The organism is Microvirga pakistanensis, assembly GCF_004458765.1.
Lineage (GTDB): Bacteria > Pseudomonadota > Alphaproteobacteria > Rhizobiales > Beijerinckiaceae > Microvirga > Microvirga pakistanensis.
Genome location: NZ_SPJX01000184.1, coordinates 1 through 57,671 on the forward strand (window position 1 = coordinate 1; position 57,671 = coordinate 57,671).

At 58.9% G+C, this 57,671-nt stretch carries 56 protein-coding genes (1 of these 56 running past the window's edge); 42 read left to right on the forward strand and 14 right to left on the reverse strand.

Annotated elements, in window-relative coordinates; translation table 11 throughout:
- From E4K09_RS07630 to E4K09_RS07665, 8 genes are all read left to right on the forward strand, one after another.
- Nucleotides 1-808 (forward strand): electron transfer flavoprotein-ubiquinone oxidoreductase (locus tag E4K09_RS07630; RefSeq protein ID WP_134496155.1); only part of this gene is annotated, 808 nt, incomplete at its 5' end.
- A 34-nt stretch (nt 809-842) separates the two neighbouring features.
- Complete coding sequence (locus tag E4K09_RS07635) at nt 843-1,817, forward strand: quinone oxidoreductase family protein (RefSeq protein ID WP_134496156.1); 975 nt, start codon at nt 843-845, stop codon at nt 1,815-1,817.
- A gap of 571 nt (nt 1,818-2,388) precedes the next feature.
- Complete coding sequence (locus tag E4K09_RS07640; RefSeq protein ID WP_134496157.1) at nt 2,389-3,216, forward strand: metallophosphoesterase family protein; 828 nt, start codon at nt 2,389-2,391, stop codon at nt 3,214-3,216.
- Nucleotides 3,213-4,367 (forward strand): ABC transporter ATP-binding protein, encoded by a 1,155-nt coding sequence (locus E4K09_RS07645; RefSeq protein ID WP_134496158.1) that lies wholly within the window; start codon nt 3,213-3,215, stop codon nt 4,365-4,367. Before E4K09_RS07640 ends, E4K09_RS07645 begins: the two co-directional genes overlap by 4 nt.
- Nucleotides 4,360-5,295: a carbohydrate ABC transporter permease gene (locus tag E4K09_RS07650; protein WP_134496159.1), complete on the forward strand. Its 936-nt coding sequence runs from the start codon at nt 4,360-4,362 to the stop codon at nt 5,293-5,295. The genes E4K09_RS07645 and E4K09_RS07650 overlap by 8 nt, the downstream gene beginning before the upstream one ends.
- Nucleotides 5,292-6,128, forward strand: coding sequence for a carbohydrate ABC transporter permease (locus E4K09_RS07655; protein WP_134496160.1), 837 nt, complete (start codon nt 5,292-5,294; stop codon nt 6,126-6,128). The genes E4K09_RS07650 and E4K09_RS07655 overlap by 4 nt, the downstream gene beginning before the upstream one ends.
- A 53-nt stretch (nt 6,129-6,181) precedes the next feature.
- Entirely contained in the window at nt 6,182-7,447 is a 1,266-nt protein-coding gene (locus tag E4K09_RS07660; protein WP_134496161.1) for an ABC transporter substrate-binding protein, read from the forward strand.
- A 905-nt stretch (nt 7,448-8,352) separates the two neighbouring features.
- Complete coding sequence (locus E4K09_RS07665; RefSeq protein WP_134496162.1) at nt 8,353-8,604, forward strand: hypothetical protein; 252 nt, start codon at nt 8,353-8,355, stop codon at nt 8,602-8,604.
- Nucleotides 8,605-8,709: 105 nt separating this feature from the next.
- Here E4K09_RS07665 and E4K09_RS07670 read toward each other — a convergent pair whose 3' ends face one another.
- Nucleotides 8,710-9,033, reverse strand: a complete 324-nt coding sequence (locus E4K09_RS07670) for a hypothetical protein (RefSeq protein WP_134496163.1) — start codon at nt 9,031-9,033, stop codon at nt 8,710-8,712.
- Nucleotides 9,034-9,842: 809 nt separating this feature from the next.
- On the opposite strand from E4K09_RS07670, the gene E4K09_RS31005 reads away from it, so the two are divergent.
- The 3 genes from E4K09_RS31005 (at nt 9,843) to E4K09_RS07685 (ending at nt 11,728) form a co-directional block, all read left to right on the forward strand.
- The gene (locus E4K09_RS31005; RefSeq protein ID WP_425293823.1) at nt 9,843-10,082 is read left to right on the forward strand and encodes an integrin alpha; all 240 of its coding nucleotides are present in this window, start codon (nt 9,843-9,845) and stop codon (nt 10,080-10,082) included.
- A complete protein-coding gene (locus E4K09_RS07680; protein ID WP_166802250.1) occupies nt 10,033-10,518 on the forward strand; it encodes a hypothetical protein in 486 nt (161 codons plus the stop codon). Before E4K09_RS31005 ends, E4K09_RS07680 begins: the two co-directional genes overlap by 50 nt.
- A 259-nt stretch (nt 10,519-10,777) precedes the next feature.
- A complete protein-coding gene (locus tag E4K09_RS07685) occupies nt 10,778-11,728 on the forward strand; it encodes a ribokinase (protein ID WP_134496165.1) in 951 nt (316 codons plus the stop codon).
- Here the strand turns inward: E4K09_RS07685 and E4K09_RS07690 are convergent.
- From E4K09_RS07690 to E4K09_RS07705, 4 genes are all read right to left on the reverse strand, one after another.
- Nucleotides 11,706-12,956 (reverse strand): AGE family epimerase/isomerase, encoded by a 1,251-nt coding sequence (locus tag E4K09_RS07690; protein ID WP_134496166.1) that lies wholly within the window; start codon nt 12,954-12,956, stop codon nt 11,706-11,708. The two genes, E4K09_RS07685 and E4K09_RS07690, sit on opposite strands and share 23 nt — an antisense overlap.
- Before the next feature lie 18 nt (nt 12,957-12,974).
- Complete coding sequence (locus E4K09_RS07695; protein WP_134496167.1) at nt 12,975-13,925, reverse strand: carbohydrate kinase family protein; 951 nt, start codon at nt 13,923-13,925, stop codon at nt 12,975-12,977.
- A gap of 257 nt (nt 13,926-14,182) precedes the next feature.
- Nucleotides 14,183-15,685 (reverse strand): xylulokinase, encoded by a 1,503-nt coding sequence (gene xylB / locus E4K09_RS07700; RefSeq protein WP_134496168.1) that lies wholly within the window; start codon nt 15,683-15,685, stop codon nt 14,183-14,185.
- A gap of 183 nt (nt 15,686-15,868) precedes the next feature.
- Nucleotides 15,869-19,303 (reverse strand): PAS domain S-box protein, encoded by a 3,435-nt coding sequence (locus E4K09_RS07705; protein WP_134496169.1) that lies wholly within the window; start codon nt 19,301-19,303, stop codon nt 15,869-15,871.
- Between the two features lie 870 nt (nt 19,304-20,173).
- Between E4K09_RS07705 and E4K09_RS07710 the strand changes: the two genes are divergently transcribed.
- The 5 genes from E4K09_RS07710 (at nt 20,174) to E4K09_RS07730 (ending at nt 26,041) form a co-directional block, all read left to right on the forward strand.
- Nucleotides 20,174-20,860: a response regulator transcription factor gene (locus tag E4K09_RS07710; RefSeq protein WP_134496170.1), complete on the forward strand. Its 687-nt coding sequence runs from the start codon at nt 20,174-20,176 to the stop codon at nt 20,858-20,860.
- Between the two features lie 744 nt (nt 20,861-21,604).
- Complete coding sequence (locus E4K09_RS07715) at nt 21,605-24,397, forward strand: hybrid sensor histidine kinase/response regulator (protein ID WP_134496171.1); 2,793 nt, start codon at nt 21,605-21,607, stop codon at nt 24,395-24,397.
- A 2-nt stretch (nt 24,398-24,399) separates the two neighbouring features.
- Nucleotides 24,400-24,888 (forward strand): chemotaxis protein CheW, encoded by a 489-nt coding sequence (locus E4K09_RS07720; RefSeq protein WP_134496172.1) that lies wholly within the window; start codon nt 24,400-24,402, stop codon nt 24,886-24,888.
- Between the two features lie 52 nt (nt 24,889-24,940).
- Nucleotides 24,941-25,324, forward strand: a complete 384-nt coding sequence (locus E4K09_RS07725) for a response regulator (RefSeq protein ID WP_134496173.1) — start codon at nt 24,941-24,943, stop codon at nt 25,322-25,324.
- 18 nt (nt 25,325-25,342) lie between these two features.
- Complete coding sequence (locus E4K09_RS07730; protein WP_134496174.1) at nt 25,343-26,041, forward strand: protein phosphatase CheZ; 699 nt, start codon at nt 25,343-25,345, stop codon at nt 26,039-26,041.
- Nucleotides 26,042-26,055: 14 nt separating this feature from the next.
- Here the strand turns inward: E4K09_RS07730 and E4K09_RS07735 are convergent, their stop codons facing one another.
- A complete protein-coding gene (locus tag E4K09_RS07735) occupies nt 26,056-28,899 on the reverse strand; it encodes a heparinase II/III domain-containing protein (protein WP_134496175.1) in 2,844 nt (947 codons plus the stop codon).
- A 101-nt stretch (nt 28,900-29,000) separates the two neighbouring features.
- The gene (gene fixJ, locus E4K09_RS07740; protein WP_134496176.1) at nt 29,001-29,621 is read right to left on the reverse strand and encodes a response regulator FixJ; all 621 of its coding nucleotides are present in this window, start codon (nt 29,619-29,621) and stop codon (nt 29,001-29,003) included.
- Nucleotides 29,622-30,121: 500 nt separating this feature from the next.
- Here fixJ and flgB point away from each other — a divergent pair, with 500 nt between their 5' ends.
- From flgB to E4K09_RS07820, 16 genes are all read left to right on the forward strand, one after another.
- Complete coding sequence (flgB, locus tag E4K09_RS07745) at nt 30,122-30,520, forward strand: flagellar basal body rod protein FlgB (protein ID WP_244610409.1); 399 nt, start codon at nt 30,122-30,124, stop codon at nt 30,518-30,520.
- Nucleotides 30,520-30,936, forward strand: a complete 417-nt coding sequence (gene flgC, locus E4K09_RS07750) for a flagellar basal body rod protein FlgC (RefSeq protein ID WP_134496178.1) — start codon at nt 30,520-30,522, stop codon at nt 30,934-30,936. Before flgB ends, flgC begins: the two co-directional genes overlap by 1 nt.
- A gap of 1 nt (nt 30,937) precedes the next feature.
- On the forward strand, nt 30,938-31,270 hold the full coding sequence (fliE, locus tag E4K09_RS07755) for a flagellar hook-basal body complex protein FliE (protein WP_134496179.1): 333 nt from the start codon (nt 30,938-30,940) through the stop codon (nt 31,268-31,270).
- Nucleotides 31,271-31,280: 10 nt separating this feature from the next.
- Nucleotides 31,281-32,069 (forward strand): flagellar basal-body rod protein FlgG, encoded by a 789-nt coding sequence (gene flgG, locus E4K09_RS07760; RefSeq protein ID WP_134496180.1) that lies wholly within the window; start codon nt 31,281-31,283, stop codon nt 32,067-32,069.
- A 23-nt stretch (nt 32,070-32,092) separates the two neighbouring features.
- The gene (gene flgA / locus E4K09_RS07765; RefSeq protein ID WP_193557263.1) at nt 32,093-32,554 is read left to right on the forward strand and encodes a flagellar basal body P-ring formation chaperone FlgA; all 462 of its coding nucleotides are present in this window, start codon (nt 32,093-32,095) and stop codon (nt 32,552-32,554) included.
- Complete coding sequence (flgI, locus tag E4K09_RS07770; protein WP_134496182.1) at nt 32,551-33,651, forward strand: flagellar basal body P-ring protein FlgI; 1,101 nt, start codon at nt 32,551-32,553, stop codon at nt 33,649-33,651. Before flgA ends, flgI begins: the two co-directional genes overlap by 4 nt.
- 62 nt (nt 33,652-33,713) lie before the next feature.
- On the forward strand, nt 33,714-34,157 hold the full coding sequence (locus E4K09_RS07775; protein WP_425293830.1) for a MotE family protein: 444 nt from the start codon (nt 33,714-33,716) through the stop codon (nt 34,155-34,157).
- The gene (gene flgH, locus E4K09_RS07780; protein ID WP_134496183.1) at nt 34,154-34,852 is read left to right on the forward strand and encodes a flagellar basal body L-ring protein FlgH; all 699 of its coding nucleotides are present in this window, start codon (nt 34,154-34,156) and stop codon (nt 34,850-34,852) included. Before E4K09_RS07775 ends, flgH begins: the two co-directional genes overlap by 4 nt.
- A gap of 104 nt (nt 34,853-34,956) precedes the next feature.
- Nucleotides 34,957-35,382, forward strand: a complete 426-nt coding sequence (locus E4K09_RS07785; protein WP_244610410.1) for a flagellar basal body-associated FliL family protein — start codon at nt 34,957-34,959, stop codon at nt 35,380-35,382.
- A gap of 117 nt (nt 35,383-35,499) precedes the next feature.
- Entirely contained in the window at nt 35,500-36,201 is a 702-nt protein-coding gene (fliP, locus tag E4K09_RS07790) for a flagellar type III secretion system pore protein FliP (protein ID WP_425293831.1), read from the forward strand.
- Between the two features lie 86 nt (nt 36,202-36,287).
- Nucleotides 36,288-37,931, forward strand: coding sequence for a flagellar basal-body MS-ring/collar protein FliF (gene fliF / locus E4K09_RS07795; protein ID WP_134496186.1), 1,644 nt, complete (start codon nt 36,288-36,290; stop codon nt 37,929-37,931).
- A 149-nt stretch (nt 37,932-38,080) separates the two neighbouring features.
- The gene (locus E4K09_RS07800; protein ID WP_134496187.1) at nt 38,081-38,587 is read left to right on the forward strand and encodes a hypothetical protein; all 507 of its coding nucleotides are present in this window, start codon (nt 38,081-38,083) and stop codon (nt 38,585-38,587) included.
- The gene (locus tag E4K09_RS07805; RefSeq protein ID WP_134496188.1) at nt 38,581-39,804 is read left to right on the forward strand and encodes a MotB family protein; all 1,224 of its coding nucleotides are present in this window, start codon (nt 38,581-38,583) and stop codon (nt 39,802-39,804) included. Before E4K09_RS07800 ends, E4K09_RS07805 begins: the two co-directional genes overlap by 7 nt.
- Before the next feature lie 2 nt (nt 39,805-39,806).
- Complete coding sequence (locus E4K09_RS07810) at nt 39,807-41,087, forward strand: chemotaxis protein MotC (RefSeq protein WP_134496189.1); 1,281 nt, start codon at nt 39,807-39,809, stop codon at nt 41,085-41,087.
- A complete protein-coding gene (gene fliK, locus E4K09_RS07815) occupies nt 41,084-42,442 on the forward strand; it encodes a flagellar hook-length control protein FliK (protein WP_134496190.1) in 1,359 nt (452 codons plus the stop codon). Before E4K09_RS07810 ends, fliK begins: the two co-directional genes overlap by 4 nt.
- Nucleotides 42,393-43,010: a transglycosylase SLT domain-containing protein gene (locus E4K09_RS07820; protein WP_134496191.1), complete on the forward strand. Its 618-nt coding sequence runs from the start codon at nt 42,393-42,395 to the stop codon at nt 43,008-43,010. Before fliK ends, E4K09_RS07820 begins: the two co-directional genes overlap by 50 nt.
- Nucleotides 43,011-43,744: 734 nt before the next feature.
- On the opposite strand, the gene E4K09_RS07830 is transcribed toward E4K09_RS07820, so the two are convergent.
- From E4K09_RS07830 to motA, 7 genes are all read right to left on the reverse strand, one after another.
- Nucleotides 43,745-44,245, reverse strand: coding sequence for a hypothetical protein (locus E4K09_RS07830; protein ID WP_134496193.1), 501 nt, complete (start codon nt 44,243-44,245; stop codon nt 43,745-43,747).
- A complete protein-coding gene (flhB, locus tag E4K09_RS07835) occupies nt 44,242-45,306 on the reverse strand; it encodes a flagellar biosynthesis protein FlhB (protein WP_134496194.1) in 1,065 nt (354 codons plus the stop codon). Before flhB ends, E4K09_RS07830 begins: the two co-directional genes overlap by 4 nt.
- Before the next feature lie 16 nt (nt 45,307-45,322).
- Entirely contained in the window at nt 45,323-46,351 is a 1,029-nt protein-coding gene (locus tag E4K09_RS07840; RefSeq protein WP_134496195.1) for a flagellar motor switch protein FliG, read from the reverse strand.
- 13 nt (nt 46,352-46,364) lie between these two features.
- Entirely contained in the window at nt 46,365-46,640 is a 276-nt protein-coding gene (gene fliN / locus E4K09_RS07845; RefSeq protein ID WP_134496591.1) for a flagellar motor switch protein FliN, read from the reverse strand.
- A gap of 113 nt (nt 46,641-46,753) precedes the next feature.
- Nucleotides 46,754-47,068 (reverse strand): hypothetical protein, encoded by a 315-nt coding sequence (locus E4K09_RS07850; protein ID WP_134496196.1) that lies wholly within the window; start codon nt 47,066-47,068, stop codon nt 46,754-46,756.
- A complete protein-coding gene (locus tag E4K09_RS07855; RefSeq protein WP_134496197.1) occupies nt 47,049-47,981 on the reverse strand; it encodes a flagellar motor switch protein FliM in 933 nt (310 codons plus the stop codon). Before E4K09_RS07855 ends, E4K09_RS07850 begins: the two co-directional genes overlap by 20 nt.
- Entirely contained in the window at nt 47,978-48,859 is an 882-nt protein-coding gene (motA, locus tag E4K09_RS07860) for a flagellar motor stator protein MotA (protein ID WP_134496198.1), read from the reverse strand. Before motA ends, E4K09_RS07855 begins: the two co-directional genes overlap by 4 nt.
- 202 nt (nt 48,860-49,061) lie before the next feature.
- Between motA and flgF the strand changes: the two genes are divergently transcribed.
- From flgF to flhA, 10 genes are all read left to right on the forward strand, one after another.
- On the forward strand, nt 49,062-49,787 hold the full coding sequence (flgF, locus tag E4K09_RS07865) for a flagellar basal-body rod protein FlgF (RefSeq protein WP_134496199.1): 726 nt from the start codon (nt 49,062-49,064) through the stop codon (nt 49,785-49,787).
- Between the two features lie 8 nt (nt 49,788-49,795).
- Nucleotides 49,796-51,118 (forward strand): flagellar protein export ATPase FliI, encoded by a 1,323-nt coding sequence (fliI, locus tag E4K09_RS07870; RefSeq protein WP_134496200.1) that lies wholly within the window; start codon nt 49,796-49,798, stop codon nt 51,116-51,118.
- 93 nt (nt 51,119-51,211) lie between these two features.
- On the forward strand, nt 51,212-52,399 hold the full coding sequence (locus E4K09_RS07875) for a flagellar hook protein FlgE (RefSeq protein WP_134496201.1): 1,188 nt from the start codon (nt 51,212-51,214) through the stop codon (nt 52,397-52,399).
- Between the two features lie 30 nt (nt 52,400-52,429).
- The gene (gene flgK / locus E4K09_RS07880) at nt 52,430-53,872 is read left to right on the forward strand and encodes a flagellar hook-associated protein FlgK (protein ID WP_134496202.1); all 1,443 of its coding nucleotides are present in this window, start codon (nt 52,430-52,432) and stop codon (nt 53,870-53,872) included.
- A 3-nt stretch (nt 53,873-53,875) separates the two neighbouring features.
- The gene (locus tag E4K09_RS07885) at nt 53,876-54,910 is read left to right on the forward strand and encodes a flagellar hook-associated family protein (RefSeq protein WP_134496203.1); all 1,035 of its coding nucleotides are present in this window, start codon (nt 53,876-53,878) and stop codon (nt 54,908-54,910) included.
- A 16-nt stretch (nt 54,911-54,926) separates the two neighbouring features.
- Complete coding sequence (gene flaF, locus E4K09_RS07890) at nt 54,927-55,274, forward strand: flagellar biosynthesis regulator FlaF (RefSeq protein ID WP_134496204.1); 348 nt, start codon at nt 54,927-54,929, stop codon at nt 55,272-55,274.
- An 8-nt stretch (nt 55,275-55,282) separates the two neighbouring features.
- A complete protein-coding gene (gene flbT / locus E4K09_RS07895; RefSeq protein ID WP_244610412.1) occupies nt 55,283-55,693 on the forward strand; it encodes a flagellar biosynthesis repressor FlbT in 411 nt (136 codons plus the stop codon).
- Nucleotides 55,694-55,707: 14 nt separating this feature from the next.
- Nucleotides 55,708-56,103 carry a flagellar hook assembly protein FlgD gene (flgD, locus tag E4K09_RS07900; protein WP_134496206.1) on the forward strand — a complete coding sequence of 132 codons (396 nt, stop codon included), beginning with the start codon at nt 55,708-55,710 and terminating at the stop codon, nt 56,101-56,103.
- Between the two features lie 2 nt (nt 56,104-56,105).
- A complete protein-coding gene (locus E4K09_RS07905; RefSeq protein WP_134496207.1) occupies nt 56,106-56,372 on the forward strand; it encodes a flagellar biosynthetic protein FliQ in 267 nt (88 codons plus the stop codon).
- A 127-nt stretch (nt 56,373-56,499) separates the two neighbouring features.
- Nucleotides 56,500-57,671, forward strand: the 5' portion of a protein-coding gene (flhA, locus tag E4K09_RS07910) for a flagellar biosynthesis protein FlhA (RefSeq protein ID WP_134496208.1). 904 nt of this gene lie beyond the right edge of the window; the window shows 1,172 of its 2,076 coding nt (coding positions 1-1,172); the start codon lies at nt 56,500-56,502; its stop codon lies beyond the right edge, outside the window.

Consider the following 57,671-nt stretch of genomic DNA (forward strand, 5'->3'; position numbering starts at 1 on the left):
GACGCACCCGATGGTGCGCGACGTGTTCGAGGGGGCAAAGCGCATCGGCTACGGGGCCCGCGCCATCATGGAGGGCGGCTGGCAGTCGGTGCCGCGGCTGTCGTTCCCGGGCGGCTGCCTGGTGGGCGACTCGGCCGGCTTCGTGAACGTGCCGCGCATCAAGGGCAGCCACAACGCGATCCTATCTGGCATGCTGTGCGCCGACCACGTGTTCGCGGCCCTGCAGGCGGGCCGGGCCCATGACGAGGTGGCGTCCTACGAGGAGGCCTGGCGCGCCTCGCCGATCGGCTACGATCTCAAGCGGGTGCGCAACGTCAAGCCGCTCTGGTCGAAATACGGCACGGCCGCCGGCGTGGCGCTGGGCGGCCTCGACATGTGGCTGACCGAGCTGTTCGGCTGGTCGCCGTTTGGCACCATGAGCCACGGCAAGCCGGACCATGAATGCCTGCTGCCGCTCTCCCAGGTGAAGCCGATCCGGTACGAGAAGCCGGACGGGGTTCTGACCTTCGACAAGCTCTCGTCGGTGTTTTTGTCCAACACCAACCACGAGGAGGACCAGCCGGTTCACCTGCAGGTGAGGGACATGGGGCTGCAGAAGGCGTCGGAGCACGACGTGTATGGCGGCCCCTCGCAGCGCTACTGCCCGGCCGGCGTGTACGAGTGGGTGGCCGGCGAGGGCGGCGTGCGCTTCCAGATCAACGCCCAGAACTGCGTGCACTGCAAGACCTGCGACATCAAGGATCCCAACCAGAACATCACCTGGACCACCCCCGAGGGCGGCGGCGGGCCGAACTACGTCAATATGTGAGTCGTTTGCGATCTGGCAGTTAGGAGACGGCATCATGCCTCACTCAATCCGCTTCTATGAGACCGGAGGGCCTGAGGTTCTCATCTGGGAAGAGATGGATGTCGGCTCGCCAGGACCGGGTGAAGTCCGTGTCCGGCACACGGCCATCGGTCTCAACTATGTCGATACCTATGTGCGGTCCGGCCTCTATCCTACATCCCTGCCGAGTGGTCTTGGCACCGAGGCTGCGGGCGTGGTGGAGGAGGTCGGCCCGGGCGTGACGGACGTGAAGGTCGGCGACCGCGTTGCCTACTCGGTCAGTTCCCAGGGCGCCTATTCCGAAGAGCGAGTCATGCCAGCCGATCGACTGGTCGTGCTGCCGGACGGGATCTCCGACCAGCAGGCTGCCGCGATGATGCTCAAGGGCATGACGGCGCAGTACCTCATCCGGCAGACCTACAAGGTTAAGGCAGGCGACACCATCCTGTTTCATGCTGCGGCTGGCGGAGTTGGTCTCATCGCGTGTCAGTGGGCCAAGGCGCTGGGAGCCACCGTCATCGGCACTATCGGCAGCGACGAGAAGGCGGAACTCGCCAAGGCCCATGGCTGCGACCATCCGGTCGTCTACACACGCGAGAACTTCGTCGAACGGGTGAGGGAGATCACTAACGGCACCATGGTGCCGGTCGTGTACGACTCGGTCGGCAAGGATACCTTCTCCGCCTCGTTGGATTGTATTGCCCCGCGGGGGCTCATGGTGCTCTTTGGGCAATCCTCCGGTGCGGTCGAACCCGTCAATCTCGGTATCCTGGCCCAGAAGGGGTCGCTGTACGTGACGCGTCCCACCTTGAGAACCTATGCGGACAAGCGGGCCGATCTTCTGGCTATGGCTCAAGACCTGTTCGATGTGGTTCTCTCGGGCGCGGTCAAGATCGAGGTCAACCAAACCTATCCGTTGCGAGACGTGGCCAAGGCCCATCGGGATCTGCAAGCTCGCAAGACCACTGGATCAACAATCCTGACCGTGTAGACGCTCTGCCCGTACCGAAGACGGACCGGATGAGAACACTGCGAACCATTCGAATCGTGCTGAAGGTGTGTCGCTCGCTATTGGCGACTTGAAATGCCCTGCCCAAAAAGCACAGCAGGCGCATTGGTCAGGAAAGCTGATGTTCTCTCTTACAGGCCCTAGCGTCAGCTCCTGGCACATTCCGGAAGTAAGCCGAATTTCTGTGAAGGTGCGACAAGCGGACCTTCATTTGGTTCGACCAACTTTACATTTTGACCCGCAGCGGACGCTCCGGCTTCTTTTTGCCGACCGAGTTCGGATCCGGCTGCATCAACGTTGCCGTACCGACCTGTTCGCCCGGCGCAGCAACATTCAGCATTCAAAAGACAAAGCTGACATGATTGCCCAACCAGTTGAAACATTGGATGGTCGATCCTGTGTTGTCCGCCTCGCTACATAACGAATTGACCGCGTTAGACGCAGGACACTCCTACCGACGCACAACCTTCATAGAATTGTAGGGTGACTGTCACAACGGACGCCTAAGCCACCGCCATCGAGGCCCAACCATGGTTTCCGGAGGCAGCCGAACGTGAAGATCATCCAGATCACCGACACACATCTCAGTCATTTGAAGCCCCATTTCCAGGATAACTGGAAGCCACTGGTGGAGTGGGTTGACGCGATGGAACCGGATCTGGTCATCCACACGGGTGACCTAACGGTCGACGGGGCCGACTTTGAGGAGGACCTTGTCCACGGCCGTGCGATGTTGCGCGATCTCCGCTGCCCGACGCTCTGTGTGCCGGGCAACCACGACATCGGAGACATGCCGGGCACACGGCAGCCCGTGAACGATGAGCGCTTGGCACGCTGGCGGCGGGTCATCGGCCCGGACCGCTGGGCGCACGATCTCGGCGAATGGCGCCTGATCGGGCTGAATAGCCTGATTTGTGGATCGGGTTCTTCCGAGGAAAACGAGCAACTCGCCTGGCTCCAGGACACTCTCCGCACGCGCGGGGAGCGACGGGTGCTCGTATTTAAGCACAAGCCGCTTTTCGTCGAGAATCCGGAAGAGGGCGAAACCGGCTATTGGGGGCTGCGTCCCGAAGCACGGCGCCAGCTGCAGGCGCTGTTTGCGGAGCATGGAGTGGAGTTGGTCGCCAGCGGCCATCTGCACCGTGCGCGGATCGTCGATGGCGCTCCCTTCCGCTGCGTGTGGGGGCCGTCTTCTGGCTTTACGGTTGGCCCGATGGTGACCATGCCAGTCGGTGAGGCGCTCCTGGGTGCTGCCGTACACGTCCTTGGTCCGACCGTCGAGAGCAGCATCGTTCCCTTGAAGGCCTTGAGGCCGTTTGTCATCGACGACGTGCTCCACGAGGTCTACCCGCCAGCACCTAGGGAGGCTTCGGCATCATGAGCGGGCTGGCTCTTCGCGGAATCTCCAAGGCGTACGGCGAAAACCACATCCTGCGCGACGTGACCATCGAAGCCCGGCCGGGCGAGTTCGTCGCTCTCGTCGGCCCCTCGGGGTGCGGGAAGACGACTCTCCTGCGCATCGCGGCCGGACTGGATCACCCCGACCGGGGAAACGTCTCGCTCGGCGAGCGGGAAATAACGGCTATGCGCCCGTCCGAGCGGGACATCGCCATGGTGTTCCAGTCCTATGCCCTATACCCGCACCTGACGGCGGCGCAGAACATCGCCGTTCCTCTCGCGATGCGGAAACTTACGGTTTGGCAACGCCTACCGGGGATCGGGGGGCTCCTGCCGGGCCAGCGGGAGATCCGTGCCGATATCCAGCGGCAGGTGCTCGAGACGGCCTGCACTCTTAGGATCGACCACCTGCTCGACCGCAAGCCCGGTCAGATGTCGGGGGGACAAAGGCAGCGCGTCGCCCTGGGACGGGCTCTCGTCCGGAGCCCTGCTGCGTTCCTGATGGACGAGCCGCTCTCGAACCTCGATGCCAACCTGCGGGTCCACACGCGTGCGGAGATCGTCGAGCTGCACCGGCGAGCGGGGGTCACCACGCTCTACGTCACCCACGACCAGGCGGAGGCCCTGAGCATGGCCGATCGCGTGGCGGTTATGATAGGCGGCCGCCTTCTCCAGTTCGACACACCCGAGGCGATCTACAGTAACCCGGCGCATATCGAGGTCGCCCGCTTCATCGGCAGCCCGCAGATCAACCTCCTCGATGGCGAGGTCGACGCCGCCCACGGGGTGCGCATCGGCGGCAGGCTTCTCGCGGATGGGGTCAACGCGACTCCTGGAACGTCCGTGACCGTCGGCTTCCGTCCAGAGGCAATCAGGCTGAGCGCTCCGGAGCAGGCAGGCCTCGCTGCGTCCGTGCGGCGCATCGAGTTCCTCGGCTCTGAGACTCTTGTCTTTCTTGAGCTCGCAGGGGGAGGGGCCTCGCTGGTCGCGAAGCTCGCCCCCAGCGAGGCGACCGCGTTCGCTCCGGGGCAGGCGGTTACCGTCATGGCGGCTTCCAGGGACGTGCTCGTCTTCGGAGGCGACGGCGCGCGCCTGTCGGTCTCCCCTCCTATGAGGATGGCCGCCAATGGATAGCATTGTGCTTCCCGCAGATGTCCGCGCCCGGACGTCCGATCCGGCGGCCGCTGCCCGCCGCTCGGAGGCCTTCGCCGGCTGGCGGCTGGCCGGCCCCGCTGTGGCCCTTTTGGCCCTGCTCATCCTGCTGCCCACCATCGCCGTGGTCGCATTGAGCCTCACCGACTTCGAGCTGGGATACGACGAAATCCGGTTCGTCGGCCTAGACAACTACCTTGAGCTGTTGGGGGACCGCACGTTCCTGATCTCGCTCGGCAACACTCTGACCTACACCCTGGTCGTGACGCCGCTATCCGTAGCCCTCGGCCTCGGCGCGGCGCTCCTCATCGAGGCGGAGGTGCGCGGGCGGGCGCTGTTCCGCACGATCTACTTTCTGCCCGTTGTGTCGCTGCTCGTAGCGATGGCAACCGTCTGGCAGTACCTTCTCCATCCCACTATCGGTCCCGTGAACGCCCTCCTGCGCCTCATCGGGATCTCCGGGCCCAACTGGCTGGGGGGCAGCGACACTGTCCTCCTGAGCCTCGCGTTCATTGGCGTCTGGCAGGCGGTCGGCTTCAACATGGTGCTGTTCCTGGCAGGGCTCACCGCGATCCCGCGGGAACTATACGCCGCGGCGGAAGTCGATCGGGCCGCCACGGCCTGGGACAGGTTCTGGCTCGTCACATGGCCGATGCTCGGGCCTACGACCCTCTTCGTCGTGACCATCAGCGTGATCAATGCGGTCAAGGTGTTCGAGACCGTCTCGACCATCACGCAGGGCGGTCCGAACCGGGCCTCCGAGGTGCTGCTTTGGACGATCTACCAGGAAGGGTTCGTGTACCTGCGAGTCGGTTACGCGTCCGCGATGACGGTCGTCTTCCTGGCCATCCTCATGGTCCTCATGGTGCTTCAGTACCGCGCCCTCGATCAAAGGGTTCACTATACATGACACCTCAAGCCTGGCCTCTCATCCGCGCCCTGCGGCTGGCGATCCTGTCGGTCGGCGCGCTGGTATTTCTCGCGCCCTACGTCTGGATGCTGTCCACTGCCATGAAGCCGCGCGAGGAGATCTTCTCCTCGTCGCTGGCCCTCATCCCGGAGCGGTGGGCCGTCGTGGAGAACTTCTCCAAGGCCTTCATGCGGGTGCCGATGCTGCAACTCCTGATGAACGGGGTGATCGTCTGCACCATCATTCTCGTCGTGCAGGTCCTGGTCGCGCTGCCGTGCGCCTACGCCCTCGCGAAGCTGCGCTTTCCGGGGGCCCGCGCGCTGATCGCCGCGATCATGCTCGGTCTCCTCGTGCCGATCCACGCAACCGCGCTGCCGATCTACGTGGCGCTGAGCGGGGCTGGGGTGCTGAACACCTACTTCGCGCTGGCGGCGCCTTTCATGATCTCCGTGTTTGCGATCTTCCTGTTCCTGCAATTCTTTCGGGCCATGCCGGACGACCTGATCAACGCGGCGCGGCTCGACGGCATGTCGGAGCTTGGCATCGTGCTGCGGATCATCGTCCCGAACGCCTGGCCCGCCGTCACCGCGTTCTCGATCTTCTCCGTGGTGGCGCACTGGAACGATCTGTTCTGGCCGCAGATCGTGGTGACTGAGACAGCCATGGCGCCTCCGCCCCTCGGTCTGATCTTCTTCCGCGCCGCCGAGGCCGGGGATGACTACGGCGCGCTGATGGCGGCCACCGTGGTGGTCACGGTGCCGCTGCTCGCCGCGTTCCTGCTCGCTCAACGGCGATTCATCGAAGGCATCACCCTCACTGGGCTGAAGGGCTGAGGCCCGGACCCACAACAACACGCAACCACGATCTACGCACAAGGAGACAAGACATGATCAGGATCAAGACGATGCTTGCCGGGGTGGCCTTGGCCGCCTCGCTCGCCGGCGGTGCGCTGGCCGAGACATCCCTCAATGTCCACTACCCGATGCCGGGCTTCTTCAAGGACGTGATGGACAAGATCGCGAAGAAGTTCATGGAGGAGAATCCCGGGATCAAGATCAACTTCGTCAGCCCGTCGCCCACCTACGAGGAGGGGCTGCAACTGATCCTTCGCCAGGCGGGGACAGCCGAGATGCCGGATGTGACCTTCGTCGGCCTCAACCGCCTACGGGTGGTCGCCGAGCGCGAGATCTCGGTTGACCTGAAGCCGTTCGTCGAGAAGGACGGCAAGATGGCCGAGCAGGGATTCAGCGACAACATCCTGAAGCTCGCGCAGTTCGGCAACCAGCAGGCCGGGCTGGCGTTCGCGACTTCAAACCCGATTATGTACTACAATGCAGACCTCTTCCGCCGCGTCGGCGCCAATCCCGACGTTCCGCCGAAAACATGGGATGAGGTGATTGCGATCGCATCCAAGATCAAGGATCTGGGCGACGGCATCCAGAGCATTGATTTTCGCTGGCAGGGTGATGACTGGATGTTCAGCGCGCTCCTCTTCGGCGCCGGCGGAACCATGCTGACGGCTGACGAGAGGAAGGTTGCCTTCGACGGCCCCGAGGGTCTTGCGGCCATGCGGCTTCTCGACCGCATGGTGAAAGAGGGTGGGATGCCCGTCCTCACCAAGAGCAATGGCGAGCAGGCGTTCGTCGCGGGCAAGATCGGCTTCGCGTTTCAGACCACGGGTGCGCTGCGCAACGTGATCAACAACGTCGGCGAGAAGTTCGACCTGCGCACGGCCCCGATCCCGCTGCTGTCGCCTGAGAAGGGACGCCTGCCCACGGGCGGCAACGCCGCCGTCATGCTGACAAAGGATCCCGCCAAGCAGGAGGCGGCCTGGACGTTCATTAAGTTCGCCGCCGGTCCATATGGCGCGTCCGTCGTCGTTCCCGGCACCGGGTATGTCCCCAATAATGAGCTCGCGGCGAAATCCTCCGAGTACCTGGGGGAGTTCTACCAGAAGAACCCGCTCTTCAAGGCAGGCCTTGAGCAGATGCCGAAGATGATCCCCTGGTATGCCTTCCCAGGCTCCAATGGTGTGAAGGTCACCCAGACGATCGTCGATAACCTCTCACGCGTGGTGGAGCAGAAAGCGGCTCCTGAGGATGCGCTCGCCGACGCGGCGCGGGAAGTCCAGCGACTGCTGCCCCGCAAATAAAGCGGATTGGATCCACTCATTTGCGCGCCTGGTCCTTAAGCGGGCCAGGCGCGCGAGGAATCAAGCCGTTCGCAATCGCAGGCTCGCCAAGTGCAGCTTCTTACAAGGACCGCTCGTGGCACTTCCCGGACATTGCGCTTTGGTCCGCTTGGTTCCCAACACCGGACGTTGGAGGAAATGTCAGTGCCTCTTTCATACCGTCGTTTAACGAGAGCACTACTGCGAGTAGGTGCCTGAACCGAACCAGCACGACTGCGGGTGCACTATCGCTCCTGGTCCTGATAAGGGCTTAAAGGAAGCAAGGGGGCGTGCAATGCACGCGCCGGTGAGCAGGTTTCTCTTGAGGCTAAGCCGCAAACACCTTCTTCAGGGAGGTCAGAGCGCCGGGCCTGGGGCTCGGGAGGGAAAGGGGCAGGAAACCACCAGCCATACCCGCGCTCGGATCGAATGCCCTCCGGGCTCGGCATGCGTTGCCCCTTGTTCTCGCGGTGCCTCTTCCAGGTCATCCAGGCAGGTGTCCCTTCGACAACCCAGGCCGGCGTTTTCGTTGCTTCGAGCTTCCGTACGCCACGGCGCTCCGCCTCGAGGAAGCCTGTCCAGCCTCCTGTCCCGATCCACTCGGCTGGGCTTCCAACTCGGCTGCCGATACGGTGACAGAGGCTGAGATAGCGAGCCACAAGGCGGGAGCAGTGGCCCTGATCCTCAGGCGAGAGGGTTAGGAAGAGGCTCTTGATTTGTTCCCAGTCGATCAGCGGGTCACTCGGCCATTCGCAGCGCAGGCGCTCAAACCGGTAGTGGGACGTTTGGAACAGATCGGGAGCTATCATTCCGCAGCGTCCTGAAAGAGGTGTTGGGGACGCCATTTGCTTCGGAAAAATCGTTCTCTGACCCCTTTATGCTCTGTGATGAAAAAGCTGGTCTTGCCGGAGAGTCGTTCAAACTCCAGCCAAGCTTCAAACGCGGGCGTGCCTTCCAGGACGAAGAAGCTCGATGCGGCGGCGCTGCCCGGTGTCGCGGTGCGCCGGCTGGTGCGCCGGTCAGCCAGGGACTTCGGTGAAGCCCGCCCCCTCCAAGGGGCGGGCGCTCGGCCGAACGGTGAAGGAACGTCCTTTCTTTTTCTTCTTTTTCTTTCTCTCTATCTTCTTCTTTATGGTTGATCGGGCGCTCAACGGATGTTGCGGCGCTCCCTTGATTTTCTTGAACTTCTACGAGTTGTTCCAATTCACGCGCGGCGGAGTATATTTGGTTCCGCTTTTTGGCACTTACTTTTCCAGCTTTGGATTGCTCGTCCCGGCGCAGGTTCTGCCAGGCGATCTCCTCGTGCGTGAAGGCAATACCAGTTGACCATCGGAAAGCCGCTGGATTTTGCCTGTTGCGAGCAAGGCCTCGAGTGCAGCGACGATCCTCTGCTCTCGCAGGCCGGTGCGACGTGCGAGAGTGCGGCTCGTTTCCAGGACAGGCCCGCCCGTCTCCAGAATGCGCAGGAACAGGACAATAAAGACATAGCCTTCGTCCGCCTGCATGCCGGCGATTTCTGCGAGGAGAGGCGTGGGCCGGCATCTGAACCAAGGGAGGCGGCCGCTCATGGGAGAACCTGCCAACCTTGGAGGTAGCGGCGGTCGTCAGACCAAATTGGGATGAGTCTTGCCAGCCGCACCCCCATGCGGCATTGTATGTAGTGAGGCTTTTCGTGGGCTTCTGCCTTGTAGTTCGTGCCGCCGTTACGTGGTCCAGCCGGAGCGGACTACGAATCTGGGGAGCAGAGGTTCGAATCCTTTCGGGCGCGCCATTCTCTCTTCAAGAACCTATGGTCGACAGCCGCAGGCCGTGCTTCCCAGCGAAGCAAGGTAATGAGTTCTAGGTTCTGGCACTCCGGACCGCACGAGTTGCAGGTCTCCTGCCCCCTAGAATAGCCCAGCTTTTCTCCGCGAAGTTCTATTAGGGGTGGGCTCGGGTCGAGCGGGTCATGGCAAGCCGAAACGATTCATCCAGGCTGACTGAGCGAACGCCACTCCGATCTGTGATCCCGCCTCTCGATCGAAGCAAACCAGAGAGTTGCAACAGGACTGGTTGAGCATCGCTGCTCATCGACAATCCGCGAGCGATCACAAGCCTATTGGAGGCGTGCTGACCAGAGGTGGGTCTAAAACGTGAAATCATTGATCCTGGGGTCGAGCACAGCATCCTCACACGTGACCCATGGTAAAGGCTCAGGCTGACGACGGAGCCGTCTCACGGGCTGAATCTCTCCTTTAGGATCGGGAGTATGCTGGCTGCTATCCATTATGGGGTGCGCCTACCGCTTCAGCGCCCTGCCTGCCGAGAGCATTATACGTAGGCGGGTCAAGTCTTCCTGTATTTAGGAGGGCAACAGGGGCTTTCCGCCGAACCGGCTTTGATCATAGACGGTGACCAAGCCGGAGGGCATTTCGGATTCTCCCTATGGTCAGCCGGCGATGTCGACGCAGACGGATTGTCCGACATCATCGTGGGCGCCAAGGATTACAACCTCGGAAATGGTGCCTCCTTTATCTATCACGGAGCCAGTCTCAAGGCGTTGCTGACAGCACCCGAACTGTTTAGCGATCAAAGGGGCAGGAGGAGACGCGCTCTTCGGAGGCGGCGGCGCCGATAGTCTCACCGGCGGCACCGGGATGGACCTGCTTTCCGGAGACGGCGGGAAGGACGTGCTGTCAGACCAGGATGGTGCTGTCTTCGTTGGAGGTGGGGGAGGCAACGTATTTCATACCGGCGCAGGGCGCGATATCTTTCTGATGATAGGTGGTGGCGTTAACGTACTCGGAGATGACAGCACCTTCGATTTCACCATCGATCGGATAGCTGTTGTCGGCCAGTCTGCGCCAGCCGACGTCGCGTCCTTCGTGACCGAGCATTTCACATCCACCGAGGGCTATGCCGGAATCGATGTTGGCGGGACAGCGTTCCTTGTAAAGTCCCAGCCCGGACTGGTGACGCTGGAGGACTGGATCCAACAGGCGCCGTCGATCCTGGAATTCCACGTAACTTATCAGGATGTGTTGAACCGCGAGGGCCTTGGCTGGGCGATTTAAGAACTGCTGGGCCCAAGACGGTCGAGAGTGGCGGAGCGGCAGAGGGCGCCCGTAGGATGGCGCTGTCTCGGTGGGCTCGCAACGGCGTGCCATTCCCTGCGCCTGACCAGCGGCGCCGACGATGGTGCCGCGATCCACCCCGACCGACGATTGGTGCCTGTCGGACGCCGAAAGTTTCACATGATCGCCTCGGTGTTTCAGCTATTGCGATAGGCTCGTGGATCCTCATACTGAGCAATCGTGAGAGGGAGCCGGGCGCATGATCACCGTCTTCGGATCGATCAACATGGATCTCGTCGCCCGGGTGGGGCGTATCGCCCGTCCCGGGGAGACGGTCTTGTCACCCCGCGCCAGCAGCTTCTTCGGCGGCAAGGGGGCCAATCAAGCCGTTGCCGCTGCCCGGATGTGCGGGGCCGGATCGATCAATGTCGCGATGGTTGGCGCCGTGGGAGATGATGTCTTCGGCAAGGCCTGCCTCGACAACCTTCGGGAGAACGGCGTCGACGTCGAGGCGGTGAGAATCATCGATGAGCCGACCGGCTGCGCCTTCATCACGGTCGATGACAGTGGGGAGAATGCCATCACGGTAGCCAGCGGCGCCAACATGGCTGTTCGGGCAGCGGATGCCCCCGAGAGGCTCCTATCCGGCGCTTCCGTTGTTGTCCTCCAGATTGAGGTGCCCCTTGCCGAGAGTCTCGAGCTGGCGCGTCGGGCGAGGAAAGCTGGTGCAATGGTCGTCTGGAATGTTGCTCCCGTGCCTTCCGCCATCGAGCGCATGGCTATTGCCGACATGCTCGCGACAACCGACGTCCTCGTCGTGAACGAACACGAGGCCGTCGCGGTGGCTGCCTTCATGGGCGAGGATGTCGGGGGCAATTGCTTCAAGGCCTCCTCCATCCTGGCGCGCATGTCCGGCTTGGTGTGCATCGTCACGGCCGGAGCGAAGGGCGCGCTCGCCGTCGGCCCCGACGGCACACAGTACCGAGCAGCGGCCCGGCCGGTGACGGCGGTCGATACGACCGGCGCGGGCGATACTTTCGTGGGCGTTCTCGCCTGTGGCTTGGCGGAGAAACGCGACCTGGGTGACGCCATGCGACGGGCCTGCGTCGCGGCGTCCCTGTCCTGCCTGACATCGGGAGCTCAGGCCGGAATGCCCACCCGGGAGGCGCTGGAGAGGGCCTTGACCGTTAGCCCCACGCTTGCGGAATGACCCGCGTCAGACTTCCCGTCGCCGGGAAGAGGGGAATGAGGCAGGCCTGCAGCGCATGGTAGAGATCGGGCTTTCCGGTGAACAATGTGCTCGCCGGCTGCAGCCCCTCGGACAGTTCGGGATGCCAGCCACCCTCTTCATGATCGATGACGTAGCGGTCCACGAAGCTCCAGACATGCCGGTACCATGTCTCGTGAAAATCGCTGGGGCTGTGCTCGCCTAAGAAGGCGGCGGCGCCGATGGCTTCCGCGCAGGGCCACCAGAGTTTCTGCTGCAGCCTCGGTCGGTCGTCCCAGTCGAGCGCGTAGAAGAAGCCGCCCCTGTCCCTGTCCCAGCCGAGCGAGATGGATTGCCTGAACAACTCGCTGGATGCCTGGGGCATCCAGTCGTGCCGCTTGCCGCCGAGCGCCCAGAGCTGCAGCAGAAGGCGCGCCCATTCGAGCCAATGGCCGGGCGTCGTGCCGTAGGGGCGAAACACATCGTAACCCCGATAATCCCGATCCAGGGCCCAATCCGCATGGAAGTGCTCCGCCACGCGGTACCCGAGAGATGCGGCATGGCGGCCGATGATCAGCTCTGCGATGCGCACAGCCTTGTCGAGATAAGCTCTCTCGCCGGTCACCTCGAAAGCGGCCATCAGCGCTTCGGTCAGGTGCATGTTCGAGTTCTGGCCGCGATACTGGCTGACGGGCGACCAGTCTCGCGCGAATTCCTCGGCGGCTGCGCCGTGCTGCTCTTCCCAGAAGCGCTCTTCCAGGACCTGGGAGACATCGGCCAGGAGCGCATCGGCGAGTGGATGCCCCACGACCTTCGCGCTGGAGGCGGCGAGCAGCACGAAGGCGTGGCCATAGGCTTGTTTCGTGTCGTCCTTGGGGCCGTCGTTATCGAGCGACCAGACATAGCCTCCATGTTCGGAGTCGCGTTGCCGGTTCCAGAGATAATCCATGCCGTGATCGACGATCGCATCGCATCCGGGACGGCCGAGCAGGACACCGATGGAGAAGCAATGCACCATCCGGGTGGTGCTGTGGATCTGGCGGAGGGAGTTGCCGCTGTCGAGTGCGCGCCCGGTGCTGTCGAGATTGAAGAAGCCGCCGGCCGGATCGACGCAGCGGTGCTGAAAGAAATCGAACAAGCGGTTGGCTTGCGTCATGAGCCATTGGCGGTGATACGGGCGGGCGCGCCAGCTCGGGCCTGTTGCAGGAAGATTGGGTAGGGATATCGGCATGATGATCTCCAACGAATCTTAAGCGCGCTCGATCATGAAACGGTTCACCTCGTCCCATGTGGGTGGATTGGCACCGCGACGCGTGCAAACGATGGCCGCCGCTGCAGCCGCGAAATCCAGGGCCGCCGTGACTTGTGCGTCGCTCAATCCGGTCACGCGCTCAGGCACGAGCAGGCCGTTCGCGTCGAACCAGGAGAGAAGGCCCGCATGGAATGTGTCGCCTGCGCCCACCGTGTCCAGCACATCCACGCGTGGAGCCGGACGCTCGATGGTGGCGGTGCCGAGGACGGCCAGCGGCCCCTCCGCTCCCCGGGTCACGATGACGAGCCGGGGTCCTCGCTGAAGCCACGATCGTGCAACCGAGACAAGGTCCTCGCCCGGATGGAGCAGGTGAATGTCCTCATCGCTCGCCTTAATGATGTGGGCATGGGCGAGAAGCCGCTCGAACCGCTCCCGATAGATCGTCAGATCCCCGACGACGCGAGGGCGGACGTTCGGATCGAGCGAGATCACGCGGGATCCGGATTCGCGGCGGAGCAGTGTCTCCACGGCACTGGCGATGGGCTCGACTCCGAGTGCATAGGAGCCCGCCGCAATGGCATTCACGTCCGCAGGCAGGGGAGAGGGAAGGTTCTCCGGCGTGAGAGCCCGATCGGCACTGTCGGGCGCGTAGAAGGAGTATTGCGGTTGTCCCGATGCGCTGGTCGCGACGACGCTGAGAGTGGTCGGGTTCGGGCAGCGCTGAAGATAAGATTGGCTCACCCCTGCCTCGGCGAGCTTGCCTGCCAGGAAATTACCGAAGGTATCCTCCGACAGGGTCGACAGAAAGGCGGCAGCCCGGCCGAGGCGGCCGATCCCGATGGCGACATTGAACGGCGAGCCGCCGGCCACGGCCTCCGCCGAAAGCCCGATGCGAGAGGGCGCTCCGACAAACAGGTCAATCAGGGCTTCGCCACACACCAGGATCATTTTTTGGCTCCATAGGACACCGGCGCCGGAACCTCGGGCGCCGCATGATCGGTTTGAGGGGCGTCAACGTTACCGTGTTCCCAGGCTTCTTACCATTCATGACGCCGTTGCCCAAGCAGGCAACCGCCATTGCATAGGAAGCGTGGCGCACAGGAGGTTCGATCAGAGGCGGCTTCGACATGCGGTCTGGGACAGATCCCGGCGAGCATTTCGGTGACGGTTGGGGTTTCGCGATCCGAAGGATCGGGGCGGTCCTCTCAAGGGCACCGGTTGGGTGCCGCCACGCCTGCTGCGGCCGACTTGAATTCCGGCTTGAGGGCGCCGTAGAGGCGGCGGAACTGCTCGATCCGCGTAGCATACAGATCGGCGAGGCGGGCCTCCGGTTCTACCACCCCGAGCACCGCCGGTTGCGAGCACAGCGTTTCAGGAGCTTCCCCGGTTGCCGCCATGCGCGCCAGTCGCGCGGCTCCGAAGGCTGGTCCTTTGTCGCCGCCTTGATAGCGAACGAGTGGAATGTTCAGGACATTGGCAAGGATTTGTGCCCAGAAGACACTACGGGACCCGCCGCCAATCAGGCCGGCGCAGGTGAGGCGTGTGCCGGCGAGCTCAAGGCATGCCTTCGCATCAGCGAAGCTGAACGCGACGCCTTCGAGAACGGCCTGGATCAGATCGGTTTGCTGCGTCTCGGGGGAGAGCCCGAAGTAGACACCCCGCGCGTAGGGGTCGTTGTGCGGCGTACGCTCCCCGGCCAAATACGGCAGGAAGAGCAGGGAAGCTGGCCCTCGATAGGCTGCTTCTGTCGCGCATAGGAGTTCGTCGATGTCCGTTTTGAGCAGTCCGGCCGCCCAGGCAAGGCAACTCGCCCCATTCAGCATGGCCGCCATCTGGAACCAGCGGTTCGGGAGGGCGTGACAGAAGGAATGCACCAGAGCCTCGGGAGCAGGGCTGAAATGACGCGTGGTGACGAAGAGTTGCCCCGATGTGCCGAGGGAGATGAAGCCCGCTCCATCGTTGATGGCTCCCAGCCCGACTGCTCCTGCCGCCACATCGCCCGCGCCGCCGGCAACGACGACGTCGCTGCGCATTCCCCATTCCCTGGCGATCTCCGGTTGCAACAGGCCCGAAGGTGCCGAACCCTCGACGAGTTCCGGCATGTGCGAGCGGTCGAGGCCGGTTGCCGCGAGGGCCTCGTCCGACCAGTCGCGCGCAGCCTCATCAAGCCACCATGTGCCGGCGGCGTCGGACATGTCGGTTACGCAGGAGCCGGTCAGCCTCAGTCGAATGTAGTCTTTCGGCAGGAGCACCTTTCTGGTGGCGCGAAAGGTCCCGGGTTCATGCCGTGCCAGCCAGAGGAGCTTGGGAGCCATGAGGCCGGACATCGGAATGACACCCAACCTTTTGGAAAGGCCGGGATGCGCATGGCCGAGTTCCTCCGCTTCCTGGAAAGAGCGGCCGTCGTTCCAGAGAATGGCGGGTCGCAGGGGGAGGCTATCCTCGCCGAGCAGCACGGCTCCATGCATCTGCCCCGAGAGCCCCAATGCACGAATGCTGCCGAAAGCCGCGGGGGCCAGAGTGCGGAGCTGTTGAACGGATGCCTGAACGGCCAGCCACCATGCCTCGGGGTCCTGCTCGGACCAGAGGCTTTGCGGGCGAGAGATCTCGAGAAGGGTCGTTGCTTCGGCTATGGACCGCTGCTGGCCATCGACAATGATCGCCTTGACGGCCGATGTCCCCACATCGATACCCAGGTAGCAGGACATGCTGGAGCTCCAGACAATCTCTCACCGCCATTCTTTCAATCGACGAATGCTTCTGTAAAGGCCTGCTAGATTTCGATGCCTTCATTTTCGGCAGCGTATCTGGCGGAGAGTCGATCAGCATGCCCTTGGATGAGAGCATCGAGCCCTGCCGGATGCCTGTTTGCATTTGATGGCCGGAGATGGTCAGGCTTCGGGAAAGATGGCCTCCTCAAGGCCAATGTGCCTGAGCGTGAAGTGGAAGGTGGTCCCATCACCCGGGCTCGAATCCGCCCAGATCTTTCCTCCATGGGACTCCACGATCGTTCTGCAGATCGACAGACCGACTCCCATGCCGCTCTTCTTCGTGGTCGTGAACGGCGTGAACAGCTTGCTCAAGACTTCCTGAGGGATGCCTGAGCCCGTGTCTCTCACACTGACCTGAACCATTGCTCCATCTTGCACCACGCGCGCACGGATGGTGAGGAGCGGATTCGGGCTGTCGTGCATAGCCTCGACCGCATTGCGGAGGAGGTTGATCAGGACTTGCTGAATCTGCACCCGATTGACGATGACTTGCGGGCTCTCCGGCGGGAAATCGAAATCAACCTGGATGCCTTTCTCCTTGGCTCCGACAAGTCCGAGGGCGCTCGCTTCTTCGACGAGGCGCTGAAGATTCTCGACGCGGTGCTCGCTCTCTCCCCGCGCGACGAACTCTCTCAACTGGCGAATGACTTCGCCGGCGCGCAGGGCCTCCTCTGCCGCCTCGTCCACGGCAAGCCTGAGCATGGTAATCTGGTCGCCTTCCATGCGGTCCAGGATCAGGCCGCACCCTTTGAGGTAACTGGCGATGGCCGTGAGGGGTTGATTGATTTCGTGCGCCAGCGTCGAACCCATTTCGCCCATGGCCGTCAGCCGGGACATATAAGCCAACTCGGCCTGCAGTTCCTGCATGCGCATTTCGGTGTCCTGCCGCTCCGTGAGATCCCGAATGAAGGCCGTGAAGTAGCGCTCGCCGTCCCACTCCATCTCGCCGACCTGAACCTCCATCGGAAAAGTTGTGCCGTCCTTCCGTTGGGCCATCGCGATGCGTCCGGAGCCGATGATCCGACGTTCCCCGGACCTGCGATACCGGCTGATGAATCCGTCGTGCTGTTCGCGATAGGGGAGAGGCATGAGGAACTTGACGTTCGTGCCGATCACCTCCTCAGGAGGGTAACCGAAAACGCGCTCCGCTGTCGCACTGAAGGATCTGATGATCCCTTTCTCGTCGGATACGATCATCGCATCCGGAACGGTCTCGAGGATCGAACGCAGATGGGCCTCGCTCCGGCTCAGCCTGTCCTTGCTTGTCTTCAGCGCAATCTCGGCGAGCTTGCGCGCAGTGATATCCTGAGCTGTACCAATCCTGCGGACAGGAGTTCCGTCAAGGTCCAGAACTGTGCGTCCCGTCACTGTGATCCAGCGTTCCTCCCCCGTATCGGCGCGACGAATGCGGAATGTGTCGCTGTAGGTGAGGTTTCCGCTTTCCGCATCCGCATAGAAGTTTCCTTCGATTCTGCCGCGATCCTGCGGATGGATCATGTGAAGGATAGTCTCCTTGTCGATCCGGGCACCCGGATCGAGTCCGAGGAGTTGATAGGCCTCCGGGGTCCACTGGTGCTGGCCGGTCACGATGTTGAAGTCCCAGATTCCCAACCCCGTCGTTTCAACGGCGAGGCGCAAACGCTCCTCGCTTGCACGGAGTTTGTCTTCCGCTAGTCTCCGATCGTGAATGTCGGAGATCGTGCCGGTCCACTCCAGCACTTCTCCCGCGTCGTCTCGCAGAGGGAGTGCCCGGCAGAACACCCATCGGTATCCGCCATCAAGACCCAACATCCTGTGAACGATCTTTACGGGCTTTTTATCCTTGACGGCCTTTTGCCACATCAGCGACGTATGTTCGCGATCGTCCGGATGGATCGTGTCCAGCCACCCGACGAGAGCACCCATCTTAGGCTCATGGCCGCAGAACCCGTCCCAACCCCAGCCCTCGATGTACAAACCCTCTGCGTTTGCCCGCCAGCCGATTGCCGTACTGGTTTCGATCAACGCGCGGTATCGCTGCTCGCTCATGCGCAAATGCTCGGCAGCAGCTTTCTGATCGTGAATGTCGGCGAGTGTGCCGATCCATTCCTGGATATCCCCGTGGAGATCGGCCAGCGGGATGCCGGTGACAAGCATCCATCTGTAAACTCCATTGAGAAGCCGCACCCGGCACTCGGTCGTTCCGAGTTGTTGCGACCTGATAAGACTCAGCCAGGATTCCTCTACACGTATCCGGTCTTCAGGATGCACGGCATCGAGCCACCCACTTCCTCGGAATTCGTCCGGCGTTTGTCCTGTAAACTCTTCCCAGCCGCGACTTTCGAGTAAAGCTCCGCCTGAATCGGCGCGCCATACGATCGCCGTGCTAGCTTCCACCAAAGCACGGTAGCGATCGATGGTGCGACGCAGCTCATGCTCGGTTTCATGGAATTCGCTGACATCCCGCGCGATGACGAAGATCGCCTGGACGAACCTGTCATCGCCGGCAATTGGGGTGACCGTTACATCCCACCACTTCTCGGCTCCCGGTCCAAGGATGCCATGAGCCTGAAATCGTACCGGCTTTCCTATCTTCGCGCTCTCAAGGGCAGAGATCGCGGTCTGGCGGATGGCTTCGCTCCAGAAGTCGGGCCATGTGCAGCCCTCGACTTGGGTGATATTGCTTATCCCCATGATCCGCCGACCATGCTCGTTGACGAACTGGAGATGACCCTCGGGGTCGAACATCATGATGCAGGCGTCAAAGCTCGCAAGGAGGCGCTCGGCGAGATCCCCGCGTCGTGAGAGTGCGCTCTGTGTTCCTGCCAGCGCACCGATGCCGATGCTGGTGGAAACCCAACGCTCGATCCGACCTTGGTCATCCCACAGGGGTTGGGCCGGTGCCGACACCCATCGGTGATCGCCGGAATGATGCCGCAGGCGATAACGCGCTTCAGGGGGATTGCCAGCTTCTACGGATGGACCTTCGCCTGATTGCCGCCTCTCCAGGCTTGCGTCCTTGCTCTCTTCCTGCCGGCGGTGCGAGGAGGAGGATGGAATTGAATTCGGTCTTCCCAGACTGAGTTCGCCGGTCACTGCACGGGACAAAGCAAGGAGCGTTTTCAATTGCTTGGCCGAAAGACCATCGGGGTGAGGGACGGTGTCCAAAACACACAGTGAGCCCAGCATGGCTCCATCGTCACTCAAGACGGGAGCGGCAGCATAGAAGCGAAGGTGAGGCTCGCCTGCGACGAGGGGATGATCTTCGAACCCGGGATGTTGAGAGAGATCCTCGATGACGACTGCGCCTGAGCAGCCTAGCACCCGCGCGCAGATGGAGATGCTCAGGGGGATTTCACGGAGGGAGGTGCCGATCGCGGCCTTGAGCCATTGCCGATCTGCATCGATGAAAGTGACGGCTGTCGTCGGGCAGCCGCAGGCATCTGCCGCCAGTTGAGCAAGATCCTCGAAGACCTGCTCTGGAATCGACCGAAGGATTTCGAGTCGACGCAGGGCTGAAGCGTCGGCAGCATCGAAGACTGACAGGGGACCGGCCTTGGATTTATCGAAGATCATAGGAGGCGGCCGAGGAATGCCGTCGTTCTTGTTCGTTGGACTTGTTCGGCTACCAAAGGATCCAAGAAAGTTCAACTTTATTCATGGCAGGCAACACGCTGAGCGCGCTTTGAGCGAGCGCAAGTGCGCCCTCGTTATTATGTATCAAGGCTGCGGTCGCGGCGGAACGGTCGTGAGACGGCCATGGACTAAGGTTCGTTCACCTTGTGAACGGTACGTGTTTCTCATGATCCGGCAAGGGCAAAATCAGAGATTGATCGCGGGGATGGCCAACTCTGCCTTGAGCGGTCCATGGGCTCTTGCAGGAAGGCAGCTCACGGCTCCGCGGCGAACTTCAAGTAGAGGTGAGATTGGAGCAAGATTGCGGGCGTAAGAGGATGCGTCCTCTCGCCGCTGGTCCCACATATGGGGTCCGGAAAGTCCGAGCGAATCACCTCGGTAAGAAGCCAGGCAACTGGCGAAAACGGATTAAGCCTACGTAGTCTAATAGGCAGGACTACGTACTGCGTCGTTTCGCAAAATACTTAGTAATGAAACAACGTTTGGCAGGAGTTTAAGCACGCTGTGCTCCTGGCTTCCATCCTGCCAGGAGGGCAGAACTTATTTGGCGCCAACACCTTGGAACTTGGAAGCGCATTCTGCCGAGCTCGGGTCACATACCTTCAAAGTCTGATTGGACAGCAAGGGAGATCAGTTAATAGCTATTAACCATCCCGGGGTCCCCACTCTGTCTCAATACGTATTGCCCATCTAAACGAATAGGCATAGTTTCTGACTGCCAAACAAAAGTAACCGCCGATTACGGCGGCATAACGGCGAGTTTAGTATTGAGTTGAGTAAGTAATTCTTAATACAGGCTGGGGGCCTAACATGTATATCGTTGTCGATGATCGACAGATAGTGACGTCAGGATATGTAGCAAGCTTCAAGAGGGAAGGTGTATCTTCCATTGGCTTGTATTCGAGCGAGTTCAGCGAGTGGCTGGAAACGGCGTCCGATACCGACATGGAAGCAATTCAGGGCTTTGTTCTCGGCAGCTTCGAGCAGCGTGCCAGTTATGCCGAGAGCATCCGGCGCCATTCCAAAGCTCCCATCATCGCATTGAGCGATGTTCGCTCTCTCGAGGAAACGCTGGAGCTCTTTACAGCCAAATTCGATGACGTTGTTCGCAAGCCGGTTCATGTTCGAGAGATCTTGGCTCGTTCCGAGGCAGTCTGGCGACGGGTCAATGCGGGTACGGGCAGATTGAGTTCGAACGACAATGATCGCCTCAAGGTTTTCTTTGACGGGCGTGACCCGGAAATCGATGGGGTTCCGCTTGCATTGCCGCGCCGTGAGCGACACATCCTCGAGTACCTCGTCCGCAAGAAGGGGCATCGGCTGACGAAGAAACAGATCTTCGACGCCGTCTATGGTCTCTATAGCGACGATGTGGAAGACAGCGTTGTGGAGGGGCACATCAGCAAGCTCCGCAAGAAGCTGCGGCAGCGCCTCGGATATGATCCAATCGATGCAAAGCGCTACATCGGGTACTCCTACACGGGAGTTGTCTCCTGAGAGCAGGGACGACGTGGATGGTTCTTCGGAACGCCTGACAGGCGACATGGTGCATCCTCGGCTGATTGGCCGGCCCTTGTGCAAAGATGCTGCCGATATCGGAAAGTAAGAAAGAGCCGGATCAACGTTGATCCGGCTCTTCTCCCTTTTGGTCCTGCTCTCGTGATCATGATCGTGGAAATGGGACACGCAGCAGACCAGCCTGACGCAAGATAGAGCCGCTAAGGTCAGGAAAGCTATTCGCAACATCAAGTTCCATGTCGATGTCCCGCACGATTCCACGCAGGTTAGGGCCACCCCTCAGTGCCACGGTATCCGCCAGCGTTCCGGCTGTCGTCTTCGCGCCGTTTGCAATGACCGGCGCGCCCACCGCAGGTGACCGGCCGTCCTCGGTCCATCGACACGACGCGGTATTATCGCTTGGCAGCGTACGTTCAAGGCGGTCCGAGGTGCGGCCAGGAACATATGGTGGGAATCGAACAACTCTCGCGGAGGACGGAGAGTTAGTGTCAGTTGCCGCAAGGATCAGGATAGACACACACGAAGCGAGGTTTGCCGCAGGAGGCAATGTCTCGACCTTGCACCGTACCAGTGAGCGGAGATCTGCCGCGACCCGCTCGTGGAATGCAGTGCCCGCACTCTCAATACGATGTCCGCTCCGGTATTCGGTATCAACGTTGCCTAGCCCAGACTTCCTCAATCCAATGGCTAAATTGTTCCATTAACTAGAGACGAGACACCGTAATGGACGACCTTCTCCTTGAGTTCCTCACCGAGACCAACGAGCATCTTGAAACGGTCGATGTGGAGATGGTCCGCTTCGAGCAGGATCCGAACAATCAGGCGATCCTCAGCAATATCTTTCGGCTGGTCCACACCATCAAGGGAACCTGCGGCTTCCTGGGGCTACCGAGGCTTGAGGCGCTCGCGCATGCGGCTGAAACCCTCATGGGCCGATTCCGCGATGGAATGCCTGTGACGACGCCGGCAGTGTCGCTGATCCTGACAACGCTCGATCGGATCAAGGAGATACTCGGCGAACTGGAGCGCCACGGCGTCGAGCCACAAGGAACTGATGATGATCTGATCGCTGCACTCGACCGGATGTCAAGTGCGGAAAGTCCCGAGCCGGTGCCAGCCGCCCCGGGGGTGAAGTCTCAATCGGTCGGAACACTGGTTCACCAGGTACTTGAGCGTGAGTTGAAGCCCGGTGAAGTCTCTCTTGACGAGCTGGAGCGCGCCTTTCAACAGGCGCCCGGCCCTGAGCCGGAAAACACGTCCGGAACGCTCGTTTACCAGGTGTTGGAGAGAGCCCTGAAACCAGGAGAGGTGTCTCTCGACGAGCTGGAGCGCGCATTCCGAGAGGCCCCGGGACCGGACCCTGTTATCAGCGTCAAGCAGCCTCAGGCTTCCCCTGTCGCACTGGCCGCTGCGCCCCGGAACGTTCCTAAAAAAGAAGCCGAGTCTTCGGATCAAGCAGAAGGGAGCGAAAGCGCGGCTGGAAAGGTTCAGACGATCCGCGTGAATGTGGATACGCTTGAGCATCTCATGACCATGGTGTCCGAGCTCGTCCTGACCCGCAATCAGCTGCTTGAGATTGCCCGCCGCAATTCGGAAGATCATGGTTACAAGGTGCCCTTGCAGCGACTTTCCCAGGTCACGGCAGAGCTGCAGGACGGCGTGATGAAGACGCGCATGCAGCCTATCGGCAGTGCCTGGCAGAAGCTACCGCGGGTCGTGCGCGATCTCTCAAACGAGTTGTCGAAGCAGATCGAATTGATCATGCAGGGCGCCGATACCGAGCTCGATCGGCAGGTGCTGGAGGTTATCAAGGACCCGCTCACCCATATGGTGCGCAACTCAGCGGATCATGGCATTGAGAGCCCGGCCGAGCGCCGCGCGGCCGGAAAACCCGAAAAAGGCGTCATTCGCCTGAATGCCTATCACGAGGGAGGCTCGATAACGATCGAGATCTCCGACGACGGCAAGGGCCTGAACTACGCCGCTATCAGGAAAAAGGCCGCCGAGAGGGGAATCGTCAGCGAGGCCGAGCTGGAGCGAATGAGCGACGCTCAAGTGGGCAAGTTCATCTTTCACCCGGGCTTCTCCACCGCTGCCGCCGTCACGTCCGTATCGGGCCGCGGCGTAGGCATGGACGTGGTCAAAACCAACATCGAATTGATTGGTGGCACAGTTGACATCCGCTCGGAGCAAGGGCGCGGCACGACATTCACGATCAAGATCCCACTTACATTGGCTATCGTGGCAGCGCTGATCGTTTCATCGAAGGATCAACGATTTGCCATTCCGCAAGTAGCGGTCTCGGAGCTCGTGAGGGTTTCTCCATCGTCCGAGCATTCGATCGAAAGGATCAACGGAACGCCGATCCTGCGCTTGCGCGAGCGTCTCCTGCCGATTGTTCCACTTTCGAAGGTCATGCGCCTGTCGGATGAGGAGGAAGTCAATACCGGATTCGTGGTCGTCACGCAGGTTGCGCAGCAGCGCTTCGGTATTCTCGTCGATGGCGTATTCCATACGGAAGAAATTGTCGTGAAGCCGATGTCCTCGAAGTTGAGGCATATCCAGTTGTTCTCCGGGAACACCATTCTTGGAGACGGAGCCGTCGTGTTGATCGTAGATCCGAATGGCCTCGCGCGGATGGTCGGCTCGGGTGGGCAGAGCGATGAGCTTCAGTCGGACACGTCACTCGAGAAGGCGATTGTCACCGCCGATGAATTGACAAGCCTGCTTGTCTTCCGTGGTGGTGGCGACAGCCTAAAGGCAGTGCCTCTCTCGCTCGTGACCCGTCTCGAAGAGATCGACGCCTCGACGATCGAATGGGCCAGCGGGCGCCCCGTGGTGCAATATCGTGGCCGCCTGATGCCGATTGTATCCTGTGATGGCGATCTCGAGATCAAGGCTCACGGAATGCAATCCCTCCTCGTGTTCTCGGACGGGCAGGTGTCCATGGGGCTTGCAGTCGCGGAGATCGTCGATATCGTCGAAGACAAGCTCGACGTAGAGCTCCTTGCGGAGCGCTCCGATCTTGTTGGATCCGCCGTCGTGCGCGGGCGGACGACCGAGATCGTCAATGTCGCGCACTACCTGCCTCTCGTTCTTGAGACCTGGTCTCGGTCCTCTCAGGAGAGGAAGCAAGGCAACACGCTGCTTCTCGTAGACGGGTCGAACTTCTTCAGGGACATGCTCGTTCCGGTGCTCAAGGCGTCCGGATATCGGGTCCAAACGGCGGCGAATGCTCAAGACGCCGCTCGTATTCTCTCGCAGGGCGTTCAACCGGATTTCATCGTCGCAGATCTCGAACTGCCCGGGCATTCAAGCTTCGCATTCATTGCAACTCTACGAGCGGACTCGCAGTATCGTTCGATACCGATCATTGGCATGACACTGAAACCTGATCCCCAAATGATCGCTTTGGCGAGACGCTTCAAGATTACGGATGTCGTCTCTAAGGTGGACCGTCGCGGACTGCTCTCTGCACTTGCGGAGCTGGGTGGATCCCTCGAGGAGGCTGCGTAGCCATGAAAGCCATTAACACTGTTTCTTTTAATACGCGAACAGCGTTCCAACGGGAAACCGAGTTCATCTCGGTGACCGTGGCGGGGCAATTGCTCGGTCTCCCGATAGGTCGTGTACACGACGTGTTCGTTGTCAGCGAAATGACGAAAGTTCCGCTGGCGCAAGCGGAGATCGCAGGTCTGCTCAACCTTCGCGGGCGCGTGGTCACTGCCGTGTCGCTTCGCAGTCGCCTCGGTCTTCAGGAAGATCACAGGACAGGCCGCCGCATGGCAGTGGGCCTTGAATGTCAAGGGGAAGCCTACGGCTTGCTCGTTGATGAAGTTGGAGACGTCCTCAAGCTCAATCCGGCAGAAATGCAGCCGAATCCCGTTCACATGGATCGGCGGTGGGTCAGCTTGTCTCAGGGAGTGCACCAACTTCAAGGAGTGCTGATGATCGTTCTAGACGTGGATGCGGTTCTGGCCTTCGAAGCAGAGCGCGAGGCCGCATAAATCGCTTCAATCATACCGTCCATTCTCATCTAACAGATTAGGATTTGCTACAGTGAGCTTAGATCTTTCGACCCCTGTTCTCGTTGTCGACGACTACCAGACGATGGTCCGAATCCTTCGCAATCTTCTCAAGCAGATTGGCTTTACCGACGTCGATGACGCATCCGACGGGCAGGCCGCCCTGGAGAAGCTCAGAGCCAAAAAATATGGTCTCGTCATCTCCGATTGGAACATGGCGCCGATGACCGGATACGAACTGCTTCAACAGGTTCGCGCTGACGCCGAGCTCAACGCCCTACCTTTCATCATGGTGACGGCCGAGGCAAAGACAGAGAACGTTGTTGCTGCCAAAAAGGCGGGGGTCAACAACTATATCGTGAAGCCCTTCAATGCCGAGACGCTTCGGTCGAAGATCAGTGCTGTTTTCGGCGCCTGATGAGATGCGGGGCGAGCCATGAACCCACGTAAGAGCTATCGTATCGAGGCCCATATGGCTTCTGCTCCTCGGGACGAGGACACTCTTGAGCGCCATACCGAGATCATGAACATGCTCGGAGCAATCAAGGAGGCGATCGTTCCGGCCAAGGAGCTGTCAGCTTCGCTGATCGAAGAGCACCGGAAGGATATGCAGGAGGCGATGCGGCTCAAGGTCGAACTGGATTCGATCTACGAGGCAATTGAACGCACCAAACGGGAGATCGCAACTCTCCGCTATGCGGGTGCGCAAGGGCAGGAGATCAATCGGGTTACGGATGAACTCGGTGCCATCGTCCTTGGCACAGAGACTGCCACCAACGCCATCCTAGCAGCTTCCGAGAGAATTGACGAATTGTCGGGCAATCTTGCGGCGCGCCTCTCGGGGGGCGACCAGGAGATTGCCCGTGAGATCTCCGATCATGTCATCAGCATCTTCGAAGCCTGCAATTTCCAGGATATTACCGGCCAGCGCATCAGCAAGGTCGTGAACGCAATGAGGTTCGTCGAAGAGCGCGTTCACGAGATGATCGAAATCTGGGGTGGGCTGGAGAGCTTCAAGGATGTCGACACATCGAAACAAGTACGCGATGGCGACGAGGCGCTCTTGAATGGACCCGCTTTGGCCACGGACAAGGGCATCACGTCTCAGGATGCGATTGACGCTCTGTTCGGCTAGCACAACATGAAGCCTTATGGGCGCTCGATCTGATCAGGCGCCCATGGTTTATACCCACTGTTGCTTCTGTCTGTTGGGACGCTCTCGTCCGAATTGTGGTCAAGCAGACCACGGGCCGCTTCCGTCTCCAACAGCGCCGTTAGGGAATGGATCGCATGCTCGTTTGCAGACAGCAGGACTCCGCCGCAGACGCTCTTTTGCCCTGAGAACCGGTAACGGAGGACATTCGCCGGCTGCAGCCTACCTGACTGACCGGCAATAAAACCTTGGATCGCCCCAGGCAGATCGTTACGCCCGCACTCCACGCTCATCCCACTGAAGTTGCCTTCGATTGTGCAGGGCTGAATCCTCAATTTCTCGTTCTTGCGATATGCGACCCCTAATTGCGTATTCGCGATCGCCATGACGATGTCAGTGTCGAAATGCAGGAACCCCTCGAAAGACACTGCCTTCGATCGAGTCACAAATCGGTCGAGTACGCCAATCCCATCGAGCTTGTCCAGAATGATGAAGATTCGGTGATGCTCATAGCTTGGCCCATACACATTGGTGCAGATCTTGAAGATGCTTACTCCTTCAAGGTCCTGACGGGCCACAATCCACCCCGATCCTGCGATTTGCTCGCGCTGATTGGGAAGGGCAACGTTATGGGATCTTGACGCGATGATATACTGACGTGCTGCTCCGGTCTCGTGAAGATTGGATCCCTGGGGATCAACAATCCAGGGTGCGCCGCCGGCTGAATAGACAAAAGACGTGCAGTCATTATGGCCATGCTCATGGTGGCGGCTATTCAGCGATGTGCAGAAATAACCCCACTGCGAATTCTGCTCGTAGTGGCGGGCCGCGATCAGACCTGCCAGAGGAGAGGAGAAGATTTTCCTCCCCGTTGGATATGAAAGTTCAGTGGTAAGATCGTGATCCGAGAGCAATTCGGTTCCGTACCCGGAAATCAGGCGGCGCAGCCAGGATGCGTGGTGGAAGCCGTAAGGTGTATCTCCAAAAGCCGGAAGCATGCCCGACGGAGTGGTCACGGCAACCAAAGTTCGCAAGCCTTTTCGTATGCGAACGGCGAGATTGCTGCAGAATTCGCGTGTTTCAGAGGCACCTTCGAGGCAACGGGTCAGGATAAGGCCGAGGGAGATGAGCTCGAGTTGAATGTGTAAGGATTGATCAACGAAGGAGCCATTCTCATCGATCAAGCGCTCGAACCCATCGCTCAAGTGCATTTGGGCGAGAGATGTCCAGTATGCTGCGGATGGGATCTTTGGAAGGGCCTGTGCCAAAGCAAGCAGTGCGCACGCGGCATGAACTTGGACGACGGAATGCGAAAAGACATTCTGCCCCAAAATCTGCGCGATGGCGAAACCATGCCGAACGACCTCGGCAAGGATGATGAGAATGTCCTGTGAGGAAATCGGTTGTGGCGCCTTCACACTCGAAGAAAGGAGCAGGAGTAACGTTTCCGCGCGCGCGGACAACGCTCGAGGATGAAGACTGATCGGATCGCCTGGGTTCCCCCAAGGATTGGCATGTGACCAGGATGTGGCTAGTTTGATTGCCCGTTTGAGACTCTCTGGGTCTTCCTCCGCAACAAGAGAGGAGAGCCATGCAAGGGATTGAAATTCGAGCCGCCAGGCGAGAGATTGGTAGGGATCCTCTATCCATTGCGGTTCGTCAGGCAGAGACCACGCAGGGAGACCCGCGAGCACGAGCTCACCTTTCGGGATGGTGCCCGCCTTGCCGCGCTGTACGGCTGCGAGCTTGTCATGAAATGTGAACGCTGATCCCAAGGCCCCATGATCGACGAGTCGCATCAGCATCGCCTCATTTGACATGCTCTCGCTCGAAGAAGAGGTGCCGTCTATTCTTTCCATAACTCGGTTGAGAAAGGTCGGAGCATCGGACACGCTGTCACCTGAAACTGCTTCCAGCGAAAGATCCTCATCGACCGAAACTTCGAGCGGGGTGACCAGCTTCATTCTTGCCGGGGCATGCCAGGCCTGAAATCCAATCTCGACGCTTGCAGCTCCTGGTGGCGGCACAAGGTTAAGAGTAAACCGCCGGGCCTGCCGGTGGACAGGGATGTCGACGAAGGCTCCGACGGAAGGCGCTGCGGCTAACTCGGGGTAAGGAAAGGGCAGCTCCTCTCTCCTGGCGTCGCGATAAACAATGCGCGCTAGTGCACTGGTGGACTCAGAGCTCTCATTGATGATTTGCCCACGAACCAGCAGATTGCGTCCTGGTAACAGGGAAAATTTGAACCAGGTTGCCTCCACATGGATTGGCCGCCAGCTGCGCCGCGCATCCAACGGCTCTGGTGTGATGATGCTGTCGGCTGGCGCGACGCCGTCGGAGCCTGTCGCGTGCGTCGATTTCTGGACCCCACCTTGCAGCAATTTCGGTTCGCTGATGGTGAAAGGGTGGGAATTGCGCCAGCTTCGGAAAGTGACAGACAGACGTCTCGCGGGAGAGGGCATGAAGAACCCGAAAGAGATTTCGTGCGGCTTTGCCTCGTGCGCGCGGTAATCGGGTCCGGTCACATACCAGCTGTGAGGGTCGATCTGCGTTCTGGTGAGACCCGGGACATAAGCAAAGTCGATGCTTGAGCCATCGCCTGTTTGAAAGTCGAGCCCAACTACGGCGAAGTCTGGGGCAGCGCGGTTATCTTCTTCAGGATGCGTGTCCAGTTGGAAGTTGAACTCGCACCAGAGATCTGGCTCGATTCCGTCGAAGTTCAGTGTAGCCCTCGACCAACGGTTGTTGTTTGAGACAACAAGCTGAGTTGAAGTAGCATCCTGCGACTCCCCGTCGGCCTGATCGATACGGGTGGGGAGAATGCATTTTACAGGCAACATGTCGCAGCGCTTTTCAATGTACGGGTCAGAACCCTAGGCTCAGCCTCTGAGACCAGGCAACCCCTTGATCCCTCGACTGCCCTGTCCGGTAACGCATCAGATCAATTGATGGTCGCGGCTTCGACAAAAAGGGCCATTCGGATGAGCTCGGAAAGGCTCCGAGCTTCCATCTTAGCCATAACGTTGGAGCGATGAATCTCGACCGTTCGAATGCTGATGCTGAGTTCATGGGCAATGACTTTGTTAGCCTTCCCTTCGACAAGACAATCGAGGACTTGGCGCTCGCGCTGGGAAAGGGACTGCAGGCGCGCCTGCGTTCTGAGCAGCTCCTGGCTTCTACGAACGCTTCTCTCATCGCACACGAGTGCGAAGCGCACCACTTCAAGGAAGCGATCCTCACGAAAAGGCTTTTCGAGAAAGTCGATGGCTCCCGCCTTCATGGCCTCTACGGCAAGCGGGATGTCGGCGTGCCCCGTCATCACCACAACCGGTGCATTGATTCCCCGTTCGTTGAGCCGACGAATGAACTCTACGCCGTCGATCCCAGGCATGCGCACGTCTGTAACAATGCAACAGCGTCCTGGATCCGTTACCTCCTTCAGGAACGAGGTGGCAGATTCATATAGACGGACATTGAGGCCTGCAGAAACCAGCAGGAAGGCGAGCGCTTTGCGAACACCAACGTCGTCGTCTACCACATAAACGACTGCCCCGCCCGACATCGGATTATTCTCCCATTATTATCGCCAACGAAACAGGCTTCACGCCTCAGGTAAATGCTAAAACGATTCGATCATCTGCCATATGCCCCGAGCCACCCTGGCAGTTTGATCTAGACACTCGCTTCTATGGCGTGTGCTCCTAACCATCTCAAGCCACTTCTTCAAGATGGCAGAAGTGTCGCTACTCTGTAACGAGCCGGCCGAAGCCAGTCTGACGGAATCCGTCGTGCACTGCGCCTGCGACACCCACTCGTGAGACGGGTGCGGGTATGACACTTGCTCCTTGGCAGAAGAATGTTACAAGGTTTGATGATCGTTACAGAATAGCGGTGATACTCAAGATACCAGTCGTGATAGACGTCAGGGGAGATCTAGCAATGACCTCAACGACCTCAACGACCACCGAGCACGTTGCCGAACCGAGCTAAACGGCGGCTGCTCAGATGCCGCGTCAGCCTCATGCAAGATTGCGCGGGTAAATGAATCTCCACCATGATGGCTTGGAGAGCACCGTGACATCACCTGTTTATCTGTTCGATCTGGCATCACGGCAGTCCAACTGGCTCGCTGCACGTCAGACCACGATCTCAGGAAATATCGCGAACGCAAACACGCCAGGCTACCGCTCAAAGGACGTGGAGGCATTCGTCGACGTCCTCGACAGGACGAAGTTGGCGATGGCCGCGACCGATGGCGGCCATATCGGCTTCGATGCATCTCGACCTGAGAGTATGAAGGTGAAGAAGGCAGACAGCTGGGACACAGTCCATTCAAAGAACTCCGTCAGCCTGGAGCAGGAACTGCTCAAAGCCGGTGAGGTGAACCGTCAGCACACCTTGAACACCAGCATCGTGAAGGCATTCCATCGGATGCTGATGTCCACCGTAAGGACTTCGTAATGATCGACTCGCTCATTGCATCAACAAAACTTTCCAGCGCTGGGCTCGAAGCGCAATCTGCGCGTCTGCGGGTGATTTCTGAAAACGTCGCGAACTCTCAATCGACAGGACAGACACCCGGATCGGACCCCTATGCACGCAAAACAATCACTTTCAAAGCTGAGCTCGATCGCGCTCTGGGCGCATCTTCGGTGTCGGTGAAGGAAATTGGAAGAGATGAGACCGCATTCCCCGTCGAATACGACCCGGGAAATCCGGCTGCGGATGAGAATGGCATGGTGAAGAAACCGAACGTGAACATGCTGATCGAAATGGCTGACATGCGAGAGGCCAATCGTTCGTATCAAGCCAATCTTCAGATGATGAAGCAGGTGCGCGCGATGATTTCCGCAACAATTGACCTGATGAGGGGCTGATATGATCAGTGCGGCATCACCAATCTCCTCAATGATCGATCACTTATCGCCTGCTACATCTGCAGTAGGTGTTGCAGCCAAACCGGCCGCCGGAGCCGCTTCCGTCGGAGTTGCGCAGGTTAGCTTCCTCGACACGATGGCGCAGGTTGCGTCATCTGCGATCGATACGTTGAAAGCGGGAGAGGCGTCCTCAATTGCCGGAATCCAAGGTAAGGCATCGGTGCAACAGGTGGCGGAAGCCGTGATGGCCGCCGAGCAAACGCTTCAGACGGCAATCGCGATCCGTGACAAGGTTGTGGCTGCTTACCAAGAAATCTCACGGATGGCGATCTAAGGAGACGATCATGAGAGCGCTTGCCATTGCAGCAACAGGAATGAATGCTCAGCAGCTCAATGTCGAAGTCATTGCTAACAACATCTCCAACGTGAATACCACCGCGTTCAAAGGTGCTCGAGCTGAATTTACCGACCTTCTCTATCAAGCTGAACGCGCACAGGCTGTTCCCAACCAAACTGGTGCAAGTCCGGTTCCGGAAGGAGCAATGCTGGGACTGGGCGTTCGTGCAGCCGCCATCCGCAACCTTCATCGCCAGGGAACCTTGACCAGCACGTCCAATCAGTTCGATCTCGCTTTGAACGGGCGTGGATGGTTCCAAGTCGATTCACCCAACGGCGAGACGGTTTATACACGAGCCGGAGCGTTCAATAAGGATGCCAATGGGCGGCTTGTGACGCTCGACGGATACACGCTCAACCCGCAGATCATCGTTCCGGCAGATGCGATTGACGTCACAATCAACGAATCCGGTGAGGTTTTCGCGAAGATCGACGGCCAGATCGAGCCTCAGAACATCGGTCAACTGATGCTCGCCAATTTCGCGAATGATGCGGGACTTGAACCCCTCGGCGGTAATTATTATCGAGAGACGCTCGCATCCGGCGCTCCCAATGTCGGCGCCCCATCCGACCCTGGTTATGGTAAGATTCACCAGGGCTATCTTGAAGCCTCGAATGTGGATGCCATCAAGGAGATCACCAATCTCATCACGGCACAGCGCGCATTCGAAATGAATTCCAAGGTCATCCAGGCAGCAGATGACATGGCAGGAACAGTCTCAAAAGGCATCCGCTGAGTGATATGAGGCTGGGGGGTCCAATGAAGACGTCGCTTCTCTGCACGGTGACCGCTGCCGTGATCGTCGCCACAATCCAGACCGCTTTGAGCGAGGAACGGATTCTCCCAGTTCCAGCGGTAACCATTTATCCTGGCGATACGATCAACGAATCGATGCTCAAGGATCGGACTTTTCCCGAGAACTACCGGTTCCGGACGGCAGTCGTGGAGTCGCCGCGCGTCCTGGCCGGTAAAACCGCTCGTCGTACCTTGCTTCCCGGAGAGCCCGTCCCACTGAATGCCGTCGACGACCCGAAACTCGTAACGCGCGGTGTTCAAACAGGCATCGTCTTCGAGGAAGGCGGATTGTCGATCATCGGAGTTGGAATTCCTCTTCAATCCGGGACCATGGGCGAGACGGTTCAGGTCAAGAACGTGGATAGCGGGCGGGTCATTACAGGCCGTGTCCAGTCCGATGGCAGGATCAGGATCGGCATCCAATGACCATGCGTCTTATCGTATTCATCCTGATTGCCCTCGTATCGTCGCACGCCGCGGCGGCGACACGCATCAAGGATGTCGCGAATGTTCAGGGTGTTCGCGACAACCAGCTGATCGGCTATGGATTGGTGATGGGCTTGCAAGGCACAGGCGATACACTCCGCAACTCACAGTTCACCGAGCAGGCTCTCCAATCGATGCTGGATCGGATGGGAGTGAACGTCAGAGATGTCAATTTGCGGACGAGGAACGTTGCGGCTGTCATCGTGACGGCTGACCTTCCCCCCTTCGTGGGACCGGGCTCGAGAATCGATGTGACAGTGACCTCGATGGGTGACGCCACCTCCCTGAAAGGCGGGACCCTGATGCTGACGGCTCTCCAGGGAGGTGACGGGCAGATCTACGCTGTCGCTCAGGGTGCAATTGTCGTTTCAGGCTTCTCCGCCCAGGGACAGGCTGAGACCCTGACCTCTGGCGTTGCGACATCGGGCCGGATTGCCAATGGAGCGTTGGTGGAACGGGAGGTTCGCGGCGGGTTCGACGCAGTCGGAACTCTCGCATTCGAGCTCAAGAATCCGGATTACAAGACGGCTACCCTTGTCACGGATGCGATCAACCAATACGCGCAACACCGCTATGGTACGCGCGTTGCGGTTCCAAAGGACTTCCGCACGGTCGTGCTCCACAAACCGAAGAGTATCGCACCAACCCGGTTCATCGCTGAGCTGGGGGATCTTGAGATCCAGCCTGACACGCCGGCGCGAATCGTAGTTGATCAGAGAACCGGGACTGTCGTTATCGGCAAGAACGTGCAGATCTCGACCGTCGCGATCACGCATGGTGCCTTGACGATCCGGGTGACCGAAATGCCTGAGGTGTCGCAGCCTGATCCGATGTCGTTCGGCCAAACGGTAATCGTTCCCAGGACACAGATCTCGGCCGCGGAGGAGAGGGTTCCTCTTGCAATCGTCAAAGGCTCCGACCTGCAGACCCTGGTCAAAGGCTTGAACCAGATGGGACTGAAGCCATCGGATGTCATCGCGATCCTGCAGGCGGTGAAGACGGCGGGCGCTCTTCAGGCGGAGTTGGTGGTTCAATGACGAGGAAAATGACGCTGACTGCGGCGCATGCGATCACGATCGGTATCCTGATTGCTTCGCTCATGTCTGGGACCGCTTTCGCTCAGGAGAATGCGGCTGAAGCGAAAGGTAGTAACTTCTGCGCGAATATCGCCGACGCTGCGGCAGATACACGCTTCGCTCTCCAGAAGGCGGAACTCGCCAGTATGGAGAAGGAGATCGAGGGTAGGCTCAAGATCCTCGAGGCGAAACGTGCCGAGTATGAGGAATGGCTTCGCCGCCGCAATGAGGTTCTCGCAAAAGCCGATAAAACAGTCGTGGCGATCTACTCACGTATGCGTCCGGAAGCGGCAGCGTTGCAACTGGGGAACATGGAGGACGAGATTGCAGCCGCCGTTATTGCCGAACTCAACCCTCGAGTTGCCAGTGCAGTCCTAAACGAAATGGAACCGGCACGGGCCGCTCAACTGGCCAATATCATCACCGATGCTCCCAAACGGGTTGCGAACAATGGGAGAAAAGAGTGAGGTTTGTCGTTGCTGTTGCCAGCGTTTGTCTCCTTGCTGCTTGCGCAACCCGCCCGGAGGATCTCGGTCGCGAGCCAACGATGACCCCGATCGGTTCGGGAATTGCCGTCGAGCGTGAGCCTCTTCCGCAAGTGTTCAGGAACACGACGAGTACGGCTCCTAACTCCACCTGGAGCAACACCAGCGCTGATCTGTTTACCAGTCCGCGGGCCCGACAAGTCGGAGACATCGTGACCGTCAACATTCAGATTGACGACAAGGCCCAATTCGACAATGCCAGTGATCGGTCTCGAGTGTCTTCGGTCGATGCGGGTCTGAGCTACGGCTTTGCTTTCAAAGGCTGGCAGGCTGACGGAACGGCCGATGTGGGTCTGGAATCGTCCTCCTCATCCCAGGGCCAGGGAACGATTGACCGTTCCGAGAAACTGCGCCTCTCTGTTGCCGCGATCGTGACCGAGGTCCTCCCGAATGGCAATGTGATCATCAGTGGCTCTCAGGAAGTCAGGGTGAACTACGAGGTGCGCGTGCTGAACATCGCGGGTATCGTCCGTCCACGGGATATATCGCCCAGGAACACGATCAGCTATGACAAAATCGCGGAGGCCCGGGTGTCCTATGGCGGTCGTGGACGCATTATGGAAGTGCAGCAACCTGCCTACGGGCAGCAGATCTTCGATGCTGTGACTCCTTTCTGATAGGCGGTTGGACGAACACCATGGCAGACATTTTGGCGCTTCCCTCTCGATCAGGTCAGACGCCCGCAAAGGAGGGCTTCAAAAGCCTGATCCTGACACTCGGAGTGCTGACGTTCCTGTCAGCTCTCATCGGGGGAGGCTTCGGAATATCCATCGTGTCGAATATCGAGAAGAGGGTCGAGGACAAGTACAGGTCAAACCCACAACCTTCTGCGGAAGCGCGTCCTTATTCCGGGGATATCGCGATCAGAAAGCTGGCGCCTGTGGTGACCAACCTCGCTGGTTCCGAAACCGACTGGGTTCGCCTCGAAGCATCCATCGTCTATAAGGGCGATTTCGAGTTGAACCCTGAGCTTCTCGCCGCTGAGACGAGGCAGGATGTGCTCGCATACTTGAGAACGGTCACGTTGGCTCAGATCCAGGGCCCGAGCGGTCTCCTTCACGTGAGGGAAGACCTTAACGAGCGAGTCAAAATCCGGTCGAAGGGAGCGATTCAGGAGCTGGTTCTTGAGTCTCTTGTCGTCCAATGATTTGACCGAAACCTCACAAGCGCCTGTGACCTGTTGCCTTTCCTGCAAGATTTTTCATTACGAAAGCATTCATTGATGCGCTTCCGCCTTGTGTTCGCGAGCCTGCTGATTCTGCTGATGATGGGCGCAGGTGCCTATGCTCAGGTTCCGAGCCTCGATAGCCTTCTTCCGCCCGGAGATGGCGCTGCAAGTGGCCGGATGATCCAGATCGTCGTTCTCTTGACGGTTCTGTCCCTCGCGCCGGGACTCCTCATCATGGTGACGAGCTTCACTCGGTTCGTCGTTGCGTTCTCCTTCTTGCGTTCCGGACTCGGTCTGCAAAGCACTCCGGCCAATATATTCCTGATCAGTCTCTCGCTTTTCATGACCTTCTTCGTCATGGGACCCACCTTCGACAAGGCCTGGAACGAGGGCGTCCGCCCGCTGACGGAGAACAGGATTACAGAGGCGGAGGCATTCACCCGGACAACCGATCCGTTCCGTGAGTTCATGCTCGCTCATGTTCGGCCGAAGGATCTTCAGACCTTTATCGACTTAGCGTCCGCGAGTTACCCGAAAGCTAACGAGGGGGAGAAGATCGATCTTCGAATTCTCATTCCGGCCTTCATGATCTCGGAATTGAGGAGGGGTTTCGAAATCGGTTTCCTGATCGCTCTCCCGTTTCTGGTGATCGACATGATCGTGGCCACGCTCGTGATGTCGATGGGCATGATGATGATGCCACCGACGGTTTTAGCGCTTCCTTTCAAGATCCTGTTCTTCGTACTGATAGATGGATGGAACATCCTGGTGAGCGGTTTGGTGAAGTCGTACTTCTGAGCTGCCCCGCAGAGGCAGCAATCTTCGCACAAGGTTGATGGCTCAAGAAGGAATCTCGATATCTCTCATCATTGCCGAGATTCTCAATGCCCGGTCGTCAGCATGCCGAAAGATTGTGGAACAGCCTCATGCATCTCGGGGCTCGCCGCTTGGCAGCCTTGGCAGCAATTGGCCTTGCCGTGTTCCTTGCCGTCGGATTCGGAGCCTATTACCTCAGCCGCCCCGCCCAGGAGACGCTCTATACTGGCCTCGATCGTGAAGATGTCGGCCGGATGGGGGCAGTTCTCAAGGATGCAGGCATCCCATTCGACGTCAGCTCCGACGGGACTTCTCTTCTCGTCAGTTACGGCAACACAGCTCAGGCGCGCATGCTGCTCGCCGAAAAGGGCCTGCCTCACAGCACCAAATCGGGCTATGAGCTCTTCAACGATCTCGGCTCGCTGGGTCTGACCTCCTTCATGCAGGAGGTCACCAAGGTGCGCGCACTCGAGGGGGAACTCGCTCGCACCATTCAGGGCATGAAGGGTGTCAAGGCCGCGCGCGTCCATATCGTTCTCCCCGAACCTGGCTCGTTCCGTCGCGAGCAGCAGCCGGCATCGGCGTCCGTCGTCATCCGTACATCTCCAGCCGACGATACCTCATCCGCGCAGGCAATCCGGCACCTCGTAGCCGCGGCCATTCCTGGAATGACCGTCGACAAGGTGACCGTCATGAACACCGAGGGCACCCTCCTGTCCTCTGAGGACAATGTCGCCAATGCGTCTTCCGGCAAACTGGCGAACCTTGAGAAGACCGTCGGGCTTGAGATCCAGGATAACATCCGACGGACCCTGGCGCCCTATCTGGGCATCGGCAACTTCGAGATCAGCGTCGCGGCTCGTCTCAACACCGACAAGGTGAGCACCAACGAGACGATATTCGACCCCGAATCGAAGGTTGAGCGGTCGACGCGGACGGTCAGAGAAACCGAAGTCTCTCAGAACAGGACGGGTCAGCGTCCTACGACCGTTCAGCAAAACCTTCCCGAGGAGACGGTCCGGAGCGACTCGAGCGACAGTTCGAGCGAGGATAACCAGCGCCGGGAGGAGCTGACGAATTACGAGATCTCCTCGAAGACGATTCAGACCATCAGCGATGGCTATTCCATCAGAAATCTGTCGGTCGCAGTGCTCGTCAACAAGTCGCGGATCACCTCGCTTCTCGGCGACGGAGCAAATCCCGCTGAGATCGGCGAGAAAGTCGCAGAAATCGAGCAGCTGGTTTCGTCGGCTGCAGGCTTCAAGAAGGATCGTGGCGATCAGATCAAGGTTGCCGCCGTCAGCTTCGTCGACGACAGCGGCGTGCTTCAGCCGGTACCGGGTCCCTCGATAGCTGAAATCCTGATGCGACAGTTCGGCACTGTCGTAAACGCCCTTACAATCCTTGCTCTTTGCGCCATGCTGATCTGGTTTGGCCTGCGTCCTGCCGTTCGCATGCTCATCGCGCGTCACCAAGCCGATATCGAAATTCAGCGCGAGCAGATGGCTGCCCTCGCAGCAGCCGAAGCCAAGGAGATTGAAGCGGCCGAGCAAGACCACCTGATGAAACAGGCTGCTCTCGAGGATAATTCAGGGCAACCGCTGATCGAGATGCCTCGGACGCCCCAGCGCAAGTTGGAGCAGATCGTGGAACTCAGTGAGGAACAGGCGGCTGCTGTTCTGAAGCAGTGGCTCCGGCAGGAGGCTGCGTGATGCCGAGCTCCATCGTCGATCTCATCAGCGACTTCTCCGGCCCGGCTGCTTCCGAGGGCTTTGGAATCGCGACTCTGCGCCGCGTGCGGCAGGCTGCTGAGCCTGATGCGGCGCCCATTCCAAATGCGGCGGATTATCAAGCCGAGCTGATGCAGTCGTTCGAGGCTCAGGTGAGGGCTGAGGAGAGAGAGGTTGCACGTGAGCAGCTCGCCAGGGCGTTGAAGACTGAGCAGGATCGTCAGCGTGAAGAGCTGGCTGTCCAACGGGAAATCTGGGTCGAGCAAGAAGCAAGGCAGGTTGCGTCTCAAATCATCGACGCAATCGACGATCTTGAGAGCCTACTCTCTGAGAGAGCTGCGAGGATCCTCGCATCGGTCATTCCTGAGGCGCTCCGGCAGAACGCGATCACCGAGTTCAACAAGGCCCTCTCGGCAATTCTAGCGGGCGACGTCTCTCCGCTCCTGAAGGTCACAGGTCCCGAGGACCTGCTGAAGGGTATCCGAGATGGCCTGGCTTTGCGGGATCGTGTCGTCGAGTTCGTGCCGAGCGACGTTGTCGAAGTGACCCTCGTTGCAGGGGATACGACAATCCAGACACAGCTTGGCCCTTGGGTGGACAAACTGCAGGCGCTTTTGAAGGCCGGTCAATCATGCTGAGTCCAGAGAAGCAGGAAATCCTGATCATTCGCAGGGGTGAAGATGAAGATGGCGCCCTCAAAGGCGGCGCTTGGAAGATCGCTCATGCCGACTTCATGACGGCAATGATGGCCTTCTTCCTCATCATGTGGCTTGTGGGGATTTCCGATCAGGAGACCAAAGCTGGCATCGCCAACTATTTCAATCCGATTCAGCTGGCTGACTCAACCTCGAACAAGAAGGGGCTTGAAGACCCACAGAACGTCCCTCCTGACCATAAGACCGACGACGACATGAAAGGCAAGGAAAAGGGCAGCGGTCTAGGGACAGGCGGAAAATCCGAGCAGCTGCAAAAGCCTCGCTTCAAGGAAGGTGCGCTCTTTCAGGATCCCTATGCCGTGCTCGCAAAGATTGCGGAGGAGGTCGAGCCTAATCCGCACGACACGCTCGGTGCCGATGTCACTCCGGGGGAGAGCGACGTTCCGGGCCTGAGCAGCGGCGAGGCTTTCAGGGACCCCTTCGATCCGCTCTACTGGCAAGTCGCTCCCGTCGAGGAGATGAAAGCGGAGGGGCTGCCCAAACCAGGCACTGCAAGTCCGGCCCCGACAAAGGCGGAGATCGATGTCTTGGCTCCATCCAAGCCGAACGCGGCGGCCACGGATCGCCCGTCTTCCAGGACTGCGACTGCGGCCACTCTCACGGAGTCGAAGAATCTCCCCGAAAAACCGGATCCGGCGACCAAGAGCGCTACTGCGACATCAGCGGAAGATGCTGCCGACCTGAGGGCGGCGGAACTGAAGAGAGAAATCATGAATGCGGTTCAACCTGGGATGGATGCGGCTCCCCAGCCCCGCATCGAGGTTCGCCGAACAGGAGCGGGCACCATGATCAGTCTGACCGATGATTTCGACTTCTCGATGTTCGCGGTTGGCTCGGCCGAACCGCACGCCAAGGTCGTGCAGGCAATGGCCAAGATCGCCGGGATCCTGCAGTCCCGATCGGGAAAGATCGTGATCCGGGGCCACACGGATAGCCGTCCGTTCAAGTCTGCCAATTACGATAACTGGCGGTTGTCGCATGCCCGCGCGCAGATGGCCCTCTACATGCTCGTTCGGGGCGGCTTGAATGAGAACAGGATCGTGCGGGTGGAGGGCCATGCCGATCGCGACCCCAAAGTTCCATCGGATCCGAAGGCAGATCAGAATCGGCGCGTGGAAATCCTGCTTGAGGAGCACTAACGGTGAATTGTCTACGCCATGCTGCTCTCGCGATGATCCTGTTCGGACTGTCGGAAGCTGCCATCGCAGAAGATAAGCATCAGACGGAGGCGGCTCCGTTAGCGGAGCCCGCGCAGACTCAGCCTGAAACGGCCTCGAAGCCCGTCCAGATGGTTCGAACCCTGCAGCTGATGCAGGACCAGATCGCCATTGGCTCTACAGAGGCGCATCTGGGGCAGCGGGGTCTCCTGACGATCCTGGACGCTCGCTTCATGGATCTGGAGCCTGAAATCTGGCTCACCGGCAAGAACGTGCAGGCCGCCATTGCCTTCGTCCTCAGTGGCGGCAACCCGCAGATCCTGAGAAAGTTGCTGGAAATGGGCAATCCTCCCCTCCCTCTTGAGCACCGCAGCTTCGTGGAGGGAACCCTGGCTTATGTCGAAGGTCGGGAAGAAGAGGCGAAAAGCAAGCTCATGTCCCTCGATCTCGAGGCCTTGCCGCCCATGCTCAGTGCGCAACTGGCTTTGGTGCAATCCGCACTCCTTGTTAGGACAGACGCAACAAAATCGAGTGAACTCCTCGACTTCGTCAGGCTGCAGGCTCCGGGGACTCTCCTTGAGGAGGGAGCGTTACGACGTCAGGTCTTCGTGGCGAGTCAGACGGAGGACATGACGAAGTTTCTTGCGCTCACATCCAACTATCTGCGTCGGTATCGTCACTCGGTTTATGCCGGGAACTTCAGGCAACGTCTGGCTTCCGCTCTAACAAGAATTGACTTTGGAAGAGATCCAGCCTTGTTCAAGGGAGTCGTTGAAGTCCTGAACGATCTGGAACCGGAAGTCAGACGGGAGTTGTACCTCCTTGCCGCCCGCTCGTCGGTGGAGCACGGATATACGAAATCGGCTCAATTGCTTGCCGAAAAGGCACAGGAATTGTCGGGAGGCGACACTGCCAGTGCGATCCGCGCGAAACTCTATCGTGCGGCGGCCATGATCGTATCAATAGAGACGATCGGCACCGCAGTCGCCGATTTGGAGAGCATTGATGCATCTTCCCTTCGGGACGGTGACCTGGTGCTTCTGCGCTCAGCGCTTGCCATGGCCGGACATATACGGCAAGCCCCGGGTGCTCGGATGGCAGAGTCGGAGAACAAGCAGCCCTTGAAATCTACCCAGGCCGTGGCCACCGTCGCTCAGGACGTTCCCAAGCAAGCGCCAGAACAGCTCAAGGTCTTATCAAAGACACGAGATACCCTGAACCGCATCGACAAGCTCATCAAGAATCAGGCGTCAACCGTTCAATGAGTCCGTTTGATATTCTGGCCCGAACTTTTGTCAGATCTCCCGATGCGCAGCAGCTGCGCGATTCCTCCATCACTCCTGAAGTGATGGAAGGCATCTCGATATCCGCGGACGCAGAATCCTTCGCCTCTCTTCTCAAGGGCTTGGCGGGACGTCTGCCGGGGAGCAGTGACAACGCCCCTTCAACTGGCGCTCCTGAACAACTCGAATTGCCGTCAGACACGAAGACGGCCGATGCAGTCGGTGCAGATGTTGCGAGCGCGGTTCTTTCTCTTCTTCAAGGAATTGTGCCGAATTCCGATGCGCAGAGGGCCGCAGGTCATTCGAACGAGAATGGGCCGGAAGGTGAGGCTACGTCACAGCTTCCTCTGGAGGGAATGCAGCAATTGCAGGACAAGAGCGATCTTGGAGGTTTGGCAAAGGCTCCAAGGCTTGCGGTTGCCGTTCAACACCAGGAAACTCACTTTAAACCTGTGATCGAGAATGTTGAGGCAGGGCGGCAGCTAGAAACCGCAGGCGAAGAAGAGACTGTTTCCGACCCTGGACCAGCTGCCGGTTCGGCATCAGCCGACGATGTGATGCCCAGAACTTTGAATACGCCACATCTCGAAAGAGAACGGGCTGCCAATGTCAGCCGCGTGTCAGATCTACCCTCACATAGGACTCAAGCTCCGGTAGAACCAGACGCTCGACAAGAGGATACGGTGTCCATTCCGACTCACAAGCAGGTGACGACCAGGTCGGACGAGCAGGCGAAAGCAGATGCTGTTCCCATGCGCAAGTCGAACGTGGGCGCTGAGATCGCCGCACTGCCCCCTGAAACGCTCGACGGAATAGCGGGTGCAGTCAAGTCGGATCTCCGAAGAGCAACCGACAGCGCGCCGGCACAACCCTTGCCAGTTAACGAAGCAATCCGGACGATCTCCATCAAGCCATCCGACAATGCCCTGAGGATCCTCAATCTGCAGCTTCATCCCGCAGATCTTGGAATGGTCACCATCAAGATGCGGCTCGCGGGCGACAGCCTCGAAATGGAACTGCATGTTGAACAGGAGGATACGGCGCAGATGCTGCGTCATGATTCCGAGAAGTTATCCGCGCTCCTTCGTGGGTCAGGATATCGACCAGACACGATCAGCATTCATGTGGTTGATGCTGCGATTCAGGATCGGGCGATCACCCGTACACAGCCCGACACGCAAATGCAGGGGCAATCCTTCCCGCAGGGAGGGGCGAGCCAGGGAGGGCGTTCTCGAGACCAGGAAAAACATCATGCGGATACGAGAGCAGAGCAACACAAGAACGCGGATGAAGGCCGGGTCCTGGACGGCCCTCGCCCTGGCGGCGTTTACCTCTAGTGCTGCCGATGTAAGCCCGTCGCGCGCTCAATCCGCAAACCAGCTCTGTGAACGAGAGATGGTGCGGGCCGCCGCGAAGTATGGCGTCCCTCTTGGAATGCTGTACTCGGTCGGGCTGACGGAGACCGGGCGACGGGGATCGCTGCAACCTTACGCGATGAATGTCGAGGGGCGCGCCGTCTTCTCAAACACTCTCGCTGAAGCGGTCGAGCGGTTTGAGGAAGCCCGTCGGGCGGGAGCGAAGCTGATCGATCTTGGCTGCATGCAGATCAACCACTATTATCATCGTGAAAAGTTTCCCTCTCTGGAGAGCATGCTGAGCCCACGTAACAATGTGGAGTACGCAGCTCGCTTCCTCAGCGAGCTTAAAGGACGTCACGAAACCTGGACGATGGCCGTGGCGCGCTATCACGCCGGTCCGGACAATGATCCTGCTCAGAAGCGCTATGTATGCCGGGTGATCGCGAACATGGTTGCGACCGGATTCGGGCAATGGACCCCGAATGCCCGATCCTTCTGCGCGGATGCTCCAGGGATGCGACCTGGACAAACAGCCTCTGACGGGTGAGCGAACGGCTGCTAACGCTGCATCTTGAGAGACACACCCGTCTGGTTGAGGGCTCCAGTGAGCGAGGCCTCCGAGCCTTCCAGCCGGGCTATCTCCGAGCCGCGGGACCAGAGTGAGATCCGGGTTCCTTCCAATTTCCACATGTTGACGCTTCGCAGCGTCGCAATCGAGCATTTCGAACTCGACGCCTTGTACAGGTCGAGGGATGCGACGCTCGAGAGACGAACAAGGCATGATTGCCCGGTAGCATCCGTTACCCTCCAGGTCCCCGCATAGGACGACGCCTGCTGCGGAGACGTGAAAACGCCCGGCGGCGATGAAGGCGCTGATATGAGCGCCGAGTCCTGAGGTCGACCGCGCGGAAGCGAAGCCTGCTCCGTCAGACCATTGTCCGTCTCGAAAAATGCACCTCCAGAACGAGGCGGAGGTGGATCGGGCGGTAGATCACTTTCGTAGTGATGGCGTTGCCGATGGATCGTAGGCTCGACGATAATGGCAGGCGAGAGAAGTCCCGGCGGATAGCTCGCTCCGGAGATGACGAGTGGCCGCTCGTCGGCAACTCTCCGACCCCACGGAGCCGAATGTTCCGGATAGCTGCGCTGGATGCCGGGCGGTCCCCATGGGCCTTGGGAGTAAAGACTATCCCTCGAGTTGCAGCCGGCAAGCACGCAGGCGGCTGACAGAATGAGCAGTTGAGCATTGATCCGCGTCACGGGGCGATCTGCCGTTGCTTCTCAGTGCCGTACGCCGACAGACGGGCAATAGGACGAGCGAAAGCGTGCCGGAAGAGGCCGGAGGCGGGCGGATGTAATAACCTTGGCAAAGGAGTGGGGGTCGAAATCAGCCTCGGGAGTCTCCGACAACACGACCCTGTTGATGTGGACTCCGACCGAGTACTCGCCGAGGACGAGCTTGAAGTCGACGCTCACCATGTCGTGCGAGAATTCCATGTCCAGTACGACGCAGGGAGGATGCCCCAGCGCAGTGCTGATATTGGCAGAGCGTGCATAAGAGAGGGTATGGCCCTTGAAGAACAGCTCCGCACAGGATGAAACGATCTCATCCATGTTGCCGTGCAGTTGATTACTGACGTATGACTGGATGACTTCGGCATCCACCAAGCAGAAATCTGCGATGACATCCTTGATGTTGCAGGCGAGAACCTCTTCAAACGCATTCAGGTCGATGCTTCCTTGGAAGAGCTCTGCTTCGGCCGGTGGGGAATGCCTTCTCATTTGGACCTCGTAAGGATGTAGAAGAGGATTTGGGCAACGGCCTTGTAGAAATCCGGAGGAATCATCCGATCCACTTCAACATGATCGTACATGGATCTTGCCAGAGGCTTGTCTTCGATCACGGGAATGCCATGCTTTTCTGCGGTTTCCCTGATTTTCAGGGCAATGAGATCCTTGCCCTTTGCGACGACGATGGGTGCGCTCGCCTCGCTCCGCTCATAACGAAGCGCAATTGCATAATGGGTCGGATTTGCGATGACAAATGTGGCCTTGGGTACAGCTGCAAGCATCCTTTTGCGAGCACGGTCTTGCGCCAATGAACGCATGCGCGCCTTCACCATCGGATCGCCTTCGAGCTGTTTGTACTCCTCCTTGACCTCCTGCGGTGTCATCTTCAGATCGGTGCGCCATTTGAAACGGGCCCAGACCAAGTCAGCGGCAACAAGGACGATCGTTGCAATGGCAATGGCCGAAACGAGCCGCATCGCCATGCTCAGCATTAGCTCCGGAATAAGGGTCGGGTCACTGAACATGGCATTGAAGACCTTGTGTTGCTCCGATCTAAGGAGCAGTATGGACACAATCGTAACGGTTCCGAACTTGAACAAAGCCTTGGCAAATTCCACGAGGCCCGCGCGACTGAAGATGCGATTCCAGCCGCTGACAGGCGAGACCCTGTTCCATTGAGGCCTTATCCGCTCCGACACGAGTGACGGCATGTTCTGCAGGATCGAAGCCGCGAGACTGCAGCCGGCCAGGATCGCAATGATCGGGACCAGAAACGTGCCCACTTCAAGGGATAGAGCTTGAAACAAAGCTGCAGCATCTGAGCCCGAGTTTAATCGAAAGTCCTGAGGGCGGTCGATAAAGAGCGACAATCGCTCCGTCATAAACTTGGCGCTGCTAGGCGCCACAAACGTCAATACCAGAAGAATACCAAGAATTGATGCAAAGACCGGCGCTTCTCTCGAGAAGGGGATGTTTCCCTTCTCGAGCGCATCGCGGACCTTCTTGTCTGACGGTGCTTCTGTTTTGCTCTCTTTGTCTTCAGAATCTGACATTGATTGCTATTGACGCTTAAACAAAGGACTCGTCGTCTGTCTCGGAGTTGATGACGATCTCGCCTCTGCCGGCCATATCCAGGGCAAGGTCCGTGATAGACCTGCGTGCCTCGGTAATATCCCGATGAGGTGACGGCTCCTTGCTGCTCAACTCGTGCTCGATCATGCGCCGGACACGCGATGAGAGAGCGCTCAGAACCACCTTGCGGAAGTCCTCGTTGGTGCCCTTGAGCGCCAGAACCACACGATCCGGAGGAACCTGGTCGAACAATGTTGTGCGGTCCCTCGGAGCCAACTTCACGATATCGTCGAACGTGAAGAGAAGCCCCCTGAGAATTTCTGCGGATTTCGGACGAACGGTCGAAAGGCTCGCGAGAACATCCTCCATGTGCTCACGTTCCATCTTGTTGATGATATCGGCAATCTTGGCGTGAGTGTCCGATCCGGCATTCTTCGAGAAGTTCGCCATGAAGTCTTCGTGAAGCGTCTTCTCGATATTTTTCATGGTTTCATCGACGATCGGCTTCATGCTCAGCATGCGCCGCATCAGGTTGTTGCGCAGTGGCTGAGGAAGCTGCGCCATCACCTTTGCCGCACATGATGGCTTGACCTTGGTCAGAATTAGGGCCGCCGTCTGAGGATGCTCCTTGAGGAGGTAAGACGCGATTGCGCTTTCCGAGACCGTCGAAATGCGCTCCCAGATGCTCCTGTTTGCACTTCCGGCGACATCGCTGAGAATATCGGCGATCTGCTCCGGGGATAGAATCCCCGATAGAAGTTTCTCGATCTGGGACACGCTGCCGACGACGTCTGCCCCGCTGGAGAAGATCGACGCGAACTCGTCAACGAGCATCTCGATTTGTGACGGCGTAACAGGGCCGAGCTGTGCCGCTGACTTCGTGACGAGGCGGATCTCATCCTCACTGAAGTGCTTCAGGATCCGGTTCGCGGCAGGCTTCCCCATGGCGAGGAGGAGCGTCGCAACGCGTTCCGGTCCCTTCATGGGCTTGGCGCCGTTCGTCTTGGCGGGGAAACTCGCAACCATGACAGCAACCGCTTCAGCCAGCCAGATCGCTGGTCGGTGGTCCGACGATCTCGGTCAAGGAGATGCCGAACCGGGAATTGTCATCCTCGACGACGACAACCTCACCGCGTGCGATCACGCGGCCATTGACCACCACATCGACCGGTTCGCCCACCCGATGATCCAGGGGAACGATCGCGCCGCGTCCGAGCTTCATGAGGTTCGAGACAGGCATGGTCGCCGACCCCAAGACGACTTGAATCGTCACAGGAATTCGCAGGATAGAATCGAGGTTCCGACCGCTGTCCATCCTGTCGTCCCGCGAAGCCGAGCCGCCGAGGCTCCTCCCGAGTTCCCCGTCTTGCTGCCAAGCAGCCTTGTCCTGAAAATTGTTCTCGAATGGATTGGACATGCTACAAATCCTTACACGCTGGAGCTACGAGAATTAGCTTGAGCTAAATGTCGAGCCGATTGAGTCAGTGCTTCGAGCTTCTTGGCAACCTCTTGAGCCTCTTCGATACGAGCGCCAAGCAGGGCAACGGTCTCCCGACCCTCGGCACCGAAACTGGCGACAGCCTTTTGGGCTCCGATGAGTGCTTCTCCGGTTTGATCGAAGATCCGTTGATAGTCTGCGTGGTATCGGTCCAGACGCTTGAGCTTCCGGTACATCAGAGCCACCATCGCGCTGGTGACGACGAGAGCAATGAAAAGAATGCTGTTAGCGAGCGAAGACGTCATCGAGAAACTCCTTCTCTTGGTCGATCAGCTCATCGATTTTGAGGACGTATGATCCGTCTGCCTGCCCCATGTGGCACCAGAACAGACCTTGCTGGTTTCCTTCCAGCTTGACGCGGCTCTTGGGCGTAGCCTGGAGCTCGATAACTTGCCCAACTTTCAGGTCTGCAATCTCCCCGAGGGAGAGGAAGCGCTCCTCGAGGACGGCAGTCAGAGTGATCTCCGTCTTGCTCACCTCGTTGGCCATCTGCTTCATCCAACGCGGGTCGCGGCTCGTCGACTCGCCAGAAACGACGCGTGAGAGAACCTTCCGCATCGGATTCAGGGCTGATTGCGGGATGATGACGAACATCTCTCCGCCGCGGTTCAGGGCTTGGAGGAGGAACTTGGCCGCCACCGCCTGATTGTTCCTACGGCCGATCACGGCAAAGTCCATTCGGGTCTCGAGGCGCTCGAGTTTGAACTTCGTGTTGGACACGAGAGAAAAGGATGCCTGGAGGGATTTGGCAACTTGCTCGAACAGGACTTGCGCCATACGCAACTCAATGTTGGAGAACCCGCGAGCCTCCTCGACTGGAGGTTCGGAGCCGTCCGACCCGAAAAGTACCTCCACCATTGTATAGACGAAGTCCCGGTCGAACCCGATCAGGATGTGACTGTCCCAGTCGGGGGCATGAAAGATGGCGGCCACTGCATTGGCTTCATAGATTTCCAGAATCTCGCTGATCCGACCGCTCTCGATGCCGCTGAGAGAGTAGTACATCGGGGATGCCGCCATGTGACGGAGATGCTCTGCGCAACTTGTCGACATGCGATCGAAGATTACATGAAGCATCGGCAACCGGTCGACAGAAAGACCTGCCGAATCCAGGAGCATGTCGCGGAAGTCACTGGCGCTCTGAGTGCCGCTTGTCATGCTGCCTCCTTCAGGTCCTCGGTGCGACCTCCCATTGTCGTCGCGGATTCGACTTCATCGATGGTCGGCCGATACTCGACAGAGATCCCCTTGCGGCCATGCTCGATAGCGATTTGTGGAAGGGCGCCGTTCATGTAGGCAATGAGCGCCTGTTTGACGATGACATAGACACGGGTTTGCTTCTCACGGGTTGCCTTCACTTTGTTCGCAAGCGGAGACAGGAATGCATATGAGATGAAGATGCCCGCGAAAGTTCCGACGAGAGCGGATGCAATGAGACCGCCGAGGATCGCTGGGGACTGATCGATTGCCCCTAGAGCCTTAACGATGCCCAGTACCGCCGCGACAATGCCGAGAGCCGGCAGCGCTTCTGCCACAGTATAGATGGAGTAATAAGGTTTCGTGCGGTCGCGCTTGAGAGTGGCGATCTCCTCTTCCATGAGCGCCTCAATTTCGTGCGGGCGTGCGTTCCCGATGATGATGAGGCGAGCATAGTCGCAAATGAAGAGCGTCAGATCCCTATCTTTAAGGACACTCGGGAATGTCTTGAAAATCTCGGACTCTTCAGGTGTATCGATATGCGCTTCAACCTCGTTCCGCGGCTTGTTCTTCAACTCCCGCAGCAGAGCATAAAGGAGGCCGAGAATTGCCAAGTACTGATCCCGCTTTGGCACCGTCCCTTTGATGGCCTCAAGGGAAGCGCGCCCCGTGTCCTTCAAGAGAGACATGGGGTTTGCAATGATGAACGTTCCGATCGCAATGCCGCAGATGATTACGTACTCCCACGGCTGCCAAATGACGGAGATATGCCCGCCCATGGCCACATAGCCGCTGACAAGCGACCCGATGGCAACAACCAATCCGATGATGACGCCCAACCTTCTAGTCCTTGCGAAAGCTCTGGTACTTCCGAATTCCTAATCCTGGAGGCTTGCGCGAAGCTGGATCGGGGCCGGCAAGCCTCATGCAAGGCTCCCTTGTTACCTCTGGAACCGAGGTCGCCGGCCACTCGGCCTAGCGTGCCAGAATATTCACTTAGACAGGGCGTGGCTGTTGTTACATGTCCTGCGGGAGCGTTCAATGCAGTCCGCCCTCTATGTATCGCTATCGGCTCAGGTTGCGATGGAGAAGCGTCTCACGACTGTCGCCCATAACATCGCGAACATGACGACCGGTGGCTTTCGAGCCGACGAGATCAAGTTCGAGGAGCTTCTCTCCCGTGCCGGCAAGAATGATGTGTCGTTCGCATCTTCGGGGCACAATTTCATCTCGCGTCAGGCTGGTCCTTTGAACAAGACGGACAACCCCCTCGATGTTGCAATTCAGGGGGATGGCTGGTTTGCATACAATGGCCCGAGCGGTCCGGTTTATACCCGTGACGGCCGATTCAACATGAATGAGAACGGGGATCTCCTCACAGTCGATGGACATGCCGTTCTCGATGCCGGCGGCACCCCCATTGCGCTCGATCCCAATGCCGGTCCGCCGACTATCAGCCGCGATGGAACGATCACACAGGGAGGCAATCAGGTTGGAATCATCGGCCTTTTCCACCTGAGCAGCAACAGCCGCCTGACCCGTTACGGCAACTCAGGCGTCATCTCCAGCATACCGGGCGAAGCGGTCCAGGACTTCACGTCGAATGGCATTCAGCAGGGCCACAGTGAGGGATCGAACGTCAACCCGATTCTCGAGATGACGAAGATGATCGCGCTGCAGAGAAACTTCGATAGTGCCGCGACAACGATCCAGGAAAGCGAATCCACTTTCATGGACGCGATCCGGACACTGGGCCCTAGCAGCTGATGAGCGGCATGAACGCTCTCACCGAGCTTGAGAACCTGGTTCTTACCGGAAACGCAGGCCGCCAACTGGTCAGGATCAGCGGCACGATCCGCGAGGTGACCCCAAGCTATTACCGTGTGGCGGGCTTGTCTCAGTTCGTGAAGCTGGGCGACCAGGTTGGTTTCGAGACAAATGAAAAGGTTCATATTGGTGAAGTCGTCCGCATCGATTCCGAAGGATTGACGATCAAGCCATTTGACGGGCGTATCGGGGCAAAAATCGGTACACCCGTTTTCATGGTGCCCAGCAATGGACTGTGCCCTGATCGGAGCTGGAAGGGACGGGTCATCAACGCACTCGGCGAGCCCCTCGACGGATTGGGGCCTCTGGTGCCCGGACCAAAAGCCGTGCATCACGATGCGGAGCCACCCTCCGCCATGACTCGCGCAAGGGTTCAAGAACCGCTTCGAACAGGCGTGAAAGCCATCGATCTTTTCACCCCCATCTGCCAGGGGCAGCGCATCGGGATCTTTGCCGGATCGGGTGTGGGAAAATCCACTCTTCTGACGATGCTGGCGAAATGCGACGGCTTCGACACAATCGTCGTCGCTCTGGTAGGGGAGCGCGGTCGCGAAGTGCGAGAGTTCCTGGAAGGACCCATCGAAGCCAGCTTGCACAAGGCTGTCATGGTGGTTTCAACGGGTGACGAAAGCCCCATGATGCGCCGTCAGGCGCCCAGAATCGCAGTCTCGATCGCAGAGTATTTCAGGGATTGTGGCGACTCGGTCCTCCTGATCATCGATTCCGTTACCCGGTACGCACATGCCGCGCGCGATGTAGCGCTGGCTGCCGGAGAACCTGCCGTCGCGCGGGGATACACGCCCAGCGTCTTCAGCGATTTGCCCCGTCTTCTGGAACGTGCCGGACCAGGAGAGGAAGGAAAAGGATCGATCACCGGGATTTTCTCCGTCCTTATCGACGGAGACGACCATAATGATCCTGTGGCCGATAACATTCGTGGAACACTCGACGGCCACATTGTTCTCGATCGATCGATCGCCGATCAGGGCCGATATCCAGCCATCAACGTTCTTGGCTCGATTTCCCGTCTGGCCGATCATGTCTGGACGCGAGAGCAGAAGGAGCTTGTGCGGCGCCTACGGAGCATGATCGCACGCTACGAGGACACGCGCGACTTGCGCATGATGGGCGGATATCAGTCCGGCGTCGATCAAGACCTCGATCAGGCAGTCGTACTTGTTCCCAGGATCTACGATGCCCTCAGACAAGACCCATCTTCTCCCATGAGTCGGGACGCCTTCACGGATCTTGCCCAGGCGCTCAAGCAGTAAGGTCCACGTGGATCCTCAAACCGACAGACCATCGCTCCAGCTTCACACAAGCATGAGTGTGTTACGCTTCAACCGAAATTGCAGGAGTCTCCTATGAGCCTTTATGGTGTCCTTCGCAGCGGCGTTTCCGGCATGACGGCCCAGTCGAACAAGCTCGGTACAGTTGCCGAGAATATTCAGAATTCAAGCACGAATGGATACAAGCGAGCGTCCACTGAGTTCTCCTCACTCATCTTGCCGTCGAGCGAAGGAACTTACAACTCAGGCTCCGTCACGAGCGCCGTCCGATATACGGTTTCGGATCAGGGTCCGATCAGCTACACGACGTCTGAAACTGATCTCGCGATCTCGGGAAATGGATTCTTCGTCGTATCCGATCCCAAGGGATCACCCTATCTGACCCGCGCCGGCAACTTCGTCGTCGATGGGAAATCGGGAAATCTTCTCAACGCGGCTGGTTTCACCCTGATGGGGTTCAGCCTTGCTGCCGGGGCGGAATCACCGTCCTTGAACAGCCTCGACGGCATGGTTCCTGTCAATCTATCGTCTTTCGGCATGCAAGCGTCCGCATCGACGAACGGCAGCTTCACGGGAAATCTGCCTTACGGCGCAGCAATCGGGCAGACCAAGGACTCCTCGCTCCAAGTGTATGACAATGTCGGCAATCCGGTAAAGATCAACATCCACTTGACGAAGACCGGTGAGACAACCTGGACGATGACTGTCAGAGACGCTGGCGGCGGCCTTCTGGAGGGCGCTGAGGATCCCATGGTGCTGAATTTCGACGCCAACGGCAGCATCGCTCCTCCGACAGAGCTGAATTTCAAAGTTCCGAACGGGAAGGATTTCACGCTCGATATGAAGGGCATGACCCAGCTCGCGGGTGAGTACTCCCTTACCGGAGCGTCCAACGGCAATGCACCTTCGGCTGTCAAGAGCGCCGAATTCGCGGCCGACGGCACCGTTTACGCCGTCTACGAAGACGGTTCGCGCATCGCGGCCTACAGGATTCCCCTGGCGACCGTGCCAAGTCCCGACAACCTCAACCCACGTGCCGGTAACGTCTATGAAGCGACGAATATGTCCGGCGGCTATCAGGTCGGGTTTCCAGGATCTGTCGGCTTCGGCTCCGTAGCGTCGGGCGCGCTCGAAGGATCGAACGTGGATATCGGAACCGAGCTGACTGCGATGATCGAAGCTCAGACCAGCTACACGGCGAATTCGAAGGTCTTCCAAACTGGATCCGAACTGCTCGACGTTCTCATGAACCTGAAGCGGTAACGGTCTCATTCGGTCTCAAGAGCTGTCACAATGTCACTTTCGGTTGCCTATAATACGGCCCGGTCCTCGCTGCAGGCGTCCCAGTCGCAGATGGCGGTTGTTTCCCGCAACACTGCTGGAGCTTCCGACCCGGGATACTCGCGCAAGATCGGTGTTCTCGTCACCACGGGTGGAGCTGCCCGCGTCACGGTGGTACGGGCCAGCGACAGTGCTCTGTTGAACAAGATGCTGGAGACCACTTCGGACGCGGCAATGCAAAAGTCGCTGCTCGAAGGTCTGGAGAAACTGAGTCTGACCATCGGAGATCCCGAGCTGGACGAATCTCCTGCCGCGCGTGTCGGTGCCATGACCGATGCGCTCCGGCAATATGCGAACGCGCCGGATGACAATGTGCTGGCCCGTGGCTTCGTGAAGGCGGCAAATGACCTTGCGACCAGCCTCAATCAAGCAACGGCGTCCATCAATCTGGTTCGCCAGGAGACTCAGGTTCAGATCGGCGATTCTGTTGCTCGAATCAACGAGATCCTGGCCAAGTTCAAAGTTGCCAATGACGAGGTCATGAGCGGCAGTGCTCTTGGCCGAGACGTGTCCGATGCTCTCGATCAGAGGGACTACCTCATTGCCCAATTGTCCGAGGAAATCGGGCTGACCGTCGTCCCGCGGGCGGACAACGATGTCGCTCTTTATACGGACAGTGGCGTTCCGCTCTTCGATCGACTGCCGCGTGCCGTGGAGATCCGAAAGTCGGATGGAGCGATTCTCATCGACGATGTGCCGGTCACCGGAAGTGCATCGCCGATGCCCCTGAACTCCGGCAGTCTCGTTGGCCTCGTCAAGATCCGGGATGAGGTCGCGGTCGGATATCAGCGCCAGCTTGACGAACTCGCCCGCGGTCTGATCGACGCTTTCAAGGAGACCGACCGGAGCGGGGGTGGCGCTGCTGACAAGGCAGGTGTCTTTACCTATGTCGGAGGACCAGACCTGCTCGCGTCGGGGACGCCGACGCTGACGGGCTTTGCGAGTCTGCTCAGAGTCAACGACGCCATCGACCCGACGAAGAGCCCCACTGGAGCGTATGAGAAGATCCGAGACGGCGGAATCAATGGAGGTGACTACGCCTCCGGCGACGGAACGGCATCATTCTCGACGCGTCTGTATGAGCTGACCGCTGCTCTGCAGGAGGATAGAAACTGGGATTCGAGCCTTGGCCTAGGCAACAAGATGACGCTGCAGGATTTCGCATCATCCTCAGCGGGATGGGTCGAGGCCAAGCGGCAGGATGCGTCTCAGCAGGTCGCCTATCGGGAAACGTTGCTCGCCCAAGCGTCCGAGGCACTCTCGAATGCGACTGACGTCAATATGGACGACGAAACGGCGCTGATGCTCCAGCTGGAGAAGTCCTACTCGGCGTCTGCGAAGCTGATCTCCGTCATCAATCAGATGCTTCAGACGCTTTTGAGCGCGGTGGGCTAAGACATGAAAACAACGTTCATTTCGACCACGACGCTCTGGACTTCGCCAAGATCCACTCTTGATAAGCTCCAGGCGGAACTCGTGAAGGCCAACAAGGAGGTTGTGACCGGGCGCCATATGGATGTCGGCCTAGCGTTAGGGCGCAAGACCGGAAAGTCTCTATCCTTGCGCCAGGAGAGAGCCACTCTCGACATTCTGGCGGACAGCAACGCGACAACGACGCTCAGGTTGAAGTCTACATCGGCTGCGCTCGATCAGATACGGACGGTGGCCGGCAGCTTCAAGAATGCCCTCGTCGGGATGCACGTCACCGCCCAGGATATGCCGTTGGTCATGAGCCAGGCGAAGGCGGGACTGAGCAAGCTCATCTCGACGCTGAACGAGAATGTGGGTGGGCAATATCTGTTCGGCGGCGTGAATTCCAAGGTTCAGCCGTTGAGTGCCTACGAGGATGGCCCCAAAGGCTTGGTCGATGCCGCATTCTCGGACTTCTTCGGCTTCCCTCAGACTGACCCGAAAGTCGCTGAGATTACATCGACGGACATGCAGGCCTTCATCGATGGGCCCCTCACCGATCTTTTCGCAAACGAGTGGCAAGGCACCTGGTCCCAGGCGTCGGAGCGGAACATTCAAAGTCTGATCTCCCCAACGGAGAGAGTCGAGACATCTGCTACGGCTGACCACGCTGCCTTCCGGGATTTGGCCATGGGCTACACGATGGCCTTTGGTATCGGGATCGCCGGGCTCAATGACGCAACCCGGGGATATCTGGTCAACAGGGTCATTGGTACTCTAGAGGCAGCTGTATCGGATGTCACCGCGCTCCAAGCCGATCTGGGGACGGCTCAGCAGAAGATCGACCAAGCGAATGAGCGGATGAGCCTTCAGAAAAGATTCCTTGAAGAAAGGATCACGAATTTCGAAGCGGTTGATCCCGCCGAGGCAAAGGTCCGGGTCGATCAGCTCTCAACCCAGATCCAAATGTCGTACTCGCTGACGGCGCAACTCAAGCAGCTCAGCCTGATCAATTTCATCTAACGGCAGGAAAGCGTATATGTATCAGTTCTCCTACTCCGAAATCCTTGAGGACTCGCCGAAAGACTGCCGGCAACGCGAGTACGATCTTTTTGATCGCGCCATCGCATTGCTGCGCGCCGCTGAGGGATACCCGTCTCAGTCACCCGAGATGCTTGGCGCGCTCGTTTTCCTGCAGCGTCTTTGGACCTTTCTCATCAAGGACCTCGGCCACCCGGACAACGCTCTCCCCGACAGGCTGAAAGGCCAGCTTATCTCGATCGGTCTCTGGGTGATGAAGGAATCGGATCGCATCGTCCGTGGCGAACACAACGATCTTGCGGCGCTTATCGATATTAACATTATGATCAAGGACGGCCTGAAATGAATGCCAAAATGCGCTTTTCTCTTAAGGCCGGGGAACGGATCTTCATCAACGGGGCTGTGCTGACCGTCAGTCAGAAGGTCACCTTGAGCCTTCTCAACGATGCGCGCTTCCTTCTGGAGAGCCATGTCCTCCAGCTTGCGGAGGCAACAACCCCGATGCGGCAACTCTATTTCGTGGTGCAGTCGCTTCTCATCAATCCTCAGGAAGAGGAGAAGGGGATGATTGCCTTCCGGAACATGCATCAAGCCGTTTCGATGGTTGCCACGGACGATCACGTGAAAGCCCAGCTGGAGCGGGTCGAAGGGTTCGTCAAAGCGGGGCGATCCTTTGAAGCTCTGAAGGTGCTCCGGACCCTGTTCGAAGCATGCGAAAGCTCTGCTCCTTCCCAGTCAGAAGTTGTTCCGGGAAAAGCCGCTTAGTTTGGAGAAATACAATGAATGTCGCCTCGCTGACGGCTTCCGGTGTGAGCCAAAAGACATCGACGGCCGAGAAGACTTCGACTGTCAGTTACGACAATTTCCTGCGCCTTCTCCTCACCCAGATGCAGAACCAGGATCCGACGGATCCGATGAAATCGACGGAGTACATGGCGCAGCTGGCGACGTTCTCGCAGGTGGAGCAGGCCGTTAAGAGCAATGAGAAGCTCGATGCGTTGCTGTCGTCTGTTGCCCTGTCCCAGGCCGACAGTGTGATCGGCCGGACGGTCACATCCGCTGATGGAAAGGTTTCCGGCGAAGTGACCTCCGTCAAGATCACGAGCCAGGGACCGCTCGCCACGCTCTCGAACGGATCCGAGCTGCTCCTGGGGCAGGGCGTCGTGGTCAGCTGACAATGAACGAGATTGATGCACTTGAGCTGGTCCGGGCAGCCATATGGACCGTTATCATCGGCTCCGGACCGGCTGTTCTGGCCGCGATGGTCATTGGTATTCTGATTGCTTTGATCCAGGCTCTGACCCAGATCCAGGAGGTGACGCTCACCTTCATTCCCAAGATCATTGCCATTCTGGTCGTGAGCCTCCTGACGGGCTCTCTCGTCGGATCGCAAATCTATGCGTTCACGGAGCTCGTCTACGGACGTATTGTTACAGGATTCTGACCGCAGAGTGCGGCTAAAAAGCCTCCTGTGCTGGGAGACTACACTTCCGACGACGGCAGGCGACCCTCGCGCAAGCTTCGTAGCGCATGTGTCAGACGGATGATTGGCTCACCGACTGGAGAGACACATGGCGTCTAACGACACGATAGCAAGGGACCGCGGCCGGGACGTGATGTTCGCCGCTGGCGTTGTCGTCATTCTGGCAATTTTGTTTCTTCCCATCCCGCCGCTTATCATCGATATGGGGCTAGCCTTCTCCATCGCCCTGTCGGTCCTTATCCTGATGGTGGCGCTGTGGATCCAGAAACCCCTGGAATTTTCCGCTTTCCCGACGGTCCTGCTGATCGCCACCCTCCTTCGTCTGGCCCTCAGCATCGCCTCGACGCGCCTCATTCTCTCACATGGTCATCAAGGTGTTGATGCTGCAGGCCATGTGATCAGTGGCTTCTCCCGTTTCGTCATGAGCGGCGATTTCGTTATCGGCATCGTCGTCTTCATCATCTTGATCACCGTCAACTTTCTGGTCATCACCAAAGGTGCGACCCGCATTGCGGAGGTTGGAGCGCGTTTCACCCTCGATGCGATCCCTGGCAAGCAGATGGCCATTGATGCCGATCTGTCTGCAGGGCTCATCGACGAGAAGGAGGCACAAAGGCGGCGTCGGGAGTTGGAGGAAGAGAGTGCATTCTTCGGGTCCATGGACGGTGCATCGAAGTTCGTCCGTGGCGAGGCCGTTGCCAGCTTGATCACCATTGCGGTCAACATCTTCGGCGGGATCATCATCGGTGTTACGCGGCACGGTCTGTCGCTGTCGAAGGCGGCGGACGTCTTCACCCAGCTTTCCGTTGGCGACGGCCTGGTGAGCCAGATTCCGGCGCTGGTGGTGTCCCTGGCTGCGGGTCTCCTCGTGTCGAAGGGCGGAACACGCGGGCAGGCCCAGCAGGCAGTCCTGGACCAACTGGGTGCCTATCCCCGTGCACTCATGGTCGCATCGGGAATGATGTTCATCTTCGCCATCGTCCCTGGCCTACCGATGGTGCCCTTCCTGATGCTGGGTGGATTCATGGGGTTCGTCGCCTACAGCATCCCGAAGAACCGAGCCGAGCAGGAAGCCCGTGAAAAACGAAGTCAGGAGCAGGAGCAGCAGAACAAGCTCATCGAAGCGAGTGACACGGTTAAGGAAACCCTCAAGATCGCTGAAGTGGAGCTTTGCCTTGGCAAGCACCTCTCGTCCTTTCTGGCGAGCTCCCATGGGGATCTTGCGCATCGCGTGAAGAAGATGCGCAAGAAATTTGCCCA

Coding starts and splice junctions, on each gene's coding strand:
- E4K09_RS07660 (WP_134496161.1), top strand. CDS start 6,182: ATGATCAGGATCAAGACGATGCTTGCCGGGGTGGCCTTGGCCGCCTCG.
- E4K09_RS07655 (WP_134496160.1), top strand. CDS start 5,292: ATGACACCTCAAGCCTGGCCTCTCATCCGCGCCCTGCGGCTGGCGATC.
- fliP (WP_425293831.1), top strand. CDS start 35,500: ATGATGGGCGCAGGTGCCTATGCTCAGGTTCCGAGCCTCGATAGCCTT.
- flaF (WP_134496204.1), top strand. CDS start 54,927: ATGTATCAGTTCTCCTACTCCGAAATCCTTGAGGACTCGCCGAAAGAC.
- E4K09_RS07805 (WP_134496188.1), top strand. CDS start 38,581: ATGCTGAGTCCAGAGAAGCAGGAAATCCTGATCATTCGCAGGGGTGAA.
- E4K09_RS07730 (WP_134496174.1), top strand. CDS start 25,343: ATGAACCCACGTAAGAGCTATCGTATCGAGGCCCATATGGCTTCTGCT.
- fliK (WP_134496190.1), top strand. CDS start 41,084: ATGAGTCCGTTTGATATTCTGGCCCGAACTTTTGTCAGATCTCCCGAT.
- fliI (WP_134496200.1), top strand. CDS start 49,796: ATGAACGCTCTCACCGAGCTTGAGAACCTGGTTCTTACCGGAAACGCA.
- E4K09_RS07705 (WP_134496169.1), bottom strand. CDS start 19,303: ATGATCTTCGATAAATCCAAGGCCGGTCCCCTGTCAGTCTTCGATGCT.
- flhB (WP_134496194.1), bottom strand. CDS start 45,306: ATGTCAGATTCTGAAGACAAAGAGAGCAAAACAGAAGCACCGTCAGAC.
- flgF (WP_134496199.1), top strand. CDS start 49,062: ATGCAGTCCGCCCTCTATGTATCGCTATCGGCTCAGGTTGCGATGGAG.
- E4K09_RS07635 (WP_134496156.1), top strand. CDS start 843: ATGCCTCACTCAATCCGCTTCTATGAGACCGGAGGGCCTGAGGTTCTC.
- E4K09_RS07735 (WP_134496175.1), bottom strand. CDS start 28,899: ATGTTGCCTGTAAAATGCATTCTCCCCACCCGTATCGATCAGGCCGAC.
- E4K09_RS07820 (WP_134496191.1), top strand. CDS start 42,393: ATGAAGGCCGGGTCCTGGACGGCCCTCGCCCTGGCGGCGTTTACCTCT.
- E4K09_RS07695 (WP_134496167.1), bottom strand. CDS start 13,925: ATGATCCTGGTGTGTGGCGAAGCCCTGATTGACCTGTTTGTCGGAGCG.
- flgI (WP_134496182.1), top strand. CDS start 32,551: ATGACCATGCGTCTTATCGTATTCATCCTGATTGCCCTCGTATCGTCG.
- E4K09_RS07885 (WP_134496203.1), top strand. CDS start 53,876: ATGAAAACAACGTTCATTTCGACCACGACGCTCTGGACTTCGCCAAGA.
- fliE (WP_134496179.1), top strand. CDS start 30,938: ATGATCAGTGCGGCATCACCAATCTCCTCAATGATCGATCACTTATCG.
- flgD (WP_134496206.1), top strand. CDS start 55,708: ATGAATGTCGCCTCGCTGACGGCTTCCGGTGTGAGCCAAAAGACATCG.
- fliF (WP_134496186.1), top strand. CDS start 36,288: ATGCCCGGTCGTCAGCATGCCGAAAGATTGTGGAACAGCCTCATGCAT.
- flgA (WP_193557263.1), top strand. CDS start 32,093: ATGAAGACGTCGCTTCTCTGCACGGTGACCGCTGCCGTGATCGTCGCC.
- E4K09_RS07715 (WP_134496171.1), top strand. CDS start 21,605: ATGGACGACCTTCTCCTTGAGTTCCTCACCGAGACCAACGAGCATCTT.
- E4K09_RS07690 (WP_134496166.1), bottom strand. CDS start 12,956: ATGCCGATATCCCTACCCAATCTTCCTGCAACAGGCCCGAGCTGGCGC.
- E4K09_RS07800 (WP_134496187.1), top strand. CDS start 38,081: ATGCAGTCGTTCGAGGCTCAGGTGAGGGCTGAGGAGAGAGAGGTTGCA.
- E4K09_RS07720 (WP_134496172.1), top strand. CDS start 24,400: ATGAAAGCCATTAACACTGTTTCTTTTAATACGCGAACAGCGTTCCAA.
- flgK (WP_134496202.1), top strand. CDS start 52,430: ATGTCACTTTCGGTTGCCTATAATACGGCCCGGTCCTCGCTGCAGGCG.
- fliN (WP_134496591.1), bottom strand. CDS start 46,640: ATGGACAGCGGTCGGAACCTCGATTCTATCCTGCGAATTCCTGTGACG.
- flgC (WP_134496178.1), top strand. CDS start 30,520: ATGATCGACTCGCTCATTGCATCAACAAAACTTTCCAGCGCTGGGCTC.
- E4K09_RS07645 (WP_134496158.1), top strand. CDS start 3,213: ATGAGCGGGCTGGCTCTTCGCGGAATCTCCAAGGCGTACGGCGAAAAC.
- E4K09_RS07875 (WP_134496201.1), top strand. CDS start 51,212: ATGAGCCTTTATGGTGTCCTTCGCAGCGGCGTTTCCGGCATGACGGCC.
- fixJ (WP_134496176.1), bottom strand. CDS start 29,621: ATGTCGGGCGGGGCAGTCGTTTATGTGGTAGACGACGACGTTGGTGTT.
- E4K09_RS07850 (WP_134496196.1), bottom strand. CDS start 47,068: ATGACGTCTTCGCTCGCTAACAGCATTCTTTTCATTGCTCTCGTCGTC.
- E4K09_RS07830 (WP_134496193.1), bottom strand. CDS start 44,245: ATGAGAAGGCATTCCCCACCGGCCGAAGCAGAGCTCTTCCAAGGAAGC.
- E4K09_RS07710 (WP_134496170.1), top strand. CDS start 20,174: ATGTATATCGTTGTCGATGATCGACAGATAGTGACGTCAGGATATGTA.
- E4K09_RS07650 (WP_134496159.1), top strand. CDS start 4,360: ATGGATAGCATTGTGCTTCCCGCAGATGTCCGCGCCCGGACGTCCGAT.
- E4K09_RS07670 (WP_134496163.1), bottom strand. CDS start 9,033: ATGAGCGGCCGCCTCCCTTGGTTCAGATGCCGGCCCACGCCTCTCCTC.
- flbT (WP_244610412.1), top strand. CDS start 55,283: ATGCGCTTTTCTCTTAAGGCCGGGGAACGGATCTTCATCAACGGGGCT.
- E4K09_RS07905 (WP_134496207.1), top strand. CDS start 56,106: ATGAACGAGATTGATGCACTTGAGCTGGTCCGGGCAGCCATATGGACC.
- E4K09_RS07840 (WP_134496195.1), bottom strand. CDS start 46,351: ATGGTTGCGAGTTTCCCCGCCAAGACGAACGGCGCCAAGCCCATGAAG.
- E4K09_RS07685 (WP_134496165.1), top strand. CDS start 10,778: ATGATCACCGTCTTCGGATCGATCAACATGGATCTCGTCGCCCGGGTG.
- flgG (WP_134496180.1), top strand. CDS start 31,281: ATGAGAGCGCTTGCCATTGCAGCAACAGGAATGAATGCTCAGCAGCTC.
- E4K09_RS07775 (WP_425293830.1), top strand. CDS start 33,714: ATGTCTGGGACCGCTTTCGCTCAGGAGAATGCGGCTGAAGCGAAAGGT.
- E4K09_RS07665 (WP_134496162.1), top strand. CDS start 8,353: ATGAAAAAGCTGGTCTTGCCGGAGAGTCGTTCAAACTCCAGCCAAGCT.
- xylB (WP_134496168.1), bottom strand. CDS start 15,685: ATGTCCTGCTACCTGGGTATCGATGTGGGGACATCGGCCGTCAAGGCG.
- E4K09_RS07855 (WP_134496197.1), bottom strand. CDS start 47,981: ATGACAAGCGGCACTCAGAGCGCCAGTGACTTCCGCGACATGCTCCTG.